44 protein-coding genes, 1 pseudogene and 2 riboswitches are annotated in these 43,268 nt (G+C 60.8%); of the genes and pseudogenes, 10 read left to right on the plus strand and 35 right to left on the minus strand.

The window, feature by feature from the left end; translation table 11 throughout:
* On the plus strand, positions 1-366 hold a 366-nt coding region (locus ABJP42_RS00280), incomplete at its 5' end, for an EamA family transporter (protein WP_348337873.1).
* Here ABJP42_RS00280 and cobF read toward each other — a convergent pair.
* From cobF to cbiE, 10 genes are all read right to left on the minus strand, one after another.
* Positions 367-1,146 carry a precorrin-6A synthase (deacetylating) gene (gene cobF / locus ABJP42_RS00285; RefSeq protein ID WP_348337874.1) on the minus strand — a complete coding sequence of 260 codons (780 nt, stop codon included), beginning with the start codon at positions 1,144-1,146 and terminating at the stop codon, positions 367-369.
* A 188-nt stretch (positions 1,147-1,334) separates the two neighbouring features.
* On the minus strand, positions 1,335-1,835 hold the full coding sequence (locus ABJP42_RS00290; RefSeq protein WP_348337875.1) for a hypothetical protein: 501 nt from the start codon (positions 1,833-1,835) through the stop codon (positions 1,335-1,337).
* 62 nt (positions 1,836-1,897) lie between these two features.
* The gene (locus ABJP42_RS00295) at positions 1,898-2,590 is read right to left on the minus strand and encodes a CbtA family protein (RefSeq protein ID WP_348337876.1); all 693 of its coding nucleotides are present in this window, start codon (positions 2,588-2,590) and stop codon (positions 1,898-1,900) included.
* Positions 2,591-2,594: 4 nt separating this feature from the next.
* A complete protein-coding gene (locus tag ABJP42_RS00300) occupies positions 2,595-2,765 on the minus strand; it encodes a CbtB domain-containing protein (RefSeq protein WP_348337877.1) in 171 nt (56 codons plus the stop codon).
* A 34-nt stretch (positions 2,766-2,799) separates the two neighbouring features.
* A riboswitch (cobalamin riboswitch) is annotated at positions 2,800-3,021 on the minus strand.
* A 66-nt stretch (positions 3,022-3,087) separates the two neighbouring features.
* Positions 3,088-3,441 carry a DUF1636 family protein gene (locus ABJP42_RS00305; RefSeq protein WP_348337878.1) on the minus strand — a complete coding sequence of 118 codons (354 nt, stop codon included), beginning with the start codon at positions 3,439-3,441 and terminating at the stop codon, positions 3,088-3,090.
* Between the two features lie 3 nt (positions 3,442-3,444).
* A complete protein-coding gene (cobA, locus tag ABJP42_RS00310) occupies positions 3,445-4,182 on the minus strand; it encodes a uroporphyrinogen-III C-methyltransferase (protein ID WP_348337879.1) in 738 nt (245 codons plus the stop codon).
* On the minus strand, positions 4,179-5,495 hold the full coding sequence (locus tag ABJP42_RS00315) for a cobyrinic acid a,c-diamide synthase CobB (protein ID WP_348337880.1): 1,317 nt from the start codon (positions 5,493-5,495) through the stop codon (positions 4,179-4,181). Before ABJP42_RS00315 ends, cobA begins: the two co-directional genes overlap by 4 nt.
* Before the next feature lie 120 nt (positions 5,496-5,615).
* The gene (gene cobM, locus ABJP42_RS00320) at positions 5,616-6,410 is read right to left on the minus strand and encodes a precorrin-4 C(11)-methyltransferase (RefSeq protein ID WP_348337881.1); all 795 of its coding nucleotides are present in this window, start codon (positions 6,408-6,410) and stop codon (positions 5,616-5,618) included.
* On the minus strand, positions 6,407-6,787 hold the full coding sequence (locus ABJP42_RS00325; protein ID WP_348337882.1) for a cobalamin biosynthesis protein: 381 nt from the start codon (positions 6,785-6,787) through the stop codon (positions 6,407-6,409). Before ABJP42_RS00325 ends, cobM begins: the two co-directional genes overlap by 4 nt.
* Positions 6,784-7,992 carry a precorrin-6y C5,15-methyltransferase (decarboxylating) subunit CbiE gene (gene cbiE, locus ABJP42_RS00330; RefSeq protein ID WP_348337883.1) on the minus strand — a complete coding sequence of 403 codons (1,209 nt, stop codon included), beginning with the start codon at positions 7,990-7,992 and terminating at the stop codon, positions 6,784-6,786. The genes ABJP42_RS00325 and cbiE overlap by 4 nt, the downstream gene beginning before the upstream one ends.
* Between cbiE and ABJP42_RS00335 the strand changes: the two genes are divergently transcribed.
* Positions 7,991-8,749 carry a cobalt-precorrin-6A reductase gene (locus ABJP42_RS00335; RefSeq protein ID WP_348337884.1) on the plus strand — a complete coding sequence of 253 codons (759 nt, stop codon included), beginning with the start codon at positions 7,991-7,993 and terminating at the stop codon, positions 8,747-8,749. The genes cbiE and ABJP42_RS00335 overlap by 2 nt on opposite strands.
* Here the strand turns inward: ABJP42_RS00335 and cobJ are convergent.
* From cobJ to ABJP42_RS00370, 7 genes are all read right to left on the minus strand, one after another.
* Positions 8,728-9,492, minus strand: a complete 765-nt coding sequence (gene cobJ / locus ABJP42_RS00340) for a precorrin-3B C(17)-methyltransferase (RefSeq protein ID WP_348337885.1) — start codon at positions 9,490-9,492, stop codon at positions 8,728-8,730. The two genes, ABJP42_RS00335 and cobJ, sit on opposite strands and share 22 nt — an antisense overlap.
* Positions 9,489-10,226, minus strand: a complete 738-nt coding sequence (locus tag ABJP42_RS00345; protein WP_348337886.1) for a precorrin-2 C(20)-methyltransferase — start codon at positions 10,224-10,226, stop codon at positions 9,489-9,491. The genes cobJ and ABJP42_RS00345 overlap by 4 nt, the downstream gene beginning before the upstream one ends.
* On the minus strand, positions 10,223-10,852 hold the full coding sequence (locus tag ABJP42_RS00350) for a precorrin-8X methylmutase (RefSeq protein ID WP_348337887.1): 630 nt from the start codon (positions 10,850-10,852) through the stop codon (positions 10,223-10,225). The genes ABJP42_RS00345 and ABJP42_RS00350 overlap by 4 nt, the downstream gene beginning before the upstream one ends.
* 1 nt (position 10,853) lies before the next feature.
* Positions 10,854-12,026 carry a precorrin-3B synthase gene (gene cobG, locus ABJP42_RS00355; protein WP_348337888.1) on the minus strand — a complete coding sequence of 391 codons (1,173 nt, stop codon included), beginning with the start codon at positions 12,024-12,026 and terminating at the stop codon, positions 10,854-10,856.
* Entirely contained in the window at positions 12,023-15,268 is a 3,246-nt protein-coding gene (gene cobN / locus ABJP42_RS00360) for a cobaltochelatase subunit CobN (RefSeq protein WP_348337889.1), read from the minus strand. The genes cobG and cobN overlap by 4 nt, the downstream gene beginning before the upstream one ends.
* A gap of 160 nt (positions 15,269-15,428) precedes the next feature.
* Positions 15,429-16,508, minus strand: coding sequence for a cobalamin biosynthesis protein CobW (gene cobW / locus ABJP42_RS00365; protein WP_348337890.1), 1,080 nt, complete (start codon positions 16,506-16,508; stop codon positions 15,429-15,431).
* A 6-nt stretch (positions 16,509-16,514) separates the two neighbouring features.
* Positions 16,515-16,925: a DUF1636 family protein gene (locus tag ABJP42_RS00370; RefSeq protein ID WP_348337891.1), complete on the minus strand. Its 411-nt coding sequence runs from the start codon at positions 16,923-16,925 to the stop codon at positions 16,515-16,517.
* Positions 16,926-17,023: 98 nt separating this feature from the next.
* Positions 17,024-17,261: riboswitch (cobalamin riboswitch) on the minus strand.
* 51 nt (positions 17,262-17,312) lie between these two features.
* On the opposite strand from ABJP42_RS00370, the gene cobO reads away from it, so the two are divergent.
* Entirely contained in the window at positions 17,313-17,948 is a 636-nt protein-coding gene (cobO, locus tag ABJP42_RS00375; RefSeq protein ID WP_348337892.1) for a cob(I)yrinic acid a,c-diamide adenosyltransferase, read from the plus strand.
* Between the two features lie 183 nt (positions 17,949-18,131).
* Here cobO and glpD read toward each other — a convergent pair whose 3' ends face one another.
* From glpD to metG, 12 genes are all read right to left on the minus strand, one after another.
* Positions 18,132-19,709, minus strand: coding sequence for a glycerol-3-phosphate dehydrogenase (glpD, locus tag ABJP42_RS00380; RefSeq protein ID WP_348337893.1), 1,578 nt, complete (start codon positions 19,707-19,709; stop codon positions 18,132-18,134).
* Positions 19,702-20,487, minus strand: coding sequence for a DeoR/GlpR family DNA-binding transcription regulator (locus ABJP42_RS00385; protein WP_348337894.1), 786 nt, complete (start codon positions 20,485-20,487; stop codon positions 19,702-19,704). Before ABJP42_RS00385 ends, glpD begins: the two co-directional genes overlap by 8 nt.
* 124 nt (positions 20,488-20,611) lie before the next feature.
* A complete protein-coding gene (locus tag ABJP42_RS00390; protein WP_348337895.1) occupies positions 20,612-21,697 on the minus strand; it encodes a DUF1513 domain-containing protein in 1,086 nt (361 codons plus the stop codon).
* Between the two features lie 5 nt (positions 21,698-21,702).
* The gene (locus tag ABJP42_RS00395; RefSeq protein WP_348337896.1) at positions 21,703-22,707 is read right to left on the minus strand and encodes an imelysin family protein; all 1,005 of its coding nucleotides are present in this window, start codon (positions 22,705-22,707) and stop codon (positions 21,703-21,705) included.
* Position 22,708: 1 nt separating this feature from the next.
* On the minus strand, positions 22,709-24,271 hold the full coding sequence (locus ABJP42_RS00400; protein WP_348337897.1) for a di-heme oxidoreductase family protein: 1,563 nt from the start codon (positions 24,269-24,271) through the stop codon (positions 22,709-22,711).
* Positions 24,228-24,716, minus strand: coding sequence for a bacterioferritin (gene bfr, locus ABJP42_RS00405; RefSeq protein ID WP_348337898.1), 489 nt, complete (start codon positions 24,714-24,716; stop codon positions 24,228-24,230). The genes ABJP42_RS00400 and bfr overlap by 44 nt, the downstream gene beginning before the upstream one ends.
* A complete protein-coding gene (locus ABJP42_RS00410) occupies positions 24,664-24,957 on the minus strand; it encodes a (2Fe-2S)-binding protein (RefSeq protein ID WP_348337899.1) in 294 nt (97 codons plus the stop codon). Before ABJP42_RS00410 ends, bfr begins: the two co-directional genes overlap by 53 nt.
* A 232-nt stretch (positions 24,958-25,189) precedes the next feature.
* The gene (locus tag ABJP42_RS00415) at positions 25,190-26,206 is read right to left on the minus strand and encodes a porin (RefSeq protein ID WP_348337900.1); all 1,017 of its coding nucleotides are present in this window, start codon (positions 26,204-26,206) and stop codon (positions 25,190-25,192) included.
* Positions 26,207-26,303: 97 nt separating this feature from the next.
* Complete coding sequence (locus ABJP42_RS00420) at positions 26,304-27,572, minus strand: imelysin family protein (protein WP_348337901.1); 1,269 nt, start codon at positions 27,570-27,572, stop codon at positions 26,304-26,306.
* A 56-nt stretch (positions 27,573-27,628) separates the two neighbouring features.
* Entirely contained in the window at positions 27,629-28,108 is a 480-nt protein-coding gene (locus ABJP42_RS00425; RefSeq protein ID WP_348337902.1) for a hypothetical protein, read from the minus strand.
* Positions 28,105-28,275, minus strand: a complete 171-nt coding sequence (gene hemP, locus ABJP42_RS00430) for a hemin uptake protein HemP (protein ID WP_348337903.1) — start codon at positions 28,273-28,275, stop codon at positions 28,105-28,107. Before hemP ends, ABJP42_RS00425 begins: the two co-directional genes overlap by 4 nt.
* A gap of 464 nt (positions 28,276-28,739) precedes the next feature.
* Positions 28,740-30,458, minus strand: a complete 1,719-nt coding sequence (gene metG, locus ABJP42_RS00435; protein WP_348337904.1) for a methionine--tRNA ligase — start codon at positions 30,456-30,458, stop codon at positions 28,740-28,742.
* A 275-nt stretch (positions 30,459-30,733) separates the two neighbouring features.
* Between metG and ABJP42_RS00440 the strand changes: the two genes are divergently transcribed.
* Together ABJP42_RS00440 and ABJP42_RS00445 are read left to right on the plus strand one after the other, a co-directional pair.
* On the plus strand, positions 30,734-31,504 hold the full coding sequence (locus tag ABJP42_RS00440; protein WP_348337905.1) for an OB-fold-containig protein: 771 nt from the start codon (positions 30,734-30,736) through the stop codon (positions 31,502-31,504).
* Between the two features lie 105 nt (positions 31,505-31,609).
* Positions 31,610-33,319 carry a flotillin family protein gene (locus tag ABJP42_RS00445; RefSeq protein WP_348337906.1) on the plus strand — a complete coding sequence of 570 codons (1,710 nt, stop codon included), beginning with the start codon at positions 31,610-31,612 and terminating at the stop codon, positions 33,317-33,319.
* Between the two features lie 47 nt (positions 33,320-33,366).
* Here ABJP42_RS00445 and ABJP42_RS00450 read toward each other — a convergent pair whose 3' ends face one another.
* From ABJP42_RS00450 to ABJP42_RS00465, 4 genes are all read right to left on the minus strand, one after another.
* Entirely contained in the window at positions 33,367-34,596 is a 1,230-nt protein-coding gene (locus ABJP42_RS00450) for an MFS transporter (RefSeq protein WP_348337907.1), read from the minus strand.
* 82 nt (positions 34,597-34,678) lie between these two features.
* Positions 34,679-35,281: a YceI family protein gene (locus ABJP42_RS00455; protein ID WP_348337908.1), complete on the minus strand. Its 603-nt coding sequence runs from the start codon at positions 35,279-35,281 to the stop codon at positions 34,679-34,681.
* A gap of 94 nt (positions 35,282-35,375) precedes the next feature.
* Positions 35,376-36,047 carry an ImuA family protein gene (locus ABJP42_RS00460; protein ID WP_348337909.1) on the minus strand — a complete coding sequence of 224 codons (672 nt, stop codon included), beginning with the start codon at positions 36,045-36,047 and terminating at the stop codon, positions 35,376-35,378.
* 126 nt (positions 36,048-36,173) lie between these two features.
* Positions 36,174-36,575: a rhodanese-like domain-containing protein gene (locus ABJP42_RS00465; protein ID WP_348337910.1), complete on the minus strand. Its 402-nt coding sequence runs from the start codon at positions 36,573-36,575 to the stop codon at positions 36,174-36,176.
* A gap of 193 nt (positions 36,576-36,768) precedes the next feature.
* Here ABJP42_RS00465 and ABJP42_RS00470 point away from each other — a divergent pair, with 193 nt between their 5' ends.
* Positions 36,769-37,812, plus strand: a complete 1,044-nt coding sequence (locus tag ABJP42_RS00470; RefSeq protein WP_348337911.1) for an aldo/keto reductase — start codon at positions 36,769-36,771, stop codon at positions 37,810-37,812.
* A gap of 248 nt (positions 37,813-38,060) precedes the next feature.
* Here ABJP42_RS00470 and ABJP42_RS00475 read toward each other — a convergent pair whose 3' ends face one another.
* Positions 38,061-39,098, minus strand: coding sequence for a GlxA family transcriptional regulator (locus ABJP42_RS00475; RefSeq protein ID WP_348337912.1), 1,038 nt, complete (start codon positions 39,096-39,098; stop codon positions 38,061-38,063).
* A gap of 133 nt (positions 39,099-39,231) precedes the next feature.
* Here ABJP42_RS00475 and bcoG point away from each other — a divergent pair, with 133 nt between their 5' ends.
* The 4 genes from bcoG to ABJP42_RS00495 are packed head-to-tail and all read left to right on the plus strand — an operon-like array spanning position 39,232 to position 42,804.
* Positions 39,232-40,149 carry a 3-dehydrocarnitine:acetyl-CoA trimethylamine transferase BcoG gene (gene bcoG, locus ABJP42_RS00480; RefSeq protein WP_348337913.1) on the plus strand — a complete coding sequence of 306 codons (918 nt, stop codon included), beginning with the start codon at positions 39,232-39,234 and terminating at the stop codon, positions 40,147-40,149.
* A gap of 48 nt (positions 40,150-40,197) precedes the next feature.
* A complete protein-coding gene (locus ABJP42_RS00485; RefSeq protein WP_348337914.1) occupies positions 40,198-40,545 on the plus strand; it encodes a hypothetical protein in 348 nt (115 codons plus the stop codon).
* A gap of 16 nt (positions 40,546-40,561) precedes the next feature.
* Positions 40,562-42,037 carry a carnitine 3-dehydrogenase gene (locus ABJP42_RS00490; RefSeq protein WP_348337915.1) on the plus strand — a complete coding sequence of 492 codons (1,476 nt, stop codon included), beginning with the start codon at positions 40,562-40,564 and terminating at the stop codon, positions 42,035-42,037.
* A gap of 56 nt (positions 42,038-42,093) precedes the next feature.
* The gene (locus ABJP42_RS00495) at positions 42,094-42,804 is read left to right on the plus strand and encodes an SDR family oxidoreductase (RefSeq protein WP_490363169.1); all 711 of its coding nucleotides are present in this window, start codon (positions 42,094-42,096) and stop codon (positions 42,802-42,804) included.
* A gap of 114 nt (positions 42,805-42,918) precedes the next feature.
* Here ABJP42_RS00495 and ABJP42_RS00500 read toward each other — a convergent pair.
* Positions 42,919-43,268: pseudogene (locus tag ABJP42_RS00500) on the minus strand (transcriptional regulator); the annotation flags it as partial.

Consider the following 43,268-nt stretch of genomic DNA (forward strand, 5'->3'; position numbering starts at 1 on the left):
TGGCTGGCAGGGCAGTATCGGCCACGGTTCCTGTTGATTTCACAACTGATCATCGGGGCAGTTGTTCTGCTTCCTTTTAGTCTTGGCAGCATGCCGACCAGCATTGATCTGTCTGGTTCGGGGCTGGTTCTGATCAGTGCGCTGGGCTCTGCAGCGGGCAACTATCTGTTGGCCGTGGTCAACCGAACCACGCCTGCAAATGTGGTGGCGCCACTGATCTACAGTCAGCTTCTGGCGGCCACTGTTCTGGGCGTTGTGGTCTTTGGCACCTGGCCGGACGAGCTGGCGCTCTTGGGGCTCTGTGTCATTGTGCTGTCAGGGCTGTCCTCGCTCTGGCTGGCGGGGCGCAACCTGGCGCGGTCCTGATCAGTCTGTCGTCGGGCGTCGCCGCAGCAGATAGATATCCATGATCCAGCCATGTTCGGCGCGGGCCTGGGCGCGGGTCTCGATGATCTGGTCGGAAAGGTCGCTTAACCTGCCGGACAGGCTGATCTGGTTCGCCATGCCCGCATAGGCGGACCACCAGATATCAACGCCCTCGGGATCAATTGCTTGAAACGAGCACTCACCGTCTAGCATGATCACCAGAGTGTCAGCGCCATTGGGCCAGCCTGCCTCGCGCAATTGCCGCCCGGTAGTGACCATAAAGGGTGCGCCGATTTCGTTCAGTGGGATGGCATGGGCGGCGGTCAGAGCCTGGATCGAAGTGATGCCGGGAATGACGTTCAGCGACACATCCTGTTCACCCTTGAGCCGCTCAGCGATACGCATGGTGCTGTCATAAAGCGAAGGATCACCCCAGACCAGAAATCCAACCTGGGCTGCGCATTTGGGAAGATGTGCCCGGATGGTTTCAACCCAGACACGGGCGATGGCGTCATGCCAATGATCCACGCGGGCGGTATAATCGGTGATGGCAGGATCGCGTACCGGCAAGTCAAATTCGACAATGCGTGGCCCCGGAGCCGTGATCACCTCGGCGCAGATGGCCTGCCGCAGGGCGGCGAGATCGTCTTTGCCCTTGCCCTTGTTGGGGATCAGGATCAGATCGCAGGCATTGAGCGCCTGTACCGCCTGCAGCGTCAGATGGGCCGGATTACCAGTGCCAATACCAATCAAGGAGAGGTCGATCCTGCTGTCGCTCATGTCACCGGGCCTTTGTGAAAAAGAAACACGGCCCTGCGATAGGGCTGTGCTTGGGTTTTAGCAAGTCTGGATAGGGCGGCTTTGCCAGATCAAGCCGCTTTGTAGAGCCGCGGCGATACCAGAGCAGAGTCGGTGGGAAATGGTGCCAAGGCGAGCGACTTGGTTGAAAGGGGCTGTGCCTCAACCGTTCAAGGGTTGTCGACAGTCACCTGTGCTTCAACTGGTTTGCCATCGACTGAAAAGGCACTGTGACTATTGGCATTGAGCGAGACCTTGACCTCTACCTTGCCACTGGGCAGGTCGCTCAGATGCATCCAATTGCCATAGAGACGGGCCAGTTTGCTGCCATTGATATAGACATGGGCATGGCCCTCACCGGCGATATCTGCGTTGGAGGCATTTTCAGGTGCAAAGCGGAAATTCTGGGTGCTGACATGTAGGTTCCAGCCAGCCATCGGGTCTTTTTGCACTTCGATGGCAACCGCAGGCGCATCGGAGCCTGCAGGAAGGTCGATCGCCTTGGCATGACTATGCGCCGCCATCTCGGCCATCTGGCCGTGGCTCCCGTGGTGGCTGGGGTCGCCGTGGTCGTGGCCATCAAAAGTCACGCCATTGCCAGCTGCGATGACAAAGCCAATGCCGCCGCCAAAGACGAGGCCAATTGCAAAGAGGGCGAGGGGACGGGACATATCTTATCCTTTGAGACAAAAGCCCCCGCCGAGGGTCTGAATTCGGCGGGGGTGTGTTTGGGTCAGGCTTCTGCTTGTTTGGCTTCGCCCTGCCAGAAATATCCGGCAAAGCAGCCCAACAGGGTCCAGGCCGCCAGGCCAACGCCAAAGGCGCGGGCGGCGAACAGCGCGCCGATTTCGGTGGGGACCGGACCGCTAAAACTGTCTGGTTCCGGAGCGCCAACCAGATGCGGGATCAGCAGCAGCGCCGCAGCAATGGCGTAGCTCACCAGGTTGCCACCAAAAGCAATGAGCCACATGGCAACACCTGCAGCGGCAACGGTTGCTGTCCACCAGATCTGACGGGAAACAACATCAGCCGCTGCCACGCCAGGTACTTCGGGCGCCAGGGTGAAGCCGGGTGCCAGATGGAAGGTGACAAAGCCTGCCAGGCCCCACAGGATACCTGTACGGGCTGTGACCGCATGGCCCATGCCTTCGGCCATGGACATCAGCGCAACCATGACCAGGGCATAGCCAGTGTAGGTCAGCATGGTGAAAACGATGCTGAGCCCGTCGCGGACCGGTTCGGCGAAGAATCCGGGCAGATCGGGATGCGCGGAAACCGCTTCCCCGCCAAAATGCACCAATTCACCGCTCTCATAGAGTTCGGCATGCAGCAGCACAGGCTGCACGAAAAGAAACTGCAGCAAGGCGATCAACACCCCGGCTGCAGCGCCAGCGAACAAAGCGCTGGTCAAAATTCGGCTAAACATCTGCTTAGTGGCAGGGGAAACCGGTGGCGTGACGCACGTCATGTGCGGCGTCATGCAGCGCCGAGGCCTGTACATGTCCGGTCAGGGTGATCACACCCAGGCCCAGAACCACGGCAAACAGCGCAGGCAAAAAACGCGTGCCAGCGGCGGTATTGGTTGTTGTCTTTGTTGTCATAGTCATTCTCCTAGCCGTCACACCCGACGGCAAAATTGCGTCCCTTTACATGGCCGGTCTCCTGACTCGCAGGTCACAGCAGCTTTTCCCCTTCCCAGCGGCCAGACCAGCCCCCAGTGGGTATCGAAAAGCCGCTCGCCGCTCACAGTCGCGGGGGCGGTCGAGGTCTCGGCGCCGCAATTGGGTCCGCCGTTCCTCATTCCCGTTTCAGCCCGAATGCTTTGCATTCCTGGGCACCATATCTGTTTGTTGTGCACTCCAAGCGGGCAGGGGGTCAAGTTTGAATCCGCCTCGCCTGCATCCGGAAGCGACTTTTCCGGGGTTAGGTCGCGAGGTCGGCGGGGATTCGGGCGATGACCTTCATCCGCAGCGCCCCCAGAGGACGCGCATCTGCAATATTGCCATCAGGGCTCTGCGCAAACAGGCGTAGAAAAGTGAGGATGTCCGGCAGATCTCCGGCGGTGATCTCGCCAAAAAGATAGGCGGTCTTGCCGCTTTGGCGCACCGCGAGTGTTTGTGGCCGCTGGCACCCTGACATGCAGTCCACCTGCTGTACCCTGGCAGCAACCCCTGCCTGTTTCACTGCCGTTTCCAGCAGATCTGGCAGGCCAAGATCCGCGTCGCGGCAAGTCCGGCAAAGGGTGAGGGTTGGCACCGGCGGGGCAGCGTTGGTCATTGTTCAACCAGCTGCTGGCAGGTCTGCATCTGCCAATGGCCCATAGAGGATGAGCACCGGGGCGGAGGTCTGCATCTCACGCAGCACCTGCGGCAGTGCTCCCACCGTGTGGCAGCTGAGCTGCTGATCCGGGGTGGAAACCCCAAGGGCCACCAGAGCCTGGGTTTCAGGCGGCAGACCTGCCTCGACCAGTTGTTCCGCCAAGGCGGCAAAGGTGCGTTTGCCCATATAGACCACGGTGGTGGCGTCCGGGTCGGCCAGTGCTGCCAGATTCAAACTATCGGGCAACCCGCCGGTCACGTCATGGCCGGTAATGAACTGCATTCGCCGCGCCGTGAGTCGCCGGGTCAGTGGGATATTCGCGGCCGCCGCCGCCGCCGAAGCAGCCGTGACACCGGGCACGATCTCGAATGGGATACCTGCTGCCCGCAGCGCAGTGATTTCTTCTTCCAATCGGCCAAAGACGCCAGAGTCACCTGATTTCAACCGCACCACTTTGAGGCCATTTTGGGCATATTCTACCAGCAATTGACTGACATGATCCTGTTTGGGCGAAGGGCGCCCGGCGCGCTTTCCTACGCCGACCAAATCTGCATCTGCCCGCGCGTGAGTCAGGATCGGCCCTGATGACAGATCATCAAACAGCACCGCATCTGCCAGCTCCAGCCGTTTCACCGCTTTCACGGTCAGCAGTTCCGGGTCCCCGGGGCCAGAGGAGACAAAGCTGACAAAGCCGCTCATGCCGTCTCTCCGGTGATCAGGTGAAAGAAGGTGCCGGTGACATGGCCTTTGATAGATCCGGTTTCAGGCACCGGATTGCCATCGGCATCCATGACATGGGCCAGCGGCGCGTCGGGTTCATCCAGAATGGTGGAGTAGTGAAACTCGTGGCCGCGCAGGGCAGCTCCGCTGTCAAAACCAGGCATCTGCGCCTGCAGAACCGCACGGCGATAGCCGAGGTGGAATTTGCGTTTCTCATAAGAGGTCACAAGCCCCAAGAGCCCAGCCATCTGGTGGCGATTGCCCTCCTTGTCGATCAGTGCTTCTCCCAGCGCCATATAGCCACCGCATTCGCCGTGCACTGGCTTGGTCTCGGCATGGTTTTGCAGGCCCGCGCGGAAGGCTGTGGCAGCTGCGAGCGTGCCGCCGTGCAGCTCTGGATAGCCACCGGGGAGCCAGACCAGATCGGCATCGGTTGCCGGTGCTTCATCAGCCAGTGGTGAGAACGGCAGGATTTCCGCCCCGGCATTGCGCCAGCCGGTCAGCAGATGCGGATAGGTAAAGGAAAAGGCCGCATCACGAGCCAGAGCAATGCGCTGAGCGGGGGGCTGGGGCAGGGCGCTGGGGGACGGGGCGGCTGCACCCAGGGCTGCAGACTTAATCGCCTCCAGATCCACATGTTCCCGCAGAAAGCTGGCATAGCCTGCGATGGCAGCTTCCAGGTCTGGGTGTTCCACCGCCTGGATCAGGCCGAGATGGCGCTCGGGCAGGGCCAGATCGCCACGCCGTGGCAGGGAGCCCAGCACTTTGACGCCAGCGCGCTCCATGCCCAGACGGGTCAGGCGTTCGTGGCGCGGGCTGGCCACCCGGTTGAGGATCACCCCGGCAAAGGGCACCTCGGGGTCATAAGATTTGAACCCCAGCGCGGTGGCGGCAGCGCTCTGCGCCTGACCGCCCACATCGATCACCAGCACCACCGGCCAGCCCATGCGTTTGGCGGTTTCGGCAGAGGAGCCAAATCCGGACTGCCCACGGGTTGCGACGCCGTCAAACAGCCCCATCGAGCCTTCACCGATGCAAATCTCGGCGCCTGCGGCCTGTCCGGCCACCGCATCCAGCAGCCCCGAATCCATGGCCCAGGTGTCGAGGTTGAAGCTAGGGCGTTTGGCCGCAGCAAGGTGAAAGGCCGGGTCGATGTAATCGGGGCCGCTTTTATAGGGCTGCACCACCAGACCGTCTTCGGCCAGCGCCCGCAACAATCCCAGCATGACGGTGGTCTTGCCGGTGCCAGAGGCCGGGGCAGAGATCATCAGACCCTTTGGAAATGTGCTCATGTGTCAGCCCTTTCAGGTTCAGCCGGTGCTGCTTGCGGCACAGGCAGCGCCCGACCCGCCCCCATGGGCGGGCGCTTCACGCCCACCCCGGGTCGGGCGCCGCCCTGCTGTTGCGTGTTTTCAATCATCGCCTTCGCTCCAATTGGCCCATTGGCTGTCGGCGCTTTGTGGTCGATAGCGGCGGTCATAATCCTGCGCGTAAAGGCAGCTTTCGTCAAAGTCCTCATTGCCGAGCGCCGGACCCACCAGGATCAGCGCGGTGCGGCCGCGCATACCGCCCGTGGCCTCCTCCAAGGTTCCAAGCGTGGCCTTGACCACCTTTTGATCCGGCCAGGTGGCGCGCCAGACCACCGCCACGGGACAGTCAGCGCCATAAGAGGGCGTCAACCGTGCAATCACGTCCTCCAGCACATGCACTGAGAGGTGAATGGCCAGCGTCGCGCCAGTGCGGGCGAAATTCTCCAGTGTCTCGCCTTCGGGCATGGCCGAGGCCTTGCCGGAGGTGCGGGTCAGCACCAGCGACTGCGCCACGCCGGGCAGGGTGAGCTCCGCGCCAAGCGCTGCTGCGGCGGCGGCAAAGGCCGGTACGCCGGGGGTGATGTCATAGGGAATATCCAAGGTGCGCAACCGGCGTAGCTGTTCGCCAAGGGCGGACCACACAGATAGATCGCCGGAATGCAGTCGGGCGATGTCTTGACCTGCTGCATAGGCCTCTTGGATATGGGCCATGATGTCATCCAGCGACAGGGAGGCGGTATTGATCACCTTGGCGTCGTCTGGGCAGTGCTGCAGCAGCGCCTCGGGCACCAGGGAGCCCGCATAGAGACAGACCGGGCAGGCGGCGATCAGGTCGCGTCCGCGCAGGGTGATGAGATCGGCAGCGCCGGGGCCGGCGCCAATAAAGTGAACGGTCATGGGCCCAGTCTTTCTGCAAGGGCCGCGGTGGCCATGCCATCCGCGGTGACACTTCTGGGGGCGATCAGGCGGGATCGGGCGCCGGGGCTACCCTGTCGGGCGGCCACCAGCGCGCAGGCCTCGGCAACAGATCCGGTGCCAAATCGGGCTTTTATCCGGGGGGAACAGGTGAGGGTCTGCTCTGCGGCAATGTCGTTGGGCATCAGCGCGATAAGCGGCAATGCCAGCTCCTGCGCCAGTTCTTTGAGCGCAGGCTGCGCTGCTTTTTCTGCCAGGCTGGCCAGCGCATCGGGGCGCACCTCGCCAAGCAGCTTCAGTGCGACACGCAGATCCGCGAGGGTTGCGGCAGAGCGAAAGCCAAAGCCTGCAACCTTCATCGGGTGACGCTCCACTGAATGACCGGGCGGGCCCGCTGCCAATCGCGCATTGTGCCCAATGGACCTGCCTCGGCAATCTCGGCCTTCAGCAGGTGGCCGCCATATTGCGCATGGGCCTGCATCAACAGGGTTTCGGTTTCCAAGGTGACGCCATTGGCCACGATCCGGGTGCCCTCGGGCAGGAGCATCCAGAGGTGCTCCAGCAAGGGTTGTGAGGCTCCGCCGCCAAGGAACACGCAGTCCGGCAGCTCATACCCCGTCAGCACCTCTGGGGCCTTGCCCAAAACGCCTGCCATGCGATGGGCGAGGCCAAAGCGGGCAGCATTGGCGCGGATGTTCTTCAGGCGGGTTTCACGCGGTTCAAAGGTGATGGCACGTGCCTGAGGTGCCGCAAGGCACCACTCCACCGAGATGGAACCAGAGCCGCCGCCAATATCCCAGAGCAACTCTCCAACCCGGGGCGCCAGGGCCGATAGTGTCAGGGCGCGAATGGGGCGTTTGGTGATCTGGCCATCGCTGGCGAAATGCGCATCCGCCAGCCCCGAGGCCTGCGGCAGCCCGGGCCGAGTGGCCTCGATGGCGACGAGGACCGGAGCCCCCCCTGGCGGCATATCCCAGTCTTCAGCAATGGACGAATACAAGCGTTCCTTGGCACCGCCCAGCCGCTCCATGACATGCAGCCTTGCATCGGGCTGGCCCATCTCAACCAGCCAGCTGGCCAGTTCTGCAGGCGCCGCACCATCGCGCAGGGTGCAAATCAGCCGGGTGTCCCGGCCCAGTAGCGGCAGCAGGTGTTCATAGGGCGCGGCATGTAGCCCGAGGCAGAGCGTCTCTTCCAGTTTCCAGCCCAACCGATTGGCGGCCAGGGAAAAACAGGAGGGCGCAGGGTGAGAAATCCATTCATCTGCCACGAGGTCCCGCATTAGCGAGCCGCCGGCCCCATGCCAGAAGGGGTCACCCGAGGCCAGCACCACAACAGGACGCCCGCGCATCTCCAGCACCGGCTTGGTGGAGAAGGGCACGGGCCAGGGAGTTCCCTTCGCGCCAGCCTGCACCAGTTCGATATGGCGTGGTCCACCAAAGATCTTTTCAGCCTGCTCCAACGCCTTGCGACTTGCATCCGAGAGGCCAGCCAGTCCATCCTCTCCCAGACCAATCACCGTGAGCCAGGGGGCTTCCAGAGCTGTGTGCGTAGGATCAGACATGACGCGAATCCTTGTTTTGGGCGGCACCACCGAAGCCTCTAAACTGGCCAGGGTCCTGGCAGAAGCGGAAATCGACGCGGTGTTTTCCTATGCCGGGCGCACGGCGCAACCGGTGCAGCAGCCGCTGCCGGTGCGGGTGGGTGGTTTTGGTGGCACTGCCGGTCTGGTGGAATATCTCGCAGAGGACGGCATCAGCCATGTGGTCGATGCCACCCATCCCTTTGCCGCGCAAATGAGCCGCAACGTGGTTGAGGCCTGTGCCCAGGCGGGGGTGCCGCTTTGTGCCTTCGAACGCCCGCCCTGGCAGGCAGGTCCTGAGGATGCTTGGTTGCAAGTTGCCAATATCGAAGCGGCTGTTGCGGCCCTGCCGGATGCGCCCGCCCGGGTGTTTCTGGCGATTGGCAAACAAAACCTCGCAGCCTTTGCCGCCAAGCCTCAGCATCATTACCTGTTGCGTCTGGTTGACGCGCCCGAAGCGGATTTGCCGCTGCCGGACTGCAGCGTTGAAATTGCCCGTGGCCCCTTTGACGAGGCCGGAGACCTCGCCCTGATGCAACACTATGGCATCACCCATGTTGTCTCCAAGAACGCCGGCGGACGCGGCGCCTCGGCCAAGCTTGCAGCAGCGCGCAGCCTTGGCTTGCCGGTGGTGATGATCGACAGGCCACGGGTGCCACCCCGCACGACCTATGGCGATCTGGCAGAGGTGATGGGCTGGCTGTTTCATACCCCTGCTCAGCCCTCTTCGCGCGCGTAGCGCGGGGTATAGACATGGGGTCCGATGCGGCGGGTGTCCTTGTTGCCAACAATAACAACGGTGCGCATATCCGCCATCTCGGGGGTTGCTTCGTTCAGGGAAACGGTGGTGATCTGCTCTCCGGGCTTGGAGACATCGCGGGCAAAGGAGATCAGCGTCTCGCCGCCGCAGGCCTCGCGCAGGATCTCCAGGGCGCGGGCAAATTGATGCGGGCGCGATTTTGAACGCGGATTGTAAAACCCCATGGCAAATCCCGCTTGCCCTGCAAGTCGCAGACGTTTTTCAATCAGGCTCCAGGGTTTCAGATTGTCACTGAGGTTGATGGCGGCAAAGTCATGTCCCAACGGCGCGCCAATCCGTGCCGCGGCGGCGAGCATCGCAGTGATGCCCGGCAGCACCTGAATATCCAGGTTCAGCCAGTCGGGGTTTTCAGCCAGTTCCAAGGCTTCAAAAACCGCCGAGGCCATGGCAAAGACGCCAGGATCACCAGAAGAGACCACAGCCACACGTTTGCCTGCCGCTGCCATTTCCAGCGCATGGGTGGCGCGTTCCACCTCGACCCGGTTGTCACTGGCATGCAGGGTCAGGCCGGGGCGTTCGGCGATACGTTTCACATAGGGGATATAGCCAACCACATCGGTGGCCGCGCCAAGGACCTCCTGGACCTGCGCGGTGACCATGGTCTCGTCGCCGGGGCCAAGGCCGAGGATTTTGACCCAGCCAGCTGGGGGGAGATTTGTCATGGCCTGCGTCCCTGTCCATGCACCAGAACAATCGAGAAATAGGGGACTTCGCCCTCGATCTCTGTCAATTTCTGCACAGTCTGGCTTGGCATAGTGCCGCGCTCTACCAACCAGGCCTCTTGCAGTTTGTCGGCGCGCTCCAGGGCACGGCGCAGTTTGGGCAGGTTACGGCCGATTTTCATCACCACCAGCGCATCGGTTTCGCTAATCCGCCGGGTCAACTCGTCCTCGCTGAGGGTGGCCATGGCCACGGTGAGCACATCATCGCCCCAGGTGATTGGCGCGCCAGAGGCAGTCCAGCAGCCAGACATGCCGGTGATGCCGGGAATGATTTCCTGCTTGGCCCGCCCCTGCAGCCGTGTGTAGAGATGCATGTAAGACCCATAAAAGAAAGGGTCGCCTTCGCAAAGCACCACCACATCTTCTGTCTTGGCGATTTCGGCCAGAGTTGCGGCCCAGCGGTCATAAAATTCGGCAAGGATGCGGTTGTATTCCGGGTCTGCAAACGGGATTTCCGTGGTGACCGGATATTCCATTGCATGCTCTGTAACACCCTCGGGCAGCATCCCATCCACCAGCGTCCGGGCCTGGCCTTTTCGGCCTTCCTTGCGGAAATAGGCCACATGGCGCGCGTCCTGGATGGCACGCCAGGACTTGACGCTCATCAATTCAGGATCACCCGGCCCAAGGCCTGCGCAGATGACTTTTCCCGGAGGTGTTGCACTCATGGTCATTCTTTCCAGGAGGCAAGCGCATTGACCGCCGCCACAGTGATGGCAGAGCCGCCAAGGCGCCCCTTTACGATCATCGAGGGCACTGGCAGATCCTGCATCAAGGCCTCTTTAGATTCCATGGCGCCAACAAAGCCCACCGGGCAACCGATGATGGCAGCAGGGCGGGGGCAGGCCGGGTCCTTGAGCATATTGAGCAGATGGAACAAGGCAGTGGGGGCATTGCCGATGGCCACCACGGCGCCGTTCAGCTTGGGGCGCCAAAGCTCCAGGGCGGCGGCGGAGCGGGTATTGCCCATCTCTTTTGCCATGTCAGGCACCTTGGGGTCGCGCAGGGTACAGATCACTTCGTTTCCTGCGGCCAGGCGCGGCCGGGTGATGCCTTCGGAGACCATATAGGCATCGCAGAGAATGGGCGCGCCTTGGGCCAGGGCGGCGCGGGCGATTTTGGCCATATCAGGCGAGAAACGGATATGTTCTTCGAGGCCGACCATGCCAGCGGCATGGATCATGCGCACGGCGACGCTTTCCTCATCCTTGCTGAACCGGGCGAGATTTGCCTCGGCGCGGATGGTGGCAAAGCTTTCAGCGTAGATCGCAGCGCCATTGGTTTCATAGGTGTGGAGCATATCAGCTGCCCTCTGTCAGAATTTCTGGCGCGGCGCGCAGGGCGCTGGCACTTAGGGTTTCTCTTACCGGCTGATCGCCGGCCTTGCCATGGTGGATCAGGTTGAATCTGTCAGTATCTGTAGCGGTCAGAACCAGCGATGCGGGACTGGGATGGGCGCAGCCCTTGGCACAGCCCGAGACATGCAGATGCTGTCCGGCGGGCACAAAGGGGGCAAGATCACGCGCCAGATCGCGGGTTGGCGAGAGCGCCTGCAGGCAACCCGGCGCTCCGGTGCAGGCACTCACCTGCAGGCGCGGATCCCTCGCGTCCAGGATCAACCCGGGCAGGGCGGGGACCTCTGCTGTGGCTTCAACCAGCACCATGCGCCATGGGGTCAGGCGCAGCGGGCCATAGTCGGCCAGTTGCGCCAGGGTGTTGGCGTCAATTTGGCCAAATTCCAGGCCAACCAGCTGACCAGTGGCTGTTCTGCCCGGGGTTGGTTGGGGGGCAGGGGTGCTACGAGCAGAGGAATGCGCGGCGGGTGGAGCGCGGCGCGCAATCAGGTTTTGCATCCTGCCACGCCCCTCTGGCGCGCCGCCCTGGTCGAGGAACCATCGGGCCAATGCCAAGGCTTCTTCGGCTGCAGTCTCAATGGTGATAGGTTGTCCAGCCTGGGCGCCATCTGCGATCAGCAACAGCTGAGACCCGCTGCATTCAATGCGGATATCGGCAGGACAGTCTTGCAACAGTGGGGCCTCGCCACAATCAACCACAAAGCCGAACTTTCCGGGCAGTACCAGATTCTCCTCGCGGCGCAGGGCTGCATCGAGTTCAAGCGCGACAGTATGGCTGTCATCACCCTCCTGCCAGAAGGGTGCCAGAAGTATATTGCGCCGGGTTTCTGCGGCTTGGTCCTGATCTAGCAGGCCAAGTGCCTCAAGCGCTTTCAACAAGGCTGGGTGGTTCCGAGGAGAAATGCCGCGCAGCTGCAGGTTTGCCCGCGCCGAGAGATCTATCAACCCATTTCCATAGCGTAGTGACAAGGCGGCGACTGCCTGGGCTTGGGACTGGCTCAACCTACCCAAAGGGACGCGGATGCGTACCACCAGCCCGTCGCCGGACATCATCGGACGCAGCGCCCCGGGGCACCAGCCGTAGACCTTTGGCTCAGAAGGGGGGTTTTTGCCAGTCATGCGACCCCCTCTAGCACGGCAATGATGGAATTGCGTCGACTGGCCCAAAGGCCCGCCTCGGCCAGGGCGCGGAAACGATCGTGCATCGCCTGCAGAGCACCGGGATTTTCCTGCTCAAGAAACTCTACAAGATCTTCGCGCCCCAAAGTGGCTTCAAAATAGAGGTCAAACAGATGCGCCGGGACCACCTGAGCCAGATGAGCAAAGGCGGCCATATGGTCCAGGGTTGCGGCAATCTCGGCACCGCCGCGAAAGCCGTGCGCCATCATTGATGTGGCCCAATCCGGGTTGATGGCACGGGCGCGGGTGACGCGGGCGATTTCTTCGCCCAAGGAGCGCGCCTGCGGGCGGTCGGGCCGGGTTGCATCCAGATGGTAGAGCACAGGCGTGGGCGCACCGATGCGGGCCATGGCTGCGGCAAATCCGGCCTCGTGGGCGGCGTAGTCGGAGGCGATCAAGACATCGGTCTCTGGCAGATCCTGCAGATGTACAAAACTGTCGGCGCCTTTGAGTCGGTCTTCCAGAGCCTCGCGGGCCTCGGAAATCTCCCCTTTTGCGTCAATAGCATGGGAGGAGGCCACCAGCCAGGCTTCGCCCGCTGCGGCGCGGGCATCATCGCTATAGGTTTCGATATGAGGCCCCATGGAGAGGCCGTATTGGCCAGGTTTGGGGCCAAAGACACGTGGGGTTTGGTCCAAATAAGGATTGTCGGATTTCTGCTCGTCACGGGCGCCAAGCGCTGTGGCGGCGGCTTCAAACATCTGCGCGAGGCCGGGGAAGACATCGCGGAACAGGCCGGAGACCCGGAGGGTGACATCAATGCGCGGGCGCCCCAGCATTGACAGAGGCAGCACTTCGAAGCCCGAGACCCGCTCGGAGTCCTTGTCCCATTGCGGGGCGAGGCCGGCCAGGTGCAGCGCCATGGCAAATTCCTCGCCTGCAGTGCGCATGGTGGCAGAGCCCCAGAGATCAATCACCAGCCCCTGTGGCCAGTCGCCGTGGTCCTGAAGGTGGCGGCGCAGCAGCTCTTCCGCCAGCTTGACCCCCTGCGCCTGCGCCGCCCGCGAGGGTACCGCGCGTGGGTCGGTGGTAAAGAGGTTGCGCCCGGTGGGCAGTACATCTGACCGACCGCGAAAAGGCGAGCCAGAAGGGCCTGGGTGGACCAGTCTGCCGTCAAGGGTGGTCATGAGCCCTGCGCGTTCTTCAGTGCCGCAATCGCCGGAGCCAAAGATATGCAGACCCTCGCCGTATTGGCTTTCCTTGATGTCGCAGACGAAGGCATCAATGCGGGTAATGGCCTCGGCGGGTGAACTGTCGGGCGTCAACCCGAGATCGGCCTCAACCCCGGTGCCCTGTGCCTCGGCGCGGATATCCTCCAGCAACCGGTCACGGCGAGCCGGGTCCAGGCCATCCGCTGTGGAATACTCGTCGAGCAGGCTCTCTAACCGGGCCATGCCCTCGGGCAGGGTGGTCTGGGCCAGGGGCGGGGGCAGATGGCCCAGGGTCACGGCGCCGATGCGGCGTTTGGCCTGGGCGGCCTCGCCGGGGTCGTTGACAATAAAGGGATAGGCCACTGGCAGAGCGCCCGTCAGGGCTTCGGGCCAGCACTCGGCAGAGAGGGCGACGGCCTTGCCTGGCAGCCATTCTAGCGTCCCATGGGCGCCGATATGCACCAGGGCATCGCTCTGGCTGCGCAGCCAGAGATAAAAGGCGACATAGGCATGGCGGGGGGGGCGATCGAGGTCATGGTAGTCCTCGACACGAGACTGAACCTCGCCGCGTTCTGGTTGCAGCGCAATGAGCGCCTTGCCTGCTTTCAGGGCTTGGAAGTGAAATGCCCCGTCGTGAAAATCCGGGTCTTCCTCTGGCGCTCCCCAGGCTTCGCCTAGGGGCGCGCGCAGGGCTTCGGGAAGGGAGGCAAGCGCCGCGAGGTAATCCGCGAGCGGGAAGGCGAGTGTCTCGGTTGAGAGGCGCCTGCCCAGATCGTTTTGAGGCGTGATGTCGTAACCCCGGACGGCAAGCTCTGAAAGGATCTCGCTGCAAGAAGCAAGCGCATCCAGCCCCACGGCATGGGCCAGGTTATGGGCTTTGCCCGGATAGGTGGACAGGATCAGAGAGGGGCGTTTTTCCGTGTTTTTCAAGGAGGCCAGGCGCAACCAGCCTTCGACCCGGTCAATGACAGCCCTTATGCGATCCGGCACCGGGCGGTGAGCAAAGCGGGAGTATTGCAGGTCCGGGTCTTGCTTGCCCGGAGATTTGAAGCTGACCACACCGGCGAGGATACGTCCGTCGACCTCGGGCAGGACCACATGCATGGCCAGATCTGCGGGGGACAACCCGCGCGCGGCCTCGGCCCAGTCTTTTTTGCGGGCAGTAGAGAGCGCCACCTGGAACACCGGGCAGCCTGTGGTATTCAGCGGCGAGGCGCTGCCATCTGATCCTTGGGCGGAAAAGGCTGTGGCATTGACCACAGCAGCTGGGGCCAGGTCCGGCAAGGTTTTGCGCAGCCAGGCGGCGGTCGCGGGAGATTTCAGACTGGCAGCAAAGGCGCCATAGGCGCGATAGCCGCGCGCCCGCAGCTCTGCGATCAGCGCATCCACCGGGGCGGTATCGGCAGAGGTGAGGTAAGAGCGATAAAAGCTCACCAGGACCAGCGGCTGGTCGCCCTGCGCAGGTTCTGAAACTACGCCCTTGTCGGGATCGTAAAACCCATGCGCGGGGGTGGTTTTGAGGCCCGTCACCGGCCCGGCATAGAGCCCGGCAGCCAGAGAGAGCTGTGCCAGCGCGGCCTGGGCTGCCACCGCACCGCCGGCATCACAAAGCGCCTGCAGACGTCGTAATGTGGAAACGGGCAGGGTTGAGAGTTCATCCAGGCGGGGATCTTCGCGGCCATCTGCGGGCAAGAGGGCAAGGGCAATCCCGTTGCGCCTGGCCAGATCTTGCAAGGTGGCGAGCCCATAGGGCCAATAGCTTTCGCCACCGATGAGGCGCACCAGAATGCCTTTGCCCCCCTCCAGGGTCTGTTCCACGTAGGTATCGACCGATAGGGGATGTTTCAGCGCAACCAAATTGGCCAGCCGGAGGCTGGGCAGGTTGCCTTTGGCGCGATGCCAGCCGGCCGCAAAAGCACCAAGGTCACTGTCAGAAAAGGACAGCACCACCAGGTCTGCAGGCGCCTGCCCCAGATCCTGTGGTGTGTCGGTTTGATCCAACCCGTGGCTTTCGCGAAAAACGACGTGCATCAGGATCTGCCTCGCGCAGCAAAAGTATTCAGGGGGCCGGGGCGGATGCCCCGGATTGCGCCCGACCCGCCCCTAAGGCGGGCGCGATTGCGCCCACCCGGGGACGGGCGCGATCCTTTCCGCATCGAAGCTGAGCCTGTCGGGAGAGCGGGCATAGGTATCAGACCCCCAGATTCGCACGGATGGCGGCGGCGTCGATATTGTCGTGCTCGGCAATGACCACCAGCTGGGTGCGGCGCGGCGCGTCCCCCCAGGGTTGGTCATATTGTGCCCGCAGGCGCTCGCCCACGGCCTGAACCAACATGCGCATCGGTTTTCCCTCCACCGCGACATAGCCTTTGACCCGCAGGATATTACGATCTCGGGCAAGTTTCACGATGGCATTTTGCAGCGCTTCCGGGTCAGAGACTTCGCCCAATTCGACCACGATGGTGTCAAAATCGTCATGGCTGTGATCGTGGTGATGGTCGTGTTGATGATCGTCGTCATGATCATCGTGGTGATGATGGTGTTCATGCTGCGATGGGCGTGCCGCCAGGTCGTCTTCGGCGGCGGCCTCCAGGCCGAGGATGACGCGGGGGTCAATCACACCCTCAGACATCGGCAGGATCGGCAGCTTGCGCGGGGCTTCGGCGGCAATCATGTCGCGGGCCTTGTTCAGGCCGTCTTCTCCAGCCAGATCGGCCTTGGACATCAAGATGATATCGGCGCAGGAGATCTGATCCTTGAACAGCTCCGAAAGCGGCGTTTCATGGTCGATGCCCTCATCGGCCTCGCGCTGGGCCTGCACCGCGCCCAGATCGGTGGCGAATTGTCCCTTTGCAACCGCCTCGGCATCGGCGAGAGCAACCACGCCGTCGACGGTGATCCGCGAGCGGATCGCGGGCCAGTCAAAGGCCTTCAAGAGCGGTTTGGGCAGGGCCAGACCGGAGGTTTCGATCACGATGTGATCGGGTTTCTCCGGCAGATCCATCAGCTGTTCGATTGTGGGGATAAAATCATCGGCCACGGTGCAGCAGATACAGCCATTGGCCAGCTCCATGATGTTTTCGGCCGGGCAATTCTCATCTGCGCAGGATTTTAGGATTTCACCATCGACGCCGGCGGTACCAAACTCGTTCACCACAACCGCCAGACGTTTGCCCTGCGGGTTCTGCATCAGGTGACGGATCAGGGTGGTCTTTCCCGCGCCGAGAAAGCCGGTGATGACGGTGACGGGGATTTTGTTGAGGTTGCTCATGGGAGATTAATCCTTGGAAGGCAGTTTGATCGGGGGGATGCGGGCGATGGATTGTTTGCGAAACACCTGCGGGCGTTCGCGCCAGGGCACCAGCCCATCCGCCGTGGCGGCATAGGCGGCAGCGCCGGCCAGAATGTCATCGACATGGGCTTCGGGGTCGAGGTCGCCGTAGATATAGCTCCACCGCTCTTCGCCGCCGGTCAGCACCATGGCGCAGCCGCGTTTGCAGGCCGAGAGGCATTCGACACCCCGAACGGAGACACCGGCGGGTAGATCGGCGGCATCGAGGGCGGCCATCAGGATGGAGCCGGGGCGGGTGGCCTCGGGATCAACGCCTTCGCGTTTGCAGGTGGTGCAGATTGTCAGAGTGACCTCTGCAGTGTTCTGAGCGGGGAGTTCCGCCATATCTTCAGCCATCAGCGCGCGCGTCCTTGTGTTACCACGGATCGGGGCTAGGCCAGCAGGGAGAGGGCAAGGATGCGCTCCCACAACCAGTCGCGGAACACCCCGTCCGCCCGTTGTCTCATCCGTTGGCAGGTCTCCCGGCTTGCGGATCTCAACAGGCAAAGGCGCCTGTCTGCGGTGCTCTTGCCTTCCCGGCGCTGCGTGGTGCAGATCCAGTGGCATCAGAGACCTCTCCGGTCACGGTCGCGGGGGCGGCTGTGCTCGTGAGCTGATACCAAAAGGCAGCATCGGCCTGTCACATTCCCTCTTCGCCTGCAATTTGCAGGAACCAACGAAAACCCCCTTGCGCTATTGGGGGCTTCCTTGTCAAGACTTGGGCAAACAGCAGGAGTGAACCCCGTGAGTGAGAAGTCCGAAACCGGCGTTTCAGAAGAGGAAGCGGCACGTCACGCCTCCAAGATGGCCAAGAAGAAGGCCGCGCGTGATCGCATGATGAAGAACAAGGATGGTGAAAAAGGGCTGATCATCGTCCACACAGGTCCCGGAAAGGGCAAGTCCAGCTCGGGATTCGGCATGATCATGCGCTGTATTGCCCATGGCATGCCCTCGGCTGTGGTGCAGTTCATCAAGGGCGCCTGGCAAACGGGCGAGCGCACCCTGATCGAAGAGAATTTCAGCGACCTTTGCCAGTTCTATGCCATGGGCGAGGGCTTCACCTGGGAAACTCAGGACAAGGCGCGCGACATTGCCGCAGCCCAGAAAGGCTGGGAGAAGGCCAAGGAGATGATCCGCGACGAGCGCAATACCATGGTGCTGCTGGACGAGATCAATATCGCCCTGCGCTATGACTATCTGGATCTCGATGAGGTGCTGGAGTTCCTGGTGGAGGAAAAGCCACCCATGACCCATGTGGTGCTGACCGGTCGTAATGCCAAGGAAGAGCTCATCGAGATTGCCGATCTGGTTACCGAGATGGGGCAGATCAAACACCCCTTCCGCGCCGGAGTTAAGGCACAAAAGGGTGTAGAGTTCTAGCTATGGTAATGCATGGGTAAGGCCCGTTCCAAGGCAGATCCAACAGGTTGTTTCGCGTGCGAAACAGCCTGTCGGCTTTGCTGATACAATTCCTGGGCGTTGCCGAGGCTGCGGGTCGCTAGAGGATGTATGCTGGCAACGGCTGTCTATCTTTCCTTAACGGTTTCAGTGTTTTGCTGGTTGTTAGGCGCTGCCTCGGGCCAGCTGGTCTTGAATGTATTTGTCAACCGCAGCACGCTGGACCTCGTCCAGACGCAGGTTGAGCTTGGTGCGGCGTAGCAGGAAGTCTTCGCCAGACCGCACCCATTCCTTGGCGATAACCCAATCCAACTCCCGCGCCGTGATCGTGGCGCCAAAATCCTGCCCCAGATCCTTTGCCGATTTGGCCTCGCCCAGAACCTCCCAGGCCTCCAGACCATAGGCGCGGATCAGGCGGCGGGTCGCATAGGGCGACAGGAACGGATAATTGCTGGCCAGTTTGGCGGTCAACTTGGCCACATCCGCCACCGGGAAATCGCCACCGGGCATCGCCACCCCAGCGGTCCAGTTGCCCGAAAGTCCCGGCAGGGCTTCGCCGATTTTGGCAAGTGCCGCCTCGGCCAGTTTGCGATAGGTGGTGATCTTGCCGCCAAAAACATTGAGCAGCGGTGCCTGGGTCTGATCCAGCGTCAGCACATATTCGCGGGTGGCCGCCGTGGCAGAGCTTGCCCCGTCATCATAAAGCGGGCGCACCCCGGAATAGGTCCAGAGAATGTCATCTCGGTCCAGGGGTTTCTCAAAATAGTTGGACGCAAAATCAACCAGATATTGCTGCTCGTCCGGGGTGCATTCAGGCGCAGTTTGCGGATCTGGGTGATCCGCATCGGTGGTGCCAATCAGGGTGAAATCTTCCTCATAAGGGATAGCAAAAATGATGCGCCCATCCTCACCCTGGAAGAAATAGCAGCGGCCATGGTCAAACAGTTTGGGCACCACAATGTGACTGCCCCGCACCAGGCGGACCGTTTCGCGGCTGTTTTGGCCCAGAGTCTGACGTAGCAGATCTGCCACCCAGGGGCCGCCTGCGTTGACCAGCAGCTTGGCGTAGTGCTCGGTGGTTTCACCGCTGGCGTGATCCTTGACGGTGATCACCCAGTGGTCGGCCAGGCGCTGGGCCCCCACCACTTCGGTGCGGGTCATGATTGTGGCGCCACGGGCCTGCGCATCGCGGGCGTTGAGCACCACCAATCGGGAATCTTCGACCCAGCAATCGGAGTATTCAAAGGCCTTTCTGAACTTTGATTTCAACGGACGGCCCGCGATGTCACTGGTCAGATCGACGGTGCTGGTCCCGGGCAGGATGCCACGTTTGCCTAAGGAATCGTAGAGGAACAGCCCGAGGCGGATCAGCCAGGCGGGGCGGCGCCCCTTCATCCAGGGCATGAAAGTGGTCAGCAACTTGGAGGTTGGCGTGTCATTGTCGAACCGCATATCCTTGTGGAACGGCAGCACAAAGCGCATCGGCCAGGAGATATGCGGCATTGCCTTCAAAAGCACCTCGCGCTCAATCAAGGCCTCGCGCACCAAGCGGAATTCAAAATACTCCAGATAGCGCAACCCGCCGTGAAACAGCTTGGTCGAGGCCGAGGAGGTGGCGGAGGCCAGATCGTTCATCTCGGCCAGCGTGACCGAGAGGCCGCGCCCCGCAGCGTCGCGGGCAATGCCGCAGCCATTGATGCCGCCGCCGATGATAAAAAGATCGGTCACTTTGGGGTCAGTCATTTTCGTGGCTTTCGTTTGTATCGGTGGTCAAAACACGCGTGCCAGCGGCCTGGGCGGCCTGAAGGAACTCTGCCGGAGGGGGGCGATCTGTGACGACAATGTCCAGGTCTGACAGATCGCAGATGCGGATGGGGGCGGAGCGTTCGAATTTACTGCCGTCGCAGATCAGGATCTTGCTGCGGGCGTTTTTCAGAATGGCGCGGGCCACGGCGACTTCGCGGGCATCATGGTCCATAACCGCGCCATCTGCATCCAATGCTGAGGCGCCTATGATGGCAAAATCGACCTTGTAGCGTGAAATGAATTCAACAGCATCTTCGCCAATGATGGCACCGTCGCTTTGTCGGACTGTACCGCCAACCAGAATGAGCTCTTTCGCTTCACCAGCCATCATCAGATTTATAATATTGATGTTGTTAGATAAAACAGTGAGGTCGCGATGGCCGGACAGGGCGCGGGCGGCCTGTTCGGTCGAGGTGCCGATGTTCAGCGCCAAAGAGCAATTATCCGGAATTAGATCGGCCAGGGCATCGGCCATGGCCTGTTTGGCAGTGGCATTTTGTTTGCGACGATCCGTATAGGCGCGTGTCCCCGCCGAAGAGATGCGCACAGCGCCCCCATGCACCCGCGACAAGGCTCCGCGCGCCGAGAGATCCCGCAGGTCTGTGCGGATGGTCTGCAGTGAGACACCAAAGCGTGCCGACAGGTCTTCGACCTCCACCCGGTCCTGGGTGTTGAGCAGGTCGAGAATGTGATCCTGGCGAGTCGCGGCGTCCATGGGCTTTCCTTTTGCCAGTGGATCTAGCCGCTTTCGGCTCATTTGTCACGAGTGATTTTCGTTTACTTTCGATTTTGGAAGGGAGTGCGTGATTTCGAAAGTCGTCTCGCCCACAAGAGGGGGGCTAAATCAGCGGGACCAGGTGATTGTCCCAGGCCAGGTCATGCTGTTGCTTCAACTCAATCAAATCCTTCTTCAGCGCAAAGGTCTGGCCAAGTCCAGTACTGGCAAGCAGACCAGACGGCGACGTGGCAAGGCCGCAGACATCTCTGAGGTGGTACTCGTGAATGATCTGAGCATTGGCGCTTTGCATCACCTGAACCAAACCGCCGCGGGGGGAGCTCACCGCGATCTCTGCCCCGTCGGGGGTAAAGGCGACCGAGCCGCCATAGCCCTGAAGACCGCGTAACCGGGGATCTTCTGCTGCCAGCAGGCGCGGGGTGCTCCCGGGCTGGTAAAGGCCAACAATCGGCACCACAGCGCCGCTATCTCCCTGCCATTGCATGGCAAATCCGATGGTGCCGTCTGGGGATAGGCACAGATGACGGATTGAGTTCAGCTGCAGCTCCTGGGAAAGTTCCATCACCTCCTGCGGTTCTCCCTCCAGGGACATCAGTGTCAGGTTGGAGCGCATCTCTGGCAGGTTCAGTTTGGCGCGGCCGCTGTCCGGGTGGGTTTCGATGCCACCATTGGCGATGACCAATTGGGGCTCCCCGCCCATGTTCCAAAGCAGCATGTCGTGGGGACCAATGCCGCCTGAACTGAAGCTTCTAATACGGCGATAGTCTTGTTTGACCTCCCAGACGCCGATCACTCCCTGGGCATTTTCAAAGTCGTTTTCGGTGGTGAACAACCGGCTGCCATCTGGGGAAAAGCGCCCGTGCCCATAAAAATGATGGCCTGTCGGCGGGAGTAGGCGGGCAAGCCGCGCACCATCGCGGCAGTCGATCACATCGGCAAAACGACCGGGACGGCGCGCAAAGGCCACGGCCTCGGGGCGGTGCGGGTGAGCCGCTGCCGCATGGCCGCGCCCAGGCAGGGGGCAGGTGAAGCGGATCGCTCCGGCGTCAGACAGCCCTGCCAGCAGGTGGTTGCCGGTGGGGTCTTTGGCAGCAGAAAGAAAGGCTGGTCCGCCAAGATCGGCCCAGCTGGGGCTGGGCGCGAGACCACTGGCCAGAAGCCCTGCAATAAACCCGCGTCGGCTCGTCATTTATGTCAATCTCCGTCGAGCGAATTGAACCCGGCCAGAACTCCAAGCGAGGGGCCAAGATCGCTTGCGATCAGGTTTCGCAGGTCGTTGACCTCTTGTTGCAGCGCCTCGATGCGAAAACGTTTGGCCGGATCAGCTACACCTTCAAGGCGCGGGTCCTCCAGGCGCAGGGCACGCAGAATTGGCTTTTGGAAGGCAGCGTCCAGTTTTTTGATCAGCTCCTGATCTCCATCCGCCAGCGCGATGGCCAGCGGGTGCAGGGACTGCAGAGCCAACACAATGTGGTGCAGACTGCGCCCCGAGCGCCAGGCCTCGGCGCGCCTGGGGCGGGGCTTGTCAAAGCTTCCCAAAGGTCGGCCCAGGCGCATGTCTGAAAGCACTTGCAACCCTGTGTTCAGGGCCTTGAACAGCTCTTGTTTGACCTCTGTTTCATTCTGATAGCGCCCACTGGCCTGGCGCATTTGATCGGCGTAGCTGCCTTGCCAGTCCCGATGTATTGCCGTGGCGTTTGCGGCGATGTCGCGGGCCATGGCGGCGGTCAGGGCACAGCGATACTCATGCGGCTTGGCGCTGTTGAAGCCAGAGTCAAAGTACATGAACTCCAGTGCATAAAACCCCCGTCCCGCGATGGAGGACTGGGCAAAGCTCTCGGGGGTCAGCAAGCTGGGGTCAGCAGCGCGAAGATGATTGGCCAGGGTCTTGGGCGTCTTGCCACGGCTGTCGGGCCAAAAGGCCAGGGCAAAGGCACGGTTGTCCGTTTCGCTAGGACCAAACCGCAGGTGGCTCACCCGGATCCAATCGTCAAAGGCCTGGGCATAGGCATCGCGCAGCGGGCTGGCACCGGGGCGGCAAATGGTTTCGGCCACCCGCGCCAGATCCTGGCTGCTCTCGGCCAGGGCCTGCATTGCGGGCAGGATTTGATCATTCAGGATCTCATCAACCAAATCGGCGCGTGACGCGGTAGCAAAAAGGCAGGCAGCAGTGGTGAGAGCAAAGAGGGTATGTTTCAATTCAGAGGCTTTCCAAAAAACGAAGGAGGGCGGCGCGATCAACTGGCGAAAGATCAACAACCCGGTCACGGGCGGATTTGGCCTCGCCGCCATGCCAGAGGATGGCCTCAAGCAGGCTGCGGGCGCGGCCATCATGGAGATAGGTGGCGGCTGGGTTCACCTGTTTGGTGAGGCCGATCCCCCAAAGCGGCGGAGTGCGCCATTCGCGGCCCGTGGCGCGGCCTTCGGGGCGGTTGTCGGCAAGACCCTCGCCCATATCATGCAGCAGTAAATCACTATAGGGCCAGATCAGCTGAAAGCTGTTCTCTGGCCTATCCGTAAGGCGTTGGGTGACAAATTTGGGGGTATGACAGCTGGTGCAGCCGCTGGTGTAAAACACTTCCTTGCCGCGCAGCACCTCTGGGTCATCGATATCGCGCCGGGCGGGCACTGCCAGATTGCGGGTGTAAAATGTCACCAGATCCATATTGGCCTGGTCAATTTCGGTGCCGCGAATGTCGCCATCCCCATGTGGGGCGGATAGGCAATCGGTCTGGGGCTGGGTGCAATCCCCTGCGGGGTCGGGAAACAAAGGTGTCGAGATGCCGATGTCGCCGGAAAAGGCCGCTGCAGATTGCTGGTGCAGGGTCGGCATGCCGGCCTTGTGGCCAAAGCGCCCTAGCATGATCTGGTCGAATTCGGGCGACCAGGCGAGGTTGGCACGGCCAGAAATGCCGTCCCCATTGTCGTCATGCTCATCCGCATTGGCGAGGATATCGGCAGCAGAGATGGCTTCGAGCAGGCCAAGGCCAATCATCGACGGCGCCAGCCTAGGCGACAGCATCGCATCCGCCTGCAGTGGACCATAGCCCAGTTCGGCGGCGGTGTAGAGGGGCACCCGCAGCTCAGCGCTCTCGCCACCTGCCAGGGTGACGATTTGCTGGGTATACTCAACGCGCAGACGATATTCTGGGGCAAGGCCGGGGCGGGAGAAGTCCTGTAACTGGCCGCCATAATTGGGGTCGGGTGCGGTCCCGATATAGTCCGTAATCGCCTGCAGGTTCAGCGGGGTTTCACCGGGAACAGAGATCCGCAGAAACATCGAGGCGGAGCGATAGTCGGGATCTTCGGGCACCACACCGCGCCCATCTTTGACGTGGCAGCGCTGGCAAGACCGGGCGTTGTAAAGCGGGCCAAGCCCATCCGAGGCCAGGGTGGAGGCCGGGGAGAAGACCCAGATTTTCTTGAACAGCCCATTGCCAAGCTTGAACTCCAGCTCCTGCTCAAAGGACAGATTGGCGCTGTGCTGCGAGAAGGCCTCATCATCATCGCGCGCCCGAATGGTGGCGGCTCCAGCTGGGTTTTCCTCAAAGCTTTCAGGGGTGGTGAAATCCGTCGTCGGCGCGGTAGCAGCGCTGATGCGGGCCTGTTCCTGAGCGCTGCGCGGCGTGATGTTCAGATGTGGGTCACCCAATGGCAGGGTGGATAGATCAAAGGCCAGAGCAGGGGAGGCTGCCGCAGTAGCGGCAGCCAGAAGGATGTTACTCTTCAACCGCTTCCATTTTGGTGGCGTTGAGTTGGGCATAGTTTTCGGCACCAATCCGGTCGTGAAGTTCAAGTTGGGTTTCGAGGAAGTCGATATGGCCTTCTTCGTCCGCCATCAATGTTTCAAACAGCTTCATGGTCACATAGTCGCCAGCATCGTTGCAGACATCGCGGGCTTCCTTGTAGAGCGCACGGGCGCTCTCTTCGGCGGCTAGATCGCATTCCAGCGTTTCCTTGGGAGTCTGGCCGATGCGCAGCGGGTCCAGTTTCTGCAGATTGGGATGGCCGCCAAGGAAAAGAATGCGTTCGATCAGACTGTCCGCGTGCTCCATCTCTTCGATGCTTTCTTCGCGGCTTTTCTTGGCCATGCTGCCCAGGCCCCAATCGTCCTGCAGACGATAGTGAAGCCAATACTGGCTGACGGCTGTCAGCTCATGACGCAGCGCTTTGTTGAGATAGTCGATGACTTTGGGGTCGCCCTTCATAGGTGCTCTCCTGAGTTGCAGTGCGGCGCAGGTTCTGAAGATGCGCCGGTACAGTGAGCTTATCATTATTGCGCATTGTGTCGAGGAAGAGCGGCATGCACCCGCCACAATCCGCTGCCTTGCCAAGAGCGTGGTAGATTTTACCGGGCGTGATGAGCGTGTCTGGATCGGCGTTGCGCATCCAGTCGATCGCCGCGTGAATGTCGTGATCAGAGATCGAGGTGCAGTGGCAGATGATCATGCGAAGAGCCTCTGGGAATTAATACGCCACTGGCGCGTTGCTCTGCTTAATATCTGATGAAAATAGTCGGGATACAAGTTTAAAAATCTGATTGTTTTTATCGGGTAACCGGTTTGGTGAAAAAAATGGGCCGCAAAATGCGGCCCATTGCGGTTTTGAAGGCGAAACTTTCCAAGCCCGAGGGAAACGGAAATCAGGTTAGATATGCCTCAATACCTCCGCGATGTCTGACTTAGCCCCCCAGAGGAATAATCAAGTTGGCACCAAGAATGGTGTCTTTCACACCGCTGTCATCGTGAAAGGCCAATGCGCCTCCCAATGCCATGCCGTTCTGAAACTCATATTCGACGGCGATCGAATGCAGGTCGGTCTTGCCAGAGGTATCCAGGTCGCGCTGTGACAGGGTGCCCGAGAGGGTCCAGCTGCCAATGCCATAGGCGGCATTCAGGGTGACAAAGGTCGCATCATCGGCGGTGCCGCCAAAGTTGTCGAATGCGGCAACTTCGGCAAAGACATCAAGCCCGCCGTCAAAGGAATGGCCAAGACCGGCAACAAAACCCTGTTCGTCATCCACGTCACCCTGGCTGGCACTCAGATGTCGGGCGCCGATGTGGAAACGGGTGTTGTCCACCTCGTGGTTCCATTGGATGGCAAGGTTGTCCAGTTTTCCGGTGTTGCCAGCGCCGCCGGTATTGGAGCGGTTGCGGCCACGATCATGGCCCCAAGAACGGCTGAGCCCGGTGTCATCGGCAAAGAAGATCCCAAAGGAGAGGGTCCCGGCGCCGTTGAGTTCGACATCGGCCAGAATCCCGACTTGCTCGAGCAATTCATAGTCTTCAGACAAAGTACCGCCAAAGAAGCCGGCCGTGTCGTCCCAGGCGCTGCCAAAGACTGGGTGCAGCTTACCAATTGCCACATTAGTGGACTGGCCCAACCCAAAGCTAAAGCCCAATTCTTCGACATAGAGCCCCATGTCGTCAAAGGTGCGATCTGCGGTTGGATCCGTCAGGCTTTCGGCAGTGAGTGTCGAAAAGATCGCCATGTTATTGCCAAAGCTATAGGTGCCGGTGGCGGTGATGATGGCATAGGTATTGCGGATTTCATTGGCGGCAACATCCGAAGAGATCACCTGTTCGTTGCCAATTTCGATTTCACCTTCCCAGGTGAAGCCCTGTTCGGCCAATGCAGCGTTTGCGCACAACAGAACGGGCGCGCTGAAAGCCAGCGCGGCGTAGGTCTTGGTAGTCATTTGGTTTGTTTTCTTTCTGGTGGGGCAGGGCCTGGCCGTGGGTATCTGCCAGGTCCTGCCGGTCGTGAGTGGGCGTTATGTTATAACTAACGGTTACTTATTCGAAGACTGCTGATGGATTGTCAAGGCTGTCGGAGCCTTCAAATTCCAAACCGTTCAGGCTGAGCAGTTTTACAACGCGTTCAATCGACTGTGTCTGATCGACCAAGCCGTTGACGCCGCCCATGATCAGAGCCTCGCCAGCGGCATTGCCCTGTTCCAGCATCTGGTCATAGGAAAAGCCAGCTTCGGCGGTGGATTTGATGCGGCCCAGGGCCTGCATGGTGGCGGCGAGCTTCTGGCGCATCTCGACATCCAGCGCCGGATCAGCTGCGATGACCATGTCGGACAGGGAGGCACCGGAGACCAGTTCGCCGTTCACCCGGACATATTCGCCAAGGTAGACGTTCTGCACACCCAGACCATCATAGTAGTGGCTGTTATGGGTGTTGTCAGAGAAGCAATCGTGCTCTTCTTCCGGGTCATTCAGCATCAGACCAAGGCGCATGCGTTCGCCTGCCTGTTCGCCGTAAGACAGCGACCCCCTGCCGGTGAGCATGGCAGAGATGCCAGCAGCTTCATCGCTCAGCAGGGTGCCGCGTGCCGCGCCGGTTTCGCCCCACTGCGCGGCCATCCATTCCAGATCAGAGACCAGAAGATCAGTGGCGGCCTTCAGGTAGTCGCCGCGACGGTCGCAATTGCCATTGGTGCAACTGTCACCCGCGGCATAGTCGGTCCAGCTGCGCGCCCCGGCGCCGTGGTTGGTGCCGTTCAAATCCTGGCCCCAGAGCAGGAATTCAACCGCGTGATAGCCAGTAGCAACATTGGCTTCGACGCCGTCTGCTTCGTGCAGGGTATCTGACAGCAGGGCAGGGGTGATCTCGCTGGTGTCGATGGATTTGCCGGAGAGGTCAAAGCTGGGGTTGGCGATCACGTTCAGTGCAGCAAGCGCGTTTTCATCACTTGGACCACCGTAAGACGCGTCGACATAGTCGATCAGGCCTTCGTCCAGCGGCCAGGCATTCACTTTGCCTTCCCAGTCATCAACCAAGGCATTGCCAAAACGGAAGACTTCGGACTGCTGATAGGGCACGCGGGCAGCCAGCCAGGCCTGACGGGCGGCTGTCAGGTTCTCTGCCGAGGGGACGGCGATCAGAGCGTCAACAGCTGCCTGCAGGGTCTGGGCCGTGGCCAGGCTGTCCTGAAATTTTGCCTCAGCGATATTGGCGTAATTGGTCAGAACCTCGGCTTTTGTTGCAGCCAGGGTTGGGGCCGCGGTGACTGCAAGACCTGCCAGAATGGTACCGGAAAGAAACAGCGATTTCATATGTGATGTCCTTGAAGTGTAGCTGGGAAGAGTAGCTTGGTTGGGTCGATATAGGGTCAGTGCAGGGTGGCGGATCCCGGGCGGTAGCTGCGTCGTGGTGCCATGCCTCCGGTAATCTGCTGCAGAAATAGACCGCTTTGTGCGGCCAGAGCGCTGAGTTTTTGCGCCTGTTGTGGTGCCACAAGGAGGGTTGCGAGCAGATCGGCATCTGTAGCCTCGCCCTCGATGGCGGCGGCCAGAAGATTGGCAAAGCAGTTCTCATCGGCGCCCAGGCAGGAACAACTCATGCCATGACGCATCAGTGGGCGGCGGCCATGGGTGACACAAAACTCACAAAGCGCACCAAAGCAGTCAAAGGCGGCTCTGGCGCGGGTGGGGCCGAGGCTGTTGCAAAAGGCCTGATGCAGATCAGCGCGGGCGGCGCCACCGCTGAACCAATAGCGGAAATAGCGCACGGCCCCGGCCTCAAACGGCGGCAGGTCGGCAAGCAGGCCAACGGCGGCAGCGCCGCGTCTGGAGGGCTGCGGGTCGCTCATTTGGTCAGGATCAGCTTTCCGGCGCGGGTGATGCGCAGGCTATAGATTTGCCCATTGAGAAGGATGCGGGCCTGAATGCCGCCGCGGGTGAGATCCTCGGCGTGATAGGTCGGGAAGACTTCGGGGGAGGCGGTGGTTGGTACGGGGTTGGATGTCATCTGGTTCATGAGGGTCGCCCATTGTTGAATTCCGCCTTGTCCAAAAGCCACTCCAGGCAGAGTCCCGAAAGGGACCCGCTGGGGGCAAAAACCGAGGACCAGAGTTCTTCACGTTCTGCCGCTTGCTGAGGGCGGGCGCGGGATGAGCTGGTCTGAGGGGTGCTAATCGACATGGTGGCGATTTCTATTTGTGAGATGCAGATATGGGCTGGCCTGACGAGTCAGGTTGGCTGAGACCCCTTATACCTGATTAATTTTATCAGAAAACCCATTCCGAGTATTTTTGTCAGAAAAATGTCCCCAGAGGCATATCATTTCCGGAAGTGAAACAATGCTGTAAGTGTGCTGGATTTTGTTTCCATGGCCGAGTGGGCGTTGCCAAAAGGAAAAGCCCACCTTGAGACAAGGCGGGCTTTGCAGGTCATGGAGCCCTATGGGGCTCCGGAATGGGAGGCCTGGTGAAGGGCGGCGATCTAGTCGCGGGTGCCTGCGAACCTGGCCTGCCACTCTTCGCGCTGTTCATCGGTGATTTTGGCAAAGAGGTTTTCAGGAACCTGGAAGCCATGGCCGGCAGACAGCATGGAGAGCGCTGCGGCGACATCGCTGGGCCAGCTGCGGTCGTCGCAATTCAGCGCCTGCATCAGGCTGTCGCTGGCGCTTGGAATGAAGGGGGCGCTGAGCACCGCATAGAGGCGGATCAGGTTGAGGCCGAGGCGTACCTGGGCAGCAGCCTGATCGGGATCACTTTTGAAGGTGGACCAGGGGGCGGTGCTTTGCAGATATTCGTTGCCTGCCACCCAGATGGCGCGCAGCTCCTGGGCCGATTTGCGCACGTCCATGTTTTCCATGTGCTGCTCATAGGCCTGGATGCGGCTGGTGAGTTCTGTGACCAGGGCCTGTTCCGGATCCCCATAGCTGCCACCCTGCGGTACTTCCTCGCCAAATTTGGAGCGGCAGAATTTGGTGATGCGGCTGACAAAGTTACCAAGAACATCGGCGAGATCCTTGTTCACCGACTGCTGGAACTGCTCCCAGGTGAATTCGGAATCCGAGCTTTCAGGTGCATGGCTGAGCAGCCACCAGCGCCAGTAATCGGCGGGCAGGATTTCCAGCGCCTGATCCATGAAGATGCCACGGCCCTGGCTGGTGGAGAACTGGCCGCCATCATAGTTCAGATAGTTGAAGCTTTTGAGGTGATCGACCAGTTTCCATGGCTCGCCCGATCCCAGAATGGTGGCCGGGAAGGAAAGCGTGTGGAAGGGCACATTGTCCTTGCCCATGAACTGGACGTATTTCACGTCATCGGCGCCCATGTCTGTGCGCCACCAACGCTGCCAGTCAGCATCGGTCTTGCCATTGGCCTCAGCCCATTCGCCGGCGGCGGCGATATATTCGATCGGCGCGTCGAACCAGACATAGAAGACCTTGCCTTCCATGCCGGGCCAGTCCTCGGTGCCTTTTTTCACCGGAATGCCCCAATCGAGGTCACGGGTGATGCCACGATCCTGCAAGCCGTCGCCGTCATGCAGCCATTTCTTGGCGATCGAAGTGGTCAGCACTGGCCAGTCGGATTTGCTGTTGATCCAGGCATCCAGCTGGTCTTTCATCTGGCTTTGGCACAGGAACAGATGCTTGGTGGCGCGCACCTCCAGATCTGTAGAGCCCGAAATGGCTGAACGCGGGTTGATCAGATCGGTGGGGTCCAGCTGCTTGGTGCATTCTTCGCATTGATCGCCGCGCGCCTTTTCAAAGCCGCAGTTGGGGCAGGTGCCTTCTACATAGCGGTCGGGCAGGAAACGGCCATCGGCATGCGAGTAGATCTGGCTGTCGTCCACTTCGCGGATCAGGCCTGCCTCGGCCAGCTTGCCGGCAAAATGCTGGGTAAGCGCGTGGTTCTGTGGGCTGGAAGAGCGGCCAAAATGATCAAAGCTGAGGCCAAAGCCCTCGGCGATCTTGGCCTGGACCGCGTGCATTTCAGCGCAGAACTCCGCCACGGGCTTGCCAGCCTTGGCAGCGGCGAGCTCAGCCGGGGTGCCGTGTTCATCGGTGGCGCAGAGGAACATGACTTCGTTGCCGGTGGCGCGCTGGAACCGGGCATAAAGATCAGCGGGAAGCTGACTGCCAACCAGATTGCCCAGGTGCTTGATCCCGTTGATATAGGGAATTGCCGAAGTAATCAGAATGCGAGCCATGCCATCCACCCATGTGTAAAGTCAGAGGCCCGTCTACCCCATGCGGGGCGGCACGAAAACCCCGGCTGAGCCATTCGCAGAAAATTTGCCTGCGAAGGCTGCTTTGCCTTGCTTTGTAGGCCGCTGTGACGCACCTTTTGGGAGAGTATTTTAGCCCATCGCCTTGAAATTTCACAGAGGCGTTACCACATTGATTGCATGCCATTGTATACCGTTTCTCGTCTACCTGTTTCTTTCTGATCTGTTCCCTTTTGACCTGAGGATATTGCCCATCGATGTTTGACTACCTGTTTGACCCTGCCTTCCTGCCCTTCAGTTTTGCGCTGGCGCTGCTCTTTGGCCTGGCCGGGCTGGAACTGGCGGCGTTGTTGATTGGCGCGAGCTTTCTTGGCAATGGTGAGGCTGATGCGGATCTGGGCGGGATTGACGGTCTCGATGGTCCTGACGCGCCGGATCTGGGCGATATCGGTGGCGATCTCTCTTTAGACACTGATGGCTTGAGCGATTTTGGAGATCTGGGCGATCTGGATCTGGCGGATATCGACGGTATGGATCTGGCCGAAGGCGCTACGCTGGTTGATGCCTCTGGTGGGGTCGGCAGCTGGCTGGGGCTGGGCAAAATGCCGATGTTGATCTGGCTGGCGGCCTTTCTGCTGGGCTTTGGTTTGAGCGGTGTCGGGCTGCAACTGGGGGTGAAGTCGCTTATTGGCTCTGCCCTGTCCCCCTGGTTGATTGGCGCTCCGGCTGGTGTCTTTGGCATCTGGTTTGCCCGCAGCTTTGGTTCTGTTTTTGCACGTCTGCTGCCGCAGGTGGAGACCGAAGCCCTGTCCGAGCGCAGCCTGGGCCGCCGTCGCGGGGTGATCACCCAGGGCACGGCTGCCAAGGGACGCCCTGCCGAGGTGCGGGTGATGGATCGGTACGGCAATGCCCACTACCTGCGCGCTGAACCCTTTGCCCAAGGCGAGGAAATCACCCAGGGCACCGATGTTTTGGTGATCCGGGACAGGCGGCAAGATGCCTATGTCCTGATCCCGCTGTCGGAATGAGACCCAGCGCCACCATGTGGCTGCTGACACAAAGGCAAGTTTGAAATGGCCAAGAAGACAGCCAAACAGACTGCCGAAACATTATTGAACGATGGAGGAATTCAAATGGATTTTCTGATTATTGCTGTGCCTGGCTTTCTGGCATTTCTTCTTGTTATTGGTCTGGTGCTTGGGCGCTTGTATCGACGCTCAACCCGCGAAGTCAGCCTGATTAGAACGGGCTCGGGCGGTAAGAAGGTCATCATGGACGGTGGCGTTCTTGTGGTGCCGCTCATGCATGAGGTCAGCCCCGTCAACATGAAGACACTGCGTTTGGAAGTTAAGCGCGACGGGGAGGCGGCCCTGATTACACAGGACCGGATGCGTGTGGACGTTGGCGTTGAATTCTACGTCTCGGTCATGGCCACAGCTGAGGGCATTGCCCGCGCGGCCCAGACTCTGGGCGACCGCACCTTTGACGTAGAACAGCTGCGCGAGATGATCGAAGGCAAGCTGATTGATGGTCTGCGCGCGGTTGCGGCACAGATGACCATGGATGGGCTGCATGAAAACCGCGCCGACTTTGTGCAAGAGGTGCAAAATGCCGTCTCAGAAGACCTGACCAAAAACGGTCTCTCGCTGGAATCCGTATCCTTGACTGCGCTGGATCAGACCCCGTTTGAAGCCCTGGATGAGAATAACGCCTTTAACGCTGTTGGGATGCGTAAACTGGCCGAGGTGATTGCGACATCAAAGATGGAGCGCGCCCAAATTGATGCGGATGCGGATGTTTCTGTGCGCCGTGCGGCGATGGAGGCACAGCGTCAGAAGCTGTTGATTGAGCAGGACGAAGAACAGGCTCGCATTGAGCAGAAGGAGCGGGTTGAAACACTGCGCGTCGCTCAGGAGGCTGAGATCGCTGCGCGGACCGAAGACTCGGTGCGTGAGACTGAACGCGCCCGGATTGCCCGTGAAGAAGCGATCCGCTCGGCTGAGATTGCGCGGGAACGCAAGATCCGCGATGCGGAGATCTCCAAGGAACGTGAGCTGGAAGTGGCCGAGCAGGAACGCCAGATCATCATCCAGCAGAAATCCGAAGAGGAAAGCCGCGCCCGTGCCTCGGCGGATCTCGCCCGTGCTGAGGCCACCAAGGCCACAGAAGCGGTGGCAACCGCCCGTCAGGTGGCAGAAGCTGAGCGTGAAAAGCAGATCGTGCTGATCCAGGCCACCCGCGAGGCCGAACGCCAGGCCACAGGCATTCGTCTGGCGGCGCAGGCTGAAAAAGACGCCGCCGCTGACCGCGCCGAGGCGCGCCGCGAAGAGGCCCAGGCAGAGGCGGACGCGCTCAACATTCGCGCCGAGGCGAAGAAGAACGACATGCTGGCCGAAGCTGAAGGTAAGCGTGCCATAGTTGATGCGGAAAATGCGCTCTCGGCTGAGCTGATTGGCATGAAGGTGGATCTGGCCCGTCTGGAGGCAATGCCTTCGATCGTGGCCGAGATGGTCAAGCCGGCCGAAAAGATCGACTCGATCAAGATCCATCAGGTCAGCGGCATTGGAGCCGCGGGTGGTTCTGGTGGCAATGGCCAGACGGTTCAGGCCGGAAGCGGCGAGAAGCCTGTGGTGAATCAGGCGCTCGATTCGATCATGGGCATGGCGGTACAGATGCCAGCGCTGAAAAAGCTGGGCGAAGAGCTGGGCCTGTCGATGGAAGATGGCGTCAGCGGCATCGCCAGTGCCGCGCTTGGGGCGAAAGAAGAGCCCAAAGCAGCGGAAGAAACGCCTGCCGTCGTGAATGGCGAAGCCACAGAGGTGGAGCCGGGCGCCTCAGCCTGAATTCAGCAGTAAGAACAGACCAAAAGGGGCCGGTTCTCAGGCCCTTTTTATTTGCGCTCGCGGGAGCGTTTCAGCAACCGTCCAATGGTGAAGGATGTGCGCGGCGCATAGACATAGCGGGTACGGTCTTCGGCCTCGGGCGCGGGACGGGCCTGCATTCGAGTCAGGCCAAACACGATCAGGGCCAGATGGCCAATGGCGACAAAGGCAAAGAGCGCCGGTGGGCCATAGCTGCTGATCAGACTGGAGGCCACATAGGGCGCGGCAATGGCGCCTAGGGCGAAAAAGAACATCAGCGCCGCCGAAAGCTCAACCCGTTGTTCAGATGTGGCAAAGTCATTGGCATGGGCGGAGGAGAGCGAGAAGATGGGGAAGGTGGTCAGGCCAAAGAATCCCGCCGCCAACATCACCCCGATGGTGCCGGTCTGGCTTGCGGCCATGGTGATGAAACAGCTGCCGACGGCAGCGGCTGACAGCCAGATCAGCACCCAGCGGCGGTCATATTTATCCGCCAGCCAGCCCATCGGATATTGCGCCAGCGCGCCGCCCAGCACAAAGGAGGCCAGGAAGAAGGCGATCTGACCGATTTCCAGCCCGACCTCTTGACCATAAATAGGCCCCACCATTCGAAAGGAGGCGGAGCTGAGCGCGGCGACAATCACCCCGGCAACGGCCAGCGGTGAGCAGCGCCAGGCCAGCTGCGGCCGCAGGCGCGGTGCGGCAGGGGTCTCTGGCTGGCTGGCGCGGGTCAGGGTGAGCGGCAAAAGCGCCGCACAACACAGCAGCGCCAGCAGGTTGTAAGAGACATAATAGGCCGGCGGCAACACCGCGATAAACAGCTGCGCGCCCAGGGATCCGCCCATGTCGACCAGCCGATAGGTGCCCATGGCACGGCCACGGGTCTCATTGGTGACCTTGGCATTGAGCCAGGCTTCGATTACCGTGTAGCTACCGGCAACACAGACCCCAGAGGCAATCCGCATGGCGGCCCAGGCATAGGGATCATTTGTCAGGGTATGGCTGATCAGCCCCATGGCCCCCAGCGCGGTACAGACCGCAAAGGTGCGCGAATGGCCGATGCTGCCCAGCAACCGTGGGGCCCACCAGCAGCCAATGAAAAATCCCAGGAAATGCGCCGAACCCAAAAGACCGATCTGCTTTTTGTCAAAGCCAAGGGCAAAGCCCGAGAGCGCATCCAGCGGCCCGACGCCTCCGGTTGCAAATTGCAAGAGCACGACAGACAGGAACAGGGCGGCAAAGGAAATGATCATACGCATGATGGGCCATCAATGCCGCATCGGCGCTGCAGCGCAAGAGGTTTTTCGACAGGAATGTCGCAACCAGTGGTTTGGCAGCGCTTTATGTCACTTGGGTCATGCTGGCACGAATATCCAGACGCACCTCATCTCCGACCAATGCAGCAAAGCCCGTCGCGCCATAGGCGGCCCGGCTGAGGCTGCCCTTTAGGGTGAAATCAAGCCGGCTGAGGTCATTCGCAGCGCTGCCTGGGCGGCGGTACAAAGCGGCCTCTAGGGGGATTGGCAGGGTGGCACCCCGCAGAGTGAGGTCGCCGATGATCTGTGCCCCGCCCGAAAGGCGCTGTTCAGGTCCCAAAAGGATCTGCCGCGAGACAAAGCTGATCTGCGGGTGGCGGGCGGTATCCAGAACTTCGGGTCCGGTCATGGCCTGGGTTGCCAGGATGAACCCGGTCTTTGCAGCGCTGGCGTCGAGGGTGACTTTGACCTTGGTTTCCGCCAGCCTGTGCGGGTTCAGTTCGATGGCAGAGCTGACAACGGGGATCGAGCCTTTTTGCCAGATGCCATTGAGGCGAAAGCCGAACTTCACTTTGGTGGCTTCTGGGTCAAGTCTGTATTTACTTCGCCCTGCCATTAAGGGTGCAGGTAGTGCCCCCATTCCGATGAGGCCCAGAAGACCCCAAAGGGTCTGACGTCGTGACAACATGATCTGCCCCTGCAAGCCTGTGTTTGATATGGGGCGCTCCCCTGCTTCCCCGCACCCCTAGCAGGTTTCTTGGGCAGAGACAGCGGCGATGTCATCACTGTTGCGTGGCCCGCAGGTGAGGACCCTCGGATGGGAGGTCGGCCTGAGGTGCAGGGCAGAGCTGTAAGCCACTGCGGGGAGCCTTTTGCTGCAGGCGCCAGCAGGCCGGGGGCTGGGTGCGGGCACGCAGACGGTCAAGCTGCCAGATCCGCTGCCGCCCTTGATGGGCTGGCGACATGTGCCAGCGGCTCTCGATACCGGCGGCCCCGCCAGATCCCGGGGTGAGCAGCAGCGCCAGCGGCGCAACACCGAGGCTGCCGCCCTGTTCGGCAGCCAGATGCAGACGGCGCACCGGCGTCATCGCAGGGGGCTCTTCCAGATCGGCCACCACCAGCGGGGCGGCACCAGAGCGCAGCGCTTCTTCGATGGCCCAAAGCTGATCTTCACGTCGGGGCGCGGCGACAAACAAGAACCGCGCGGGATCGGCAAAATCCATCATCCCATCGGGGTTCAGCGTTACAGGTTGCCACTGCGGCGTGATCCAGAGCACCGGCCCCTGGGTGGAGGCCGCCAACCAGAGCGCAAAACTGCGCCGAGCAGGGCCGCAGGCCTCATGGGCGCGGCCGCGTTCTAGAGTGATAGCCGGGGTGATGGCTGCGCCTCTGGTCAGCAGTGAGAGGCTGGCACGGGGACGGTGGCTGTGGCGGGAAAGCAGGTGAGTCGACATGACATTTTCCTATCATGTTCGCTATTTGTTCTCAATCATCTTTCCGCAAATCAAACAGGAGAAATGGGCGGAGCTTCAGCGAATCCGGAGACCGACCCGCTGAAGCCCCATAAGAGCGCTTTGAGACTAGCCCTCGTGCGGCACGGTGGGCCCACCGGCCTTGTCCCAGGCGGTAAAGCCGCCCTCAAGATGCATCACCGGGGCCAGGCCCATTTCCATGGCGATCTTGGCGCTCAGCGCCGAGCGCCAGGCGCTGGCGCAGTAAAACACATAGGTTTTGTCCTGATTAAAGATCGGCTTGTGATAGGGGCTTTCGGGATCAATCCAGAACTCCAGCATGCCGCGGGGGCAGGAAAAGGCGCCGGGGATCATGCCGGAGCGCCGCAATTCACGAATGTCGCGCAGATCGACAAAGACATAGTCGGGATCCTGGGCTTTCTCTTTGGCCTCCACGATGGACATGGTGGAGACAATTTCATTGGCTTCGGTCAGCAGGGCTTTGACGCCCTGGGTGATGTTCTGCGCCATAGTTGCGGCTCTCCCTTTGGGGTTGCGGGGGTTCATTTTGGCTAGGCTCGCGTATTCCGTGGGTAAGCACAAGGTGGTCTGGTGCTGGCTTGCGCCCAGATTTGGGCGCGCTAAGGTCGCTGGCGAAAATCAGGCAACAGAACCGGGCCAGTTGAAGTGGCCTGTAGACGGCTGAGCAATGAAGGAATGCGCGATGAAGATGAACCCCTTGGGACGCACCGGGATGATGGTGTCGGAGATTTGCATTGGCACCATGACCTTTGGCACCCAGACCTCGGAAGCGGAGGCCCATGTGCAGATCGAAACCGCATTGGCGGCGGGGGTGAATTTTGTCGATACCGCCGAGATGTATCCGGTCAATCCTGTTTCAAAGGAAACCGTTGGCCGCAGCGAGGAAATCCTCGGCAACTGGAACGCCAAGACCGGGCGGCGTGGCGATTACATCCTGGCGACCAAACATTCCGGCGAAGGTCTGGCGGTGGTGCGTGACGGGGCACCGATTTCTTCCAAGACAATTGCCGAAACCGTTGAAGGCTCACTGAAGCGGCTACAGACGGATTACATCGATCTCTACCAGTTTCATTGGCCCAATCGCGGCAGCTATATGTTCCGCAAAAACTGGAGCTATGATCCCTCCAGCCAGAACCGCGAAGAGGTGCTCGATAATATGCGCGACTGCCTAGAGGCGCTGCAGGGGCAGGTCGACAAGGGCAATATCCGCGCTTTTGGCCTGAGCAATGAAAGTGCCTGGGGCACGGCGCAATGGCTGCGGCTGGCCGAGGAGGGGGTGGGGCCACGGGTGGCCTCAATCCAGAATGAGTACTCGATGATCTGCCGGATGTATGACACAGATCTGGCCGAGCTGAGCCACAATGAGGATGTGGGGCTATTGGCCTTTTCGCCACTGGGGACGGGGCTGTTGACGGGTAAATACCAGCAAGGCGCTGTGCCAGAGGGGTCCCGCAAATCCATCGTCCCAGAACTGGGTGGACGCCATTCGCCGCGGGTCTACGATGCGGTTGCGGCCTATCTGGAGATCGCCGCGCGTCATGACCTGGACCCGGTGCATATGGCCCTGGCCTGGTGTCGCAGCCGGCCCTTCATGGCCAGCGCGATTTTTGGCGCGACCACGCAACTCCAATTGGAACATGCGTTGAAATCGGTAGAGGTGGAGCTGTCAGCGCAGGTGCTGGAAGAAATCAATCAGGCCCATCGCGCCCATCCGATGCCCTATTGAGGCGAGAGTACAGCCAGTGGCTCCCGCCTGCGCCAGATGCATTAAAATGCATCTTTGCAGTTGGGCCCGGCGCCGCGCGTTGCGCGGCGCAAAAGAAAAGGAAGGGCCTGCTGAGAAGCCACTGAGGGGCAGGTCTGCCCCGCAGTGGCCCAACCGAGCCTATCCCCACATTCTCCGCCTCAAGGGTAAACCCTGCTGCGCAGGGCCGCGCGGCGGCCCTTGACCCGGTGCCTGTGGAGTTGGGGGTATCAGTGGGTGGTGGGGCGTGGTGTTTCCGGGCGGGCGTGCCCGCTGGCCCCAAACCCGGCTTTTTCCGGCATGTTGCGGTTCTGGCGCAGCTCCCGCGCTGAGGTGCCATGGGCGACGCGGAAGGCGCGGGCAAAACTTGACGGCGAGGTGAAGCCAGTGGCCAGGGCGACTTCCATCAGCGACAGATCCGTATCGCTGACCAGGCGGCGGGCCTCGGCCAGACGCAGGTGCAGATAGTGATCCTGCGGCGTGGTGTTGAGCCGCAGGCGGAACTGCTGTTGCAGGCTGCGCGGGCTGGTGCCCAGGCGCTGGGCAATTCTGGTCAGGGTCAGTGGCTCGTCCAGGGCGGATTCCATCAGGGCATTGGCCTTGGCGGTGAGCGCATTGTGTTTGTGACTGCCAAGGCGGCTTTGTGGGCGACTGGGCGCGGCAGGACCATCATAGAGGAACAGGCCTGCCACGCGGGCGGCAAAGCCGGCCCCATGACGTGTGCTGATGATATGCAGCATCATCTCAATGGCCGGGGTGGCACCACCTGAGGTCAGCCGCTCGTCTGAAACAGTGAAGCGGTCATTGCGGCAGTCCACATCCGGGAAACGGGCGGCAAAATTCTCCAGGTCTTCCCAATGGGTGGTGGCGGGGTGGCCCTTGAGCAGACCTGCCTCGGCCATCAGCCAGGGGCCGCCATCGATGCCGGCAATGGTGGTGCCCTTGGCGGCGATGCGGCGCAGGCCCGCCAGCAGGCTGGGGGTGGCTTGCCGTGCCAGCTGGAAGCCGGCGACGACAATCAGCAGCTCGCAATCTTCAAGCCGGGCCAGCGGCAGGCCAGGCACCGAAAGGCCGCTGGTCAGCATTGGTTGTTCATCGGTGGCGCTGACATAGTCCCAATCAAAGACACAGCGCCCGGCCAGACGATTGGCGGCACGCATCGGATCGACGGCGGCGGCAAAAGAGAGCGTGTTGCATTCATCAAGCACCAGCACTGCTGTTTTCAGCGGGCGATGTTCGGGTTGCAGGATGTTTTTTGCGGATTTCATCAACTTCGATTCGCTTGGTGTAAACTGTCTGCACAAAGGCTGAGGCAGACTGGGCGGTGAAGCAAACAGGAATCTGGGGAAGAGCTTGGGGATAACTCTAGGCAAAACCCTGTACATTGCGGGGAAAACCAAAATGCCTCTGAATATGAACAAAAACGTCTTTATCACCTGTGCCGTGACCGGATCGGGGGGCACGCAGGATCGCAGCCCACATGTGCCGCGCTCGCCCCAGCAGATCGCCGAGAGCGCGATTGCCGCGGCCAAGGCCGGTGCGGCTGTGGTGCATTGCCATGTGCGCGATCCTGAGACCGGTGCGCCCTCACGGGATCTGGGGCTCTACCGCGAAGTCACCGACCGGATCCGCGACAGCGACACCGATGTGGTGCTGAACCTCACTGCCGGTATGGGCGGTGATATGGTCTTTGGCGATGTTGAAAACCCGCTGCCGGTCAATGAGGCCGGCACCGATATGATTGGCGCCACCGCGCGGATGGCGCATATCGCGGAATGCCTGCCCGAGATTTGTACCCTGGACTGCGGCACCATGAACTTTGCCGAAGCCGATTATGTGATGACCAATACGCCGGGCATGCTGCGCGCCATGGGGCAGATGATGGCGGATCTGGGCGTTAAGCCAGAGATCGAAGCCTTTGACACCGGTCACCTTTGGTTTGCCAAGGAGCTGGAAAAGGAAGGCATCCTGCAAAGCCCAGCCCTGGTGCAGCTTTGTATGGGGGTGCCATGGGGCGCGCCCAATGATCTCAACACCTTCATGGCCATGGTCAACAACGTACCGACGAGCTGGAACTGGTCGGCCTTCTCATTGGGGCGGGACCAGATGGCCTATGTGGCGGCGGCAATCCTGGCAGGTGGCAATGTACGGGTTGGTCTTGAGGACAACCTTTGGCTCGACCGCGGCGTGCTGGCTGAAAACTACCAGTTGGTGGAACGCGCTGGCACCATCATCGAGAACATGGGCGGCAAGCTGATGGGACCGGAAGAGGTGCGCGTGCAGCTGGGGCTGACCAAACGCGCCCCTGTCGCGAAATAATACAATTCTAAGGGTAGCGTCAGGTGGGAAGATTCGTAATATCCAGAAATGGTTATTCTTTTTGTCTTCTCATTCGTCGCTGCCTGCATTCTTGCTCTTGTAGCCTTTCTGCAATCTGAAGCCAGCTGGTGGAAGGGGCCCTCGGCCTCGATTGCTCTTTTTGCGCTTGGGGTGGGCATCATCGTCCTCATCCCGGAAGGCGCACTGAAGAACAGTATTCTGCCGCCGGCTATCTTTCTCTCTGCCGCAGCATGGTATTGTGCTGGATTGGTCGGAGTGGGGGCTGTGTCGGCTCTGGTTTTGCGCAGATTTGTTCCTAAGGGCAGGATCGTCAAATTGGTTTTTGGCGGTGGCTGGGGTTTGATGTTTATTGGACTGCTGACACTCGCCCCTTGACTTAAGGAAGATACGAATGTCGAAAACAGCAGCAATCATCGGTGGCGGTGTAATTGGCGGCGGCTGGGCCGCGCGGTTCTTGCTCAATGGCTGGGATGTGCGGGTCTTTGACCCCGATCCCGAAGCCGAGCGTAAAATCAGCGAAGTGCTGAGCAATGCGCGCCGGTCCCTGCCGGGGCTGGGCAATGTTGCGCTTCCGGCTGAAGGCGCTCTCAGCTTTCATGACACTCTGGCCGAGGCGGTGTCGGGCGCAGATTGGATCCAGGAAAGCGTGCCAGAGCGGCTCGACCTGAAGCAGAAGGTCTATGCCGATTTGCAAAAACACTGCGACGGAGATGCTGTGATTGGCTCTTCCACTTCCGGATTTAAACCCTCGGAATTGCAAGAGGGGCGCAGCAATGCCGGTCAGATCGTGGTGGCGCATCCCTTTAACCCGGTCTACCTGCTGCCTCTGGCCGAAGTGGTCACAACTGTTGCCAACTCCGAACAGGTGATTGTGCGGGCCAAAGAGATCCTTTCGGGGATTGGCATGTTCCCCCTGCATCTGAAGAAAGAGATCGACGCCCATGTGGCGGATCGCTTCCTCGAGGCGGTCTGGCGCGAGGCGCTTTGGCTGGTCAAGGATGGCATCGCCACCACGGAAGAAATCGACAATGCCATCCGCTATGGCTTTGGCATTCGCTGGGCGCAGATGGGTCTGTTTGATACCTATCGCGTCGCCGGTGGCGAAGCGGGGATGAAGCATTTCATGGCGCAGTTCGGCCCCTGCCTGACCTCACCCTGGACCAAGCTGATGGATGTGCCGGAGTTCACTGATGAACTGGTGGATCTGATCGCGGGCCAGTCCGATGCGCAGTCCGGTCATCTCTCAATCCGGGATATGGAACGCATTCGCGACGACAATCTGGTGGGCATGATGCGCGCATTGGGTGCCAATGACTGGGGCACAGGTGCGCTGCAGAATGCTCATGATAAGACGCTCGAAGGGGCTGCCGGGCTGGTCAATTCCATTGAGGAGCTGAGCGATCTGAGCCAGCCGGTGCTGACCCAGAGCCGCATCGTGCCGCTGGACTGGACCGACTACAATGGCCATATGACCGAGAGCCGCTATCTGGATGCCTTTGCCCAGTCCACAGATCGTCTGATGGCGATCATTGGCTGCGATGCCGAATATATTGCCAATGGCGGCAGCTATTTCACCGCTGAGACCCATATTCGCCATATTGATGAGGTGCATGCCGGCCATCCGATCCAAATCAAAACACGAGTGATCATGGGCGCGGGCAAGAAGATGCATCTGTGGCATGAAATGTTTGAAGGCGACCGACTACTGGCCAGCGGGGAACACATGCTCTTGCATGTGGATCTGAAAACGCGCCGCTCCGCCCCGCCCGCGCCGCATATCGAGGCCAATCTCATCAAGCTGGCCGAGGCCCATGCCGCGCTGGAAGCGCCCCATGGGCTGGGCCGCGCCATCGGAGCACCAAGGTGAGTGCTGCTGCCAAACGGGTTCTGATCACTGCCGGTGGATCTGGTATTGGGCGCGCTATGGCGGAGGGCTTTTCTGCCGCAGGGTTTGAGGTCTGGATCACTGACCTGAACCCAGACACCGTGGCCAATCTACCCGAAGGCTGGCGTGGAACAGTGACCAATGCCGCTGATGAGGCCTCGGTGAAGGCGTTGTTTGCTGAGATCACTGCCACCTGGGGCGGTTTGGATGTTCTTTGTGCCAATGCCGGTATCGCCGGGCCGACGGCCCTGGTGGAGGATGTGGCGCTGGCGGATTGGCGTGCCTGTGTCAGCGTCAATCTAGAGGGGGCGTTTCTGGCGGCAAAATACGCCACGCCGCTGATGAAATCGGCGAAATCCGGCTCGATCATTGTGACCTCTTCCACGGCGGGGCAATATGGCTACCCCAACCGGGCGCCCTATGCGGCGGCCAAATGGGCTATGATAGGCTTGACCAAAACCCTGGCCATGGAATTGGGACCCTTTGGCATTCGCGCCAATGTGATTTGCCCCGGCGCGGTGGAAGGCCCCCGCATGGAGGGAGTATTGCAACGGGAAGCCGAGGCAAAGGGTATGAGCCGCGATCAAGTCTATGCGGGCTATGCCGTCGGCACCTCAATGCGCAGCTTTGTCGAGGCCAGAGACATTGCCAATATGGCAGTGTTTCTGGGGTCGGATGCGGCGCGGCTGGTCTCGGGGCAGGTGATCGCGGTGGATGGCCATACGGAGAACCCGGATCCCAAGGTCTAGCCCGGTGCCGGGCTGCCAGGCTCAAGTCGCTGCCGCGTCTTGAGCCTGAACGGCGTGCCTAGGGCACGCCTGAGCCGGGGGCTGGGGTTTTCGCAGAGCGATGACCTCGGGCGATCAGCCGCTGATGGCGGCGCGCAGAGCCCGCAATCGGCCAGAGACCTGGCGGGCAGTGATATCGGCTTCGCGCACAAGGCGGTCAAAATGTCCGGTGAAAGTCTCGATCCGCGCGCGGTCACGAAAGGCCATATAGTGACTGCCGCCATAAAACACGCAGAGCAGCGGGCCAAAGATGGTCAGCGGCGAGGAGAACAGCCGCTTGGCGTCAAACAAGTAGATCCGCAGGCGCGGATAGAGCTGGGTGGTGAGGCGCTCGAACTGTTCCAGCTGCTGCAGCCGGATCTCTAGCGGCAGCCCGGCGTAGTACCCCGAGGCATGGGCAAAGCTTTCGAGCTCAAAAATCCGCA

Source organism: Pseudophaeobacter sp., from assembly GCF_039971195.1.
Lineage (GTDB): Bacteria > Pseudomonadota > Alphaproteobacteria > Rhodobacterales > Rhodobacteraceae > Pseudophaeobacter.

Excerpts from the sequence above, each read along its gene's own strand:
- ABJP42_RS00475 (WP_348337912.1), bottom strand. The coding sequence starts at position 39,098 with ATGAAATCCGCAAAAAACATCCTGCAACCCGAACATCGCCCGCTGAAA.
- metG (WP_348337904.1), bottom strand. The coding sequence starts at position 30,458 with ATGGCTCGCATTCTGATTACTTCGGCAATTCCCTATATCAACGGGATC.
- cobA (WP_348337879.1), bottom strand. The coding sequence starts at position 4,182 with ATGAGCGGCTTTGTCAGCTTTGTCTCCTCTGGCCCCGGGGACCCGGAA.
- ABJP42_RS00325 (WP_348337882.1), bottom strand. The coding sequence starts at position 6,787 with ATGAAGGTTGCAGGCTTTGGCTTTCGCTCTGCCGCAACCCTCGCGGAT.
- ABJP42_RS00465 (WP_348337910.1), bottom strand. The coding sequence starts at position 36,575 with ATGGCGCAGAACATCACCCAGGGCGTCAAAGCCCTGCTGACCGAAGCC.
- ABJP42_RS00415 (WP_348337900.1), bottom strand. The coding sequence starts at position 26,206 with ATGACTACCAAGACCTACGCCGCGCTGGCTTTCAGCGCGCCCGTTCTG.
- ABJP42_RS00350 (WP_348337887.1), bottom strand. The coding sequence starts at position 10,852 with ATGCTCCACACCTATGAAACCAATGGCGCTGCGATCTACGCTGAAAGC.
- ABJP42_RS00410 (WP_348337899.1), bottom strand. The coding sequence starts at position 24,957 with ATGATCATCTGCCACTGCACCTCGATCTCTGATCACGACATTCACGCG.
- ABJP42_RS00425 (WP_348337902.1), bottom strand. The coding sequence starts at position 28,108 with ATGAGCGACCCGCAGCCCTCCAGACGCGGCGCTGCCGCCGTTGGCCTG.
- ABJP42_RS00385 (WP_348337894.1), bottom strand. The coding sequence starts at position 20,487 with ATGGACGCCGCGACTCGCCAGGATCACATTCTCGACCTGCTCAACACC.
- cobF (WP_348337874.1), bottom strand. The coding sequence starts at position 1,146 with ATGAGCGACAGCAGGATCGACCTCTCCTTGATTGGTATTGGCACTGGT.
- ABJP42_RS00450 (WP_348337907.1), bottom strand. The coding sequence starts at position 34,596 with ATGCGTATGATCATTTCCTTTGCCGCCCTGTTCCTGTCTGTCGTGCTC.
- glpD (WP_348337893.1), bottom strand. The coding sequence starts at position 19,709 with ATGACTGACCCCAAAGTGACCGATCTTTTTATCATCGGCGGCGGCATC.
- ABJP42_RS00300 (WP_348337877.1), bottom strand. The coding sequence starts at position 2,765 with ATGACAACAAAGACAACAACCAATACCGCCGCTGGCACGCGTTTTTTG.
- cobM (WP_348337881.1), bottom strand. The coding sequence starts at position 6,410 with ATGACCGTTCACTTTATTGGCGCCGGCCCCGGCGCTGCCGATCTCATC.
- cobJ (WP_348337885.1), bottom strand. The coding sequence starts at position 9,492 with ATGACAAATCTCCCCCCAGCTGGCTGGGTCAAAATCCTCGGCCTTGGC.
- ABJP42_RS00470 (WP_348337911.1), top strand. The coding sequence starts at position 36,769 with ATGAAGATGAACCCCTTGGGACGCACCGGGATGATGGTGTCGGAGATT.
- ABJP42_RS00345 (WP_348337886.1), bottom strand. The coding sequence starts at position 10,226 with ATGACCATGAGTGCAACACCTCCGGGAAAAGTCATCTGCGCAGGCCTT.
- ABJP42_RS00370 (WP_348337891.1), bottom strand. The coding sequence starts at position 16,925 with ATGGCTGAAGATATGGCGGAACTCCCCGCTCAGAACACTGCAGAGGTC.
- ABJP42_RS00290 (WP_348337875.1), bottom strand. The coding sequence starts at position 1,835 with ATGTCCCGTCCCCTCGCCCTCTTTGCAATTGGCCTCGTCTTTGGCGGC.
- cobW (WP_348337890.1), bottom strand. The coding sequence starts at position 16,508 with ATGAGCAACCTCAACAAAATCCCCGTCACCGTCATCACCGGCTTTCTC.
- bcoG (WP_348337913.1), top strand. The coding sequence starts at position 39,232 with ATGCCTCTGAATATGAACAAAAACGTCTTTATCACCTGTGCCGTGACC.
- ABJP42_RS00455 (WP_348337908.1), bottom strand. The coding sequence starts at position 35,281 with ATGTTGTCACGACGTCAGACCCTTTGGGGTCTTCTGGGCCTCATCGGA.
- ABJP42_RS00400 (WP_348337897.1), bottom strand. The coding sequence starts at position 24,271 with ATGCCCAACTCAACGCCACCAAAATGGAAGCGGTTGAAGAGTAACATC.
- cbiE (WP_348337883.1), bottom strand. The coding sequence starts at position 7,992 with ATGTCTGATCCTACGCACACAGCTCTGGAAGCCCCCTGGCTCACGGTG.
- cobN (WP_348337889.1), bottom strand. The coding sequence starts at position 15,268 with ATGCACGTCGTTTTTCGCGAAAGCCACGGGTTGGATCAAACCGACACA.
- ABJP42_RS00490 (WP_348337915.1), top strand. The coding sequence starts at position 40,562 with ATGTCGAAAACAGCAGCAATCATCGGTGGCGGTGTAATTGGCGGCGGC.
- ABJP42_RS00495 (WP_490363169.1), top strand. The coding sequence starts at position 42,094 with ATGGCGGAGGGCTTTTCTGCCGCAGGGTTTGAGGTCTGGATCACTGAC.
- ABJP42_RS00315 (WP_348337880.1), bottom strand. The coding sequence starts at position 5,495 with ATGAGCACATTTCCAAAGGGTCTGATGATCTCTGCCCCGGCCTCTGGC.
- bfr (WP_348337898.1), bottom strand. The coding sequence starts at position 24,716 with ATGAAGGGCGACCCCAAAGTCATCGACTATCTCAACAAAGCGCTGCGT.
- ABJP42_RS00305 (WP_348337878.1), bottom strand. The coding sequence starts at position 3,441 with ATGACCAACGCTGCCCCGCCGGTGCCAACCCTCACCCTTTGCCGGACT.
- ABJP42_RS00445 (WP_348337906.1), top strand. The coding sequence starts at position 31,610 with ATGGATTTTCTGATTATTGCTGTGCCTGGCTTTCTGGCATTTCTTCTT.
- hemP (WP_348337903.1), bottom strand. The coding sequence starts at position 28,275 with ATGAACCAGATGACATCCAACCCCGTACCAACCACCGCCTCCCCCGAA.
- ABJP42_RS00295 (WP_348337876.1), bottom strand. The coding sequence starts at position 2,590 with ATGTTTAGCCGAATTTTGACCAGCGCTTTGTTCGCTGGCGCTGCAGCC.
- ABJP42_RS00420 (WP_348337901.1), bottom strand. The coding sequence starts at position 27,572 with ATGAAATCGCTGTTTCTTTCCGGTACCATTCTGGCAGGTCTTGCAGTC.
- cobG (WP_348337888.1), bottom strand. The coding sequence starts at position 12,026 with ATGACTGGCAAAAACCCCCCTTCTGAGCCAAAGGTCTACGGCTGGTGC.
- ABJP42_RS00485 (WP_348337914.1), top strand. The coding sequence starts at position 40,198 with ATGGTTATTCTTTTTGTCTTCTCATTCGTCGCTGCCTGCATTCTTGCT.
- ABJP42_RS00390 (WP_348337895.1), bottom strand. The coding sequence starts at position 21,697 with ATGACGAGCCGACGCGGGTTTATTGCAGGGCTTCTGGCCAGTGGTCTC.
- ABJP42_RS00440 (WP_348337905.1), top strand. The coding sequence starts at position 30,734 with ATGTTTGACTACCTGTTTGACCCTGCCTTCCTGCCCTTCAGTTTTGCG.
- ABJP42_RS00335 (WP_348337884.1), top strand. The coding sequence starts at position 7,991 with ATGACGCGAATCCTTGTTTTGGGCGGCACCACCGAAGCCTCTAAACTG.
- ABJP42_RS00460 (WP_348337909.1), bottom strand. The coding sequence starts at position 36,047 with ATGTCGACTCACCTGCTTTCCCGCCACAGCCACCGTCCCCGTGCCAGC.